This is a genomic window from Mammaliicoccus sp. D-M19, assembly GCF_022386695.1.
GTDB lineage: Bacteria > Bacillota > Bacilli > Staphylococcales > Staphylococcaceae > Mammaliicoccus > Mammaliicoccus sciuri.
Genome location: NZ_JAJNHW010000002.1, coordinates 288,358 through 346,028, shown reverse-complemented (window position 1 = coordinate 346,028; position 57,671 = coordinate 288,358). Strand labels below are relative to the sequence as shown.

Here is a 57,671-nt window from a genome sequence, read left to right as displayed (position 1 = left end):
CACCCATAGCTACTACTTCATCAGGGTTAACACCTTTGTTAGGTTCTTTACCGATTTCTTTTTTGATTGCTTCTTGAACAGCTGGGATACGAGTTGACCCACCAACTAAGATAACTTCATCGATATCAGAATTAGATAATCCTGCATCTTTCATAGCTTGGCGAGTTGGACCCATTGTTCTTTCTACTAAATCGCTTGTTAATGATTCAAATTTAGCTCTTGAAAGTGTTGTTTCTAAGTGTAATGGACCATTTGCGCCACCAGAGATGAATGGTAATGAAATTTGAGTTGAAGATACGCCTGATAAGTCTTTTTTAGCTTTTTCAGCAGCATCTTTAAGACGTTGTAATGCCATTTTATCTTGTGATAAATCTATGCCATTTTCTTTTTTGAATTCTTCAACTAAATATTTAATGATAACGTCATCGAAATCGTCACCACCAAGTTTATTGTCACCTGCAGTTGCTAATACTTCGAATACACCGTCACCTAATTCAAGGATAGATACGTCGAAAGTACCACCACCAAGGTCAAATACTAATACTTTTTGATCAGTTTCAGTTTTATCTAAACCGTAAGCTAATGCTGCTGCAGTTGGTTCGTTAATAATACGTTCTACTTCTAAACCAGCGATTCTACCAGCATCTTTAGTTGCTTGACGTTCTGAGTCATTGAAATAAGCTGGAACTGTAATAACAGCTTTTGTTACTTTTTCACCTAAATAACTTTCAGCAGTTGATTTTAAGTTTTGCAAAATCATAGCTGAGATTTCTTGTGGTGTATATTCTTTATCTTCAACTTTTTCTTTATAATCAGTACCCATATGACGTTTAACTGATTGAATTGTATTTGGGTTAGTTACTGCTTGACGTTTAGCAACTTCACCAACTTGTGTTTCTCCATCTTTAAATGCAACAACTGATGGTGTTGTTCTGTTACCTTCTGGATTTTGGATTACTTTAGGTTCTCCACCTTCTAATACTGAAACTACTGAATTTGTTGTACCTAAGTCTATACCTATTACTTTACTCATAAGAATTATTCCTCCAATTTATTATTAATTAATCATCGAGTTTATTATTCGTTTACTTTAACCATTGCTGGTCTTAAAACACGATCTTTCAATTTATATCCTCTTTGTAACTCTTCAGTTACAACACCTGATTCAAAGTCAGGATTATTATCTTGCATAACTGCTTGATGTACATTTGGATCGAATGGTTGATTGTATGATTCGATTTCTTCTAAACCATTATCTTTTAATGATTTAAGTAAATCGTTATAAACCATGTCTACACCTTTTTTGAAAGTTAAGAAGTCTTCAGACTCACCTTCTTGTTTAAGTGCACGATCCATATTATCTAACGCAGGTAATACATCTGTAAGTACACGTTGTGCTTGATAATCTTTAGTAATGCTTGCTTCTTGTTTCATTCTACGTTTATAGTTTTCAAACTCAGCATATAAACGTAAGTATTTTTCTTCTTCTTCATTTGCTTTTTGTTTAAGTTGTTCGAGTTCAGCTTCCGGAATTTCGACTACTTTATCTTGCTCAACCTCTTCAACATTCTCTTCAGTTTCATTTGCTTCTACTTCTTCAGTAGCGACAGATTGAGTTTGATCGTTTGTTTCATCGAATTGTTCATTTTGCTTTTCTTCCGTCATTTCATGCCCTCCATTTTCTTTCCTTATTTAAAAATGATTCAAAAGTTGAATCACTTTGTTATAATGCATTGCAGTTGGACCAATAACGGCTAAATGACCAGTTATATCACCAGAAATTTCATAATTGGTACTAATAATTGAAATACCATGTAAATCTTTATTAATTTCCTGTCCAATTTTGACACTTATCGAATCATTTGATGTTTCATTTAAAAATTGAGCGATACGTTCAGATTCAAGATACTTTAAAATCGATTGAATCATAGATACATTCGTTACATCTAACGCATCAATTAGGTGCATCTTACCACCTAGAAACATTTCTTCATTATGATCATTAATTTGCGTTAATAACGCTTGTTTAAAATTATTAATAAATTCATGATCAATGAATGACAACGATAATGATTCTAACGTTTTTATCATTGTAGTTAAAGTATTTTGCTTAAAATACTGGTTTAAGTAGTTCATAAATTTCTCAATCTGTAATTGATTTAAAGATTCATGAATTTGAATATGAACTTTCTCTACATAACCATCAGTAAATACAATGACGCCCATGAGATGAGTTGGGCTGACTCTCACAAAATGAATTTCAAATATAAATCTTGAAAATTTATTAGGTCCGAGTACTACAGTTGTATAATGTGATCGATTTGAAATTTCTAATGCTAACCATTTAAGCATTGCGTTTACATCATATTGATTTTTATCTTGAAAATGTTCAAACCAATTTAAGCTTTTCTTACTTTGAGATTTAGACTCAAGTAATTGATTAACATAATACTTAATTCCTTGTTCAGAAGGAATACGACCTGATGACGTATGCGTCTTCTCAAGAAGGTTCAAATCTTCTAATTGTTTCATTTCATTTCTAACTGTCGCTGGACTAATCGGCAATTGATGCCTTTCAATAATCGACTTAGAACCAATTGGTTGTCCTAACTCAACATAATCCTCAACAATTACATTCAAAATTTGTAATTGCCTCTCAGTAATCATGTCATCACCTCGATTAGCACTCTATCTTCCTAAGTGCTAATTATAATTTATCAAATTGGTCAAAGAAAGTCAACGTTAAAGCATTCAATTTTTATATCTTTTTTAAATACATATTTTTAGCTTAATAAAAACTTCTCAAACACTTCATTTCCGATTATTTGTCCGCGATTACTTAGGCGTAAATAGTCTTTCTCATCCAATAGTAACTCTTGTTCGATGAGTTCTTTCACATGTTGACCAAATACATCTTCTATTGATTGGTCAAATTTATTCTGGAATTTAGTTTTGGACACACCTTTTGTCATTCTTAATCCAAGAAACATTTCTTCTTCCATTTGTTCTTTCAATGAAACTTCTGTACTTTGTAATACTGGCATTTTACCATTCATTAACTTCTTAATATATTGATTAACCGGATTAATATTTCCATAGCGCACACCATTAATATAGCCATGTGCACCTGCACCGAAACCATAATATTCTTCATTTTTCCAATATACTTTATTATGAAGAGATTCATGTCCTTCTTTCGAGAAGTTAGAGATTTCATATTGATTAAGGGTAGAGCCTGCTAATTTCTTTTTCAAATGTTGATACATTTCTTCACCTAAATCTTCATTAGGTAATTTTAAACGCCCTTTTCTATATAAATTGTAGAATTGCGTCTTTGGTTCAAGTATAAGTGCATAACTTGAAATATGATCTACATCAAGTGATAGTGCTTTATTGAGTGAATCATCAAATTGTTCTATTGTTTGACCAGGTAAGTGAAACATAAGATCTAAACTTACAGAAGGGATTTTATGTTTTCTAGATAAAGTAACTGCTTTTTCAATATCGTCACTATGATGAGTTCTTCCTAATACTTTTAACAATTCATCATCAAATGTTTGAACACCTAATGATAATCTATTCACACCATATTGTTTGAGTAATTTTATTTTTGCTTCTGTTAATTCATCTGGATTAGCTTCAAAAGTATATTCTTTTGTAATCACAAATAAATTGTTAATAGCTTGAAGTAATCTTTCAAGTTGTGCTTCAGATAATGCTGTAGGTGTACCTCCACCTACAAATACTGTCTCAACTTCTTTATCTTTTCTCGTTGACATCTCTTTTATCAAACAATCTAAGTACTCATCTACCGGCTGATTAGCAATATAGAACTTATTAAAATCACAATAAGTACAAATTCTCACACAGAAAGGTATATGAATATATACACTTTTTGCCATATAAACGCTCCTTTAAAAATAGAAACAGCTACATATTATGCAGCTGTTTCAAAATTATTCTTCATCCATTTTAAGCACGGCTAAGAATGCATCTTGTGGAATTTCCACATTACCTACTGATTTCATCTTAGCTTTACCTGCTTTTTGTTTTTCAAGTAACTTACGTTTACGGCTAATATCCCCACCGTAACATTTTGCTAAAACATTTTTACCCATAGATTTAATGTTTGTTCGAGCTACTATTTTATTACCAATTGCTGCTTGAACTGGTACTTCAAATTGTTGTCTAGGGATTAATGTTTTTAATTTATCTACTATTGCTTTACCTCTATCGTATGCAAACTCTTTATGGACGATAAAGCTTAATGCATCCACTTTATCTCCATTTAATAAAATATCCATTTTTACAAGTTTACTTTCTTGATACCCGATTAATTCATAATCAAATGATGCATAACCTTTCGTATTCGATTTCAACTGATCAAAGAAATCAAATACGACTTCAGATAATGGAATTTCATAAATAATATTTACACGAATATCATCTAAATAATCCATCGTCTTAAAGTTACCACGTTTTTTCTGACAGAGTTCCATTACAGCACCAACATAATCATTCGGAACCATCATTGTTGCTTTAACATATGGTTCATAAATTCTGTTGATTTTTTGTGGGTCTGGAAATTGTGACGGGTTATCAATTTGTAATTTTTCGCCATCTGTTAATTCACATTCATAAATAACTGATGGTGCAGTCGCAATAAGTTCAATATTAAATTCTCTTTCAATTCTTTCTTGAATAATTTCCATGTGTAGTAAACCTAAGAAGCCTGTTCTGAAACCAAAGCCTAATGCTTGAGAAGTTTCAGCTTCAAATTCTAAAGATGCATCATTAAGTTGAAGCTTTTCAAGCGCTTCTCTCAAATCGTTATATTTACTATTATCAATTGGATATAATCCACAGAATACCATTGGATTCATCTTTTTATACCCTTTTAAAGGTTTCTCAGCAGGTCTGTCAGCTAAAGTGATTGTATCACCGACATTGGAATCTCCAACATTTTTAATTGAAGCTACAATGTATCCTACATCTCCGACAGATAACGTATCAACTGGAAGTTGTTTCGGTGTATTAATACCAACTTCAGTAACTTCAAATGTCTTACCTGTAGACATCATTTGAATTTTGTCTCCAGCTTTAACTGAACCTTCAACAACACGTATAGAAGAAATTACACCTCTATAAGCATCAAAAGAAGAATCAAAAATAAGCGCTTGTAGTGGGTTATCTGGATCACCTTCTGGAGGTGGTACCATTTCTACAACTTTCTCTAATATATCTTCTATTCCAATATTAGATTTAGCACTTGCGAGTACTGCATCACTTGCATCTAATCCAATAACGTCTTCAATTTCTTGTTTAACACGCTCAGGTTCAGCTGCAGGTAAATCAATTTTATTGACAACAGGTATTAATTCTAAGTCATTGTCTAATGCTAAATAAACATTCGCTAACGTTTGTGCTTCGATACCTTGTGCAGCATCTACAACTAAAATAGCACCTTCACATGCTGCTAGTGATCTTGAAACTTCATATGTAAAATCGACATGCCCCGGTGTATCAATTAAATGTAAGATATATGTTTCCCCATCTTTAGCAGTATAATTTAATCTAACAGCATTAAGTTTGATTGTTATACCACGTTCTCTTTCAAGATCCATAGAATCTAATAATTGTTCTTTCATATCACGTGATTCTACACTTTTAGTATTTTCCAAAATTCTATCAGCTAACGTAGATTTACCATGGTCAATATGAGCAATGATAGAAAAGTTTCTAATTTTATTTTGGCGCTCTAGGCGTTTAGTTCTGTCCATTTGAACTCCAACTTTCTCGTTAATTTTACATGTATTAAATGTAAGTCGCATCTTTGATATGATACCGTCTTTATGAAATAAATGCAAACGTATTATCAAACTATCAATAAAGTGTTATGCTTTATAAGGAATGTGTAAATAATCATTGCACTTATGCCCTACATTTGATAAAATATTTTTTGTTGCAATCAAAAATTCTTTGATCACGGACAACATATTTAGGAGGTGACTCTCATGCCAAACATTAAATCTGCTATTAAACGCGTTGCTGTTACAGAAAAGAAAGACGCTGCTAACATTTCACAAAAAAATGATATGCGTTCAGCTGTTAAAGCTGCTAAAACTGCAATCGAAAACAATGCTGAAAACAAAGCTGAATTAGTTTCATTAGCTGTTAAAAAAGTTGATAAAGCTTCTAAAAACAATCTAATTCATTCAAATAAAGCTGATAGAATTAAATCAAGCTTAATGTCAAAAGCTAACTAATTATGTGAGAGCGTGACACAGAACATTCTGTGTCACGCCCTTTTTTTATGGAGTGAAAGACTGGCCATTACATCTTATATTTTTAAAATGAAAAGTTCTAGTATGAGCACTTTATCCATATATGAAGATTTCAATTGGTAATCTGTATCAGCACAAATATCGATAGTTGCTAATAATCGATCAAGTGATAGCTTTCTCGTAATACGAAGTGCCAGTTTAACCCTATATGGGTGTACACCAATCGTTTTAGCAATTTGTTGTTCGCTATAATGTTTACCAGCAAGAATTTTACATTGATAATACAAGCGATAATTACTTGTGATTAACGCTAAAAGCTTAATCGGCTCTTCTTTCATATTGATTAAGTCTTTCAGTAAATTAATAGATTTTTCTTTTTGACCTTTTTGAATATATTCCGTTAACAAAAATACATTCTGTTCTAGAGAACGACTTACAATTTCTTTAACGTCTTGTTTATTAATAACCGCTTCATCGCCAATAAATAACACCAATTTATCTAATTCTGCTTTAATAATGTTAAATTGAATACCTGTTAGTTCTAAAAATGCTATTAAAGCATCCTCTTTAATATCTTTATATTGTTCATGCAAATAAGATTTAATCCACTGTTTAATTTCTTGTTCGGTCATTTGGTCAATTTTATTAAGTCTTGCATTCTTCTTAACTGTTTTAACGAGTTTCTTTCTTTCATCTAATTTCTCATTAAACACATCAAATACGACTAACGTTTCACCATCATACTGTTCAATAAATTGAATTAATTGATCGGTATTTTGATTGATTTGAGTACTAACTTTTTCTCCTGTAAAAAGGTAAGCATTCTTAATATGTACGACTTTTTTGTCTGAGAGGAATGGTAAAGTTAATGATTCTTCTATCGCACTTGAAATAGGTGTTTCATATAAATCAAATTTAACATAGTTAAAATCGTCTCTTTCTCCATCTAAATATTGATTTATAATTTCGTCAGATTTTTTCTCAATAAGTGCATTTACTGCACCATAATTCAATACAATATTGTCTTCCAAAATAAGTCTCCCTCTCTTATAAAGTTCTAATTAAGTATAGCATTTTTAAGTTTAATATCATATAATGAAAGTAAGTATAGGAGGGAGTCATATGAACAGATTTGAAGGTGAAAATACTCAAGGGCGTGACAATGATGTTAAAGACTCTGGATTTGGATTTATAATTGGTTTCGTATTCTTAGCAGCAATTTATATTATTGCACAAGTATTCAGTCTACTACCAAACTAATATATCAAATCCATTTATATAAAGCTTACAAACGACTACTGTCGATTGTAAGCTTTTTTATTATGTTCTTGTAGTCCATTTGTCATAATCATATTATCTTTATTGATTTCAAATTGTACCATTCCGTAATCTTGTGTATTGAACACTTTACAATCGCTTTGTTTAAGTTTATTTACAATGGCTTCTTTTGGTAGCCCGTGCCTATTATGTCGACCAGAACTTATGACACAAATATGAGGCTTTGCTTTTAATAAAAAGCTATCACTTGTACTTGTTAAACTACCATGGTGTGCTACTTTTAAAATATTATAATTCCCTTTAAGTTGACTCAAAATACTATGCTCTACTTTTTCTGTTGCATCACCTGTTGTTAATATTGTTCTGCCAAACGTTGTGATCTCAGTAACGATTGATGTATCATTCTTATCTTCATAATTCAGACTATTTTGGTTAAAAAACTTATATGTCGATTCTCCAATCTTTAATTCATTCAAATTTGAACTATCTATAATTTGTGTGTTCGTTTGTTTAAGCTCTTCTAGCAAATGTTTTAATTCACGGCTATCCCAAGTCTTCTTGTTGATAATTAAATATTTAATCGATACTTTTTTACTTAAAGTAGCTAATTCTCCCATATGATCTGCATGTGGATGCGTGATGATTAAATAATCAATTTTTTGATAACCATTTTCTTTAAGTTCCGGCTCGATAATTGAATCTGTATAATTCGATATTTTACTTCTAGTTTGCCACGGTTTCTTCTTCAATTTATCTTTACCACCAGTATCAATCATCACAATTTGATTTACATCATGATGATAAGCAATCATAGCATCTCCTTGACCAATATCAAGAAATTTTAAAACAACCTCGTTGTGGTTAAAATGATATGTGATTGCAATGACTAACATTGTGAAAAGTAGTAAAGATTTTATATATTTCCTTTTAATAAATAACATTAACACTAAGACTACAATAACGAGAATGATAAAATATATCCATTCCGATAAATTTCTTACGATTAACTCATTTATGGGAATACGACTCATAACATCTATTAATTTAAAAGTTTGATTCATACAAATTTCTATTAACATTGTAAATAAATTAGGAACATTAGCAAAAGTGGCAAACATCAACATGAATAACATCACAAGTGGAAAAATAATTAATTCAAAAAGTGGAATAAAAAGAAAGTTTGTGATAAAACCTAGCCATTGAAAAGCATTAAAGTGAATCAGTAATATGACAAAGGAAGATAATTGAGATACGACATTAATCGTAATGATTTTGTGGATTGTATTGAAAGACTTTATAAGTGGTACACATAAAATGATAAACGTAGAGACGATATAAGATAATTGGAAACCAATATCGAAAATAATGTGAGGATTATAAATTGTATAAACAATGAAAGTGATAGATAGTATTTGTAAAGCGTCTATTTTTATGACTTTATTCAAAATCATATAAACCATTACTACCCCTACTGCTCTAAGAACACTCGGACTTAAACCAGTTAAAACAGCATATATTGGTAACATTATAAATATCATATTCTCGGCATGATGATATTTGATGTTCATTCTAAGTAATAATTTAAATAAAAATATATTTAACAATGCGACATGTGATCCACTTACAGCATATAAATGATATATACCTAATTTTTTAAGTTGATCTATTCTTTCTTCACTTAAATAACTTGTATCACCTAACGTGAGCGCAATAATATCATCAACACCATCTATATCAAGTTGTTTCATCTCATGAATTAAATTCGTTCGATATAGTTGAATACGTTCAATCATATTTAATGGTCGATTCGAACAAGTATTTAAAAATAAGTTTTCTATCTTAATAACACCTTTAATATCATGATTTTGCAAAAACTCAAAGTATTGAAATTTTAATGCGTTAGTATTAGGCAAAGTTGAATTAACAGAGTAAGTAATACGGCAATTTTTCAAATAAGGCATTTCCTTCAAAAATTTAAGCTTTTCTTTTTCACTTTTAATCGTATAAAAAGCTTTATATGTATGATTATGGATTTGCCCTTCAGCTTGAAAGCTGTCTCCATCAAGCGTTAACTTATCTCCAAACTGAATCATTTCAGTATAATTTTTATGATTTTTTGAAACATTAAATGATTCGTAATATTGCAATGGATCATTCGGATAAATTAAGCAACCTATAATAAAAAATATAAAGCTCATCACCAAAATTTTTAATGATTGCCATTTAATATAGCAACTTATAACTAAGATAATGAGCATGAATATACTTACATAAGGATGTACAAAGAAAATTAAACCGGACAATAAATAAAGTGCAAAATAAAACCACATCTTAAATATTAGTCCTTACTTCAAATATTTAATAATGTCTTCTGGATGGAAATTAATTTTTTCGTAGTGTACACCAGACTGTTCTAACAGTTGTATTGCATATGTATGATTATGATAATCGTCTGCATAATAAATTTGTTTAATACCAGCTTGTATAATTGATTTCGTACAGTTTAGACAAGGGAAATGTGTAACATAAATAGTTGCACCTTCAGAAGAAACTCCTAACTTAGCACATTGTATGATCGCATTCATTTCAGCATGAATGGTTCTAATACAATGACCGTCCACTACAAGACATCCATTATCTATACAATGTTCTTCTCCTGAAACAGACCCATTATATCCACCAGCAATCACTCTATTATCTTTAACGATTGTTGCACCGACAGATAATCTTTCACATGTTGACCTTAATGATAATAGATGACTTTGAGCCATAAAGTATTCTTTCCATTCAATTCTATCCATTACACATCGACCTACCTTTCATATATTCTTATTGTAAAATTTAACAAGTATAAATGCAATTCAATTTAAAACGATAAAATCTTTTAAACTTTCAACTGTTTTATCTCCGAATCCTTTTACCTTTTTTAAATCATCCACAGTTTTAAATTCTCCATTGGTTTCTCTATATTGAAGAATGGCATCTGCTTTACTCGGACCGATACCGGGTAACTTTTCAATTTCCGATTTATCTCCTGTATTAATATTGACTTCTACTTTATCATTTGTAGATTGGTTTGTATTAACACTAGGCACATGTTCGCCGTTTATTGGAACATATATATACATTTGATCTTTAAGTCTTTCTGATAAATTGATTTTAGACAAATCTGCATTATGCTTTGTTTGAGCTTTCTTTAATACATCATGCACGCGTTCCTTTGAAGACATTGTATATGTATTTGGAAAATTAACAGCTCCTTTCACATCTACTACTACGTTTCTATTAACATCTTTAGTAGATTTAGATTCATCTATCTTATCAACATCCTTCTCTTCTGAAGACCTTAGTTTAACTTCATTTGATGTATCTTGTTGATGAATGATAGCTTCATGATCATCATTACCAGTGAAAAGGCTATTATAAATGAAAAATAATACAACAATCATGATGATAGCAAGTTGGTAATTTTCTATTAACCAATCCTTACTTTTATGAATATATTTCAAAAAAACACCTCCTACATAATTAAACGTAGGAAGTGTTCTAAATTACTTTCGTGCAACTATAAAATGTCTATCGCCATTTTCATTAAATTGATCAATATTGAAATCAGTAAATACACTTTCAACTTTAAATCCAGCAAAATCTAAAAGTTGTTTATAAAGGTCGATTTCATATGTGACTTGATAATGTTCTTCATCGAATCGTTCATAAAGTCCATCTTCTCTTTCGATGAAAAATGACATTTGATGATATACACTGTTAGGTTCTTCACCAGCAATTGCTTGCCACGCTAAAGTTAATTGTTCTGTTTCATCAATATAGTTACGGTTATTAAATTGGTGATTCATCTTATATAGTGAGTGCACATCAAATATAAGTAATCCACCATCATTTAAAAATTGATTAACATAGTTAAATACTTGAAGAACTTCTTCAGGGTCTGTTATATAGTTCAAGCTGTCACAAAAGATGGTAATTACATTGTAACTTTGAGGTAAGTCCAAATCTCTCATATCTTGGCAATACCAATTAATATTAGGATTACGACTTTCAGCTACTTCTAACATCTCTTCACTTAAATCAAGACCACTTACGCGACCATATTCTAGTAATTGCTCTGTTAAGCGTCCTGTACCACAACCAATATCCAAAATATCGTTATCATTACCTGTAACATAATGACCAACAATCTGTTTCCATTTATCATATGGTTGATCTTCAGTTAGAAGGTCATAATAATGACTCATACGATTGTATGCCATTATTGTGCTACCTCATTTAGTGTAATAATTGGTGCGTCTTTATATAATCTTTCTAAGTCGTAGTAATCACGTTCTTCTCTATGGAATACGTGTACAACAACGTCACCTAAATCAATTAATACCCATCTAGCTTCATTAAAGCCTTCTAGTCTTTTCACTAATACTTCATTTATTTCAGCTTCATCTTTAACATTTCTTGCTATAGCTTGAACTTGTTTGTCACTATTACCATGACATACAACAAAATAATCAGCTATATCGCTAATACCTTTCATATCAATTGCAATAATATCTTCAGCACGTTTATCATCACATGCTAGTAACGTTTGTTTCATTAAATCATTTGAATTCATTTAACCATTCCTTTATTGTTCTGAATGCATATTATAATAATTTAAGCATTCTATAGTTTTTAAATGTACTGTTTTATCCTTATTAATTAAGTGTAACACTGTACGTTTTGATATTTCGTAAACTGCTTTATCCAAGTTGCGTTCTTTAAAGACAATATCTCTAATTTCATCTACACCTGGAGTTGTTCTATTAGGTTCAATATAATCAGCTATAAAAATTATTTTTTCAGTCTTATTCATTTGTGCTCTACCAGTCGTATGACTATAAATAGCGTAATAAATTTCTTCATCATTTATATCATATTGATCTTTAAGTCTTGCAGCAGCAACTGGTCCGTGTAATATTTCTGAGCCATAACTTAATAAATCTTGCCCTAGTTCATATTGCGTTACACTTTGATATAACGCTGAAAGTTCTTCATATTTACATAAATCATGCAGGATTCCTGCTAATTCAACTTTTTTAATATCACCATCAAAGATTTCTGCCATTTTCTTACCAGTTTCGGCTACTCTCATAGAGTGATTATATCTTTTTGATGGTAACGTTTCTTCAACCAATTTGACTGCTTTTTTAATTTTCATACAATCGTCCCCTTTTGATATATCTTTCAATTCGTGGCGTAACGAGCATCTTTATAGATTGACGATTTTTACATCTATTGCGAATGTCTGTTGAGCTTACATCAATTCTTGGAATGTGCAATGCTAACATTCCTTCTTTTACATCTTGTTTATCAACTTCTCTATTAACAACGACAAATGTTAACAATTCTTTTAATTCTGCAATGTTTCTCCATTTATGCAAATTCTCGTATTGATCTGAACCGATTACAAAATATATTTGATAATCAGGAAATTCTTGTTTAAATTCTTTAATCGTATCAAATGTGTAGCTCGTACCTTTTCTATTAAGTTCTCTCTCATCAACTTCACCGAATTGCAAATCTTCAATAGCTAATTCTAACATTTTCACACGTTCTGATTCTATTAAATAAGATTCGTTATGTTCTTTAAGTGGTGATTGATAACTTGGTAAGAAAATAAATTTATCAGGTTGAACAAATTGATATGCTTCACTCGCAACTAACATATGTCCAATATGAATTGGGTTAAATTGACCTCCATAAATCATGAGCTTTTTCATAATATTATGGTAGTTCTAATCTTTTATTTTCTTTAGATTCTTTATATAAGACAATAATATTACCGATAAGTTGTACGAGTTCAGCACCTGCTTGTTCAGCTATTGATTCAGCTACTTCTTTATGATCGTCCATATTATTTTGTAAGATATGAATTTTGATCAATTCTCTTTTTTCAAGTACGTCTTGCACTTGGTCTATCATATTGTCATTTAATCCGCCTTTACCAATTTGGAAAATTGGATCTAAATGATGCGCTTCTTTTCTTAAATATCTCTTTTGTTTACCTGTTAACATAATGATCTCCTTTTAAGTTCCTCTTGTACTTTATTTCTCATTGATTCTATACGAGCTTCTTGCCCAGTCCATATTTTAAAACTTTCTGCGCCTTGATAAACGAACATATCCAATCCGTTATAAATTGCAATACCTGCTTGTTCACATGCTTGCAGTAGCGGTGTCTTTTCAGGAATATAGATGATATCACAAACTAAACTATTTTTACATATCTTCTCCACAGGAATAATGAATTCACTATGCTGTGTATTCATGCCTACCGGTGTCGTATTAATAATAATATCAAATGTGTGAAGAACAAATTGAACATCTGTTAGACTTATTGCATTTATATCAATTTGCCAATTATCAAATCTAGACATCGTTCTATTTGCCACTGTTATTTTATGATTCGTAAACTTCTGCATTTCCGAAACAATACCTTTACTCGCACCACCAGCACCTAAAACTAAAATTTTTCGATCTTGAATGCTACCGTAATGTTCAATTAAACCTTTAACAAAACCAATACCATCCGTATTATAACCAATCCATTTATTATCTTGTATTAGAACGGTGTTAACAGCACCAATATGCTTAGCATTTGAAGATACTTCATCTAAATAAGGCAAGATGGATTCTTTATGCGGTATTGTAATATTAAAGCCGTCTAATGCTTTTTCATTTATGATTTCTTTAATATGTTTAAATTGTTCTGGTGGAATATCTAAAGCACCATATTCATCTTCCCTGCCTAATGCTTCAAAATTTGCTGCGTGCATAATCGGTGAAAGTGAATGGCTAATAGGATGTCCGATAACTCCAAACTTCATTTAATTCACCTCTTATAAAATAGATGTTCTTAATGTAACTTCGACTTCTTTTGGTGCAGTAACATGTATTTCTGCCCCTGCATCTACAGTTACAAATCCTAATCCTGAAATCATAACATCTTTTCTTTCAGATTCAGTTGTAATCTCAGTTGTTTTTAAGTTATCGAAGTTAAAGTTCGTTGGATCATATGGTGGTTTAAGAAGTTCACCAATTTGACGTTTCCATAAATCTTCAGCGTTTGATAACTTTGTTCTATGAATGTTTAAGTCGTTTGATACAAAACATGTTAAAGAACGTCTACCGCCACTTACATAATCTACTCTAACTAAGCCACCTAAGAATAAGCTTTGTTCTTCGTTTAATTGATAAACTTTAGGCTTAATTTCTTTTTTAGGCATTACAACTTTCAATTCTTTATCTGTTACGTAGTGCGTCATTTGATGACTTTGAATAATACCAGGTGTATCAAACATATATGAATCATCATCTAATGGAATATCAATCATATCTAATGTTGTACCAGGGAAATGACTCGTTGTAATAACTTCTTTTTCACCGACACTCTTTTCAATCAATCTATTGATTAATGTAGATTTACCAACGTTTGTTGTACCTACTACATAAACATCTTTACCTTCTCTAACTTTCTCGATAGTTGATAGTAAATCATCAATTCCTTGATTTTTATATGCAGAAATCAGTACAACTTCGTCAGGATTAAGTCCAAAATCTTTCGCACGATTTCTTAACCAAATTTCGACTCTTCTTTTATTAATGGCTTTAGGTAAGATATCCATTTTATTCGCAACAAGTACGACTTTTTTCTTACCTACTATATCTTTTAAGCGATGTATCATTGATCCTTCTAGATCAAATACATCCACAACATTGACGATTAGACCATCTTCATTGTGAAGAGATTTCAACATATTTAGAAAATCTTCACTTGTTAAATCAACATCTTGAACTTCATTATAATTTTTAAGTCTAAAACATCTTTTACAAATGACATCTTCTTTATTCAAGCTTGATTGTGGAACGTATCCAGCTTCATTCGGATTTTCAGATTGAAGTGTTGCACCACAACCAATACATTTAGCAAACTCTGTCAAATTTATTCCTCCCAGTTTATTAAACCTTTTCTCTTAAAGTAATTTAAAAATCTTCTTTCTATTAATCGATTGAATTTCGTCACAAAACCATCTGTCTTTTTCACAGGAACGACCATAATCGTATATAATCCGTTTCTATTTCCACCAAACACATCTGTTAACATTTGATCACCAATAACAACTACTTCAGACTTATTGACGTTCATTAATTTGGCTGCTTGTCTAAAAGCTTTACCACGTGGTTTACGTGCTTTAAAAATATAATCAATATTTAATGTTGATGAAAATGACGCAACACGTTCTTGATTATTATTAGAAACAATCGTAACTGTTATACCATTATCTTTCATATTTTCAAACCAATTTCTCACTTCATCAGTTGGATCTTTAACATCCCAACCAACTAATGTATTATCTAAGTCCGTGATAATTGCTTTTATATTTTTAGATTTTAAATGTTCAGGTTCTATATTAAAAACTGATTGAACATATTCATTTGGTAAAAAATATTTTGTAAATAATCCCATTATTACACCTCAATATTATCTTTTATTTTAACATAAATTATATTTACATTCCTTTTAGTTGAATACAAAATAAAAGTGTTGCAAATCACTTACGATTCGCAACACTAAATATTATTCTGTAATTTCACGGTCAGAAGATTTTTCAACTTCTGTATTCGCATAAATCACATAACCAACAAGTGCTGTAGCAATGACAGCGATAGCCATTAATATTAACATGAAACTGCCTCCTTATGCCACTCTATTTAATAATAATTTTACAATTTTACTAGAATTGACGCAAGCTACTTTTAAAAATTCTTCAAAAGTAACATCAGATTCTTTATCTGCTAAATCTGAAACAGCTCTTGTAACAATAATAGGCACATTATATTGGTAACAAGTTTGAGCAATTGCACCAGCTTCCATCTCTACGACACTCGCAGTAGGAAAGTTAGATTTAATCACTTTGCGCTGATCAATTGAGCCAATGAAACTATCACCTGTAGCAACTTCACCAACAATACCATTTAAATCAAGCTGTTCTATTGATGATTTAGCTAAGTCAATTAATTCCTTATCAGTTTCATAAAATTCTGGCATACTTGGTACTTGTCCCAATTTATAGCCAAATGCCGTTGCATTAACATCATGATAATAAACTTTATTACTAATAATGATATCACCAATATTTAATTCGCTATCAACAGAACCTGCTGAACCTGTATTAATGATTAAATCTGGTTTAAATTCATTGATAAGTAATGTTGCTGTAATTGCAGCATTTACTTTACCAATACCACTTTGTGCTAATACAACTTGTTTATCTTCTATATTACCTTTATAAAAAATAACATGTGCAATTTGGATTGTTTCTCTATTTTCAATAGATGACTTTAATATTTCTACTTCTTCTTCCATTGCTCCAATAATACCAATCATGCTTTATCACTCCATCATATTCATTCAATATTTATATTAACATAATTAGTATACTTTGAAATAAGTTTTTAACTATTCCACAAACTTTGTAAGCCTTGTAATGATAATACCCCTGCTATTAATGTTGTAAGAACAGCAACTATACCGAGTACAATCATCCATGTTGGATGTTTATAGTCACCAACGATACTTTTCTTCTTAGAAGCAATTAAAATTGTTCCTAAAGTTACTGGTAAAATCAAACCGTTCAATGCACCAGCAATAATCAATAATTTAACTGGCTTACCAATTGTTAAGAATACAATAGATGAAACGACTATGAAAATAATAATGACTAAGTTTCTATGATTTTTAATAGATGGGTGTAATGATTGAATGAATGTTGTACTTGTGTATGCACAGCCAATTACTGATGATAATGCTGCTGCAAATAATACAACACCAAATACTTGTTTACCGATAGGTCCTAATACATGTTCAAATACAGAAGCTGGTGGATTGTCTGGGTTTAAAGTGAACCCTGTAACAACAACACCAAGTACTGCTAAGAATAAAAATGTTCTCATAATACCCGTTGTTAATATACCTGAAATAGCAGCTCTATTTACAAATGGTATATAGCCTTTTCCAGTTATACCTGCTTCTAACAATCTATGAGCACCTGCAAATGTAATATAACCACCAACAGTTCCACCTACTAATGTGATGATAGGAACAATGAGTTTACTAATATCATCAGGTACAATCATTTTTTGTGCCGCTTCGACAACTGGTGGTTTTGTTAATACCATTACATAAGCAACAATAGCAATCATAAGTACACCTAATATTTGTGTAATAATATCTACGACTTTTTGTGCGTTTTTAACAACAAATATTAAAATCGCTAATACGCCTGTAATACCTGCACCAATTCTTACATCCAAACCGAATATCGCATTAAGTCCTAGCCCAGCACCTGCAACGTTACCGATGTTAAATGCTAGTCCACCAATAGCGATTAATATTGCGATAAATGTACCTAACCCCTTAAACACATCATTCGCGATATCTTGTCCACCTTTACCTACAACTGTGATAACACGCCAAATATTAATTTGTGCACCAATATCAATCAGTATAGATGCAAGAATTGCAAATGCAAAGCTTGCAAGAAATTGCTCAGTAAAAACTGCCGTTTGAGTTAAGAATGCTGGTCCAATAGATGAAGTAGCCATTAAGAATACTGCACCCCATAGAATTCTTCTATGCTTATTTGTTATTTCAAACGGTTGATTTAACTCCTCATACCCTTTATTTTGCTTCATACGCTTTCCTCCTATTTCATTGCACTAATTTCTATGCCTTCAGCTTTAAACTGTCGAATAATTTCTTGAACAAAATCTAAAGCATGTTGTCCGTCTCCATGTACACAGATTGTATCTGCTTCAATCGGAATTTCATTTCCATTTATCGTGATGACTTTAGATTCTTTAACCATTTTAATCACTTGTGCGACAGCTTGGTTTGTATCTTTTATAAGCGCGCCTTCTTTTTTTCTAGAAACTAGTTGGCCATTATCTTCGTATGCACGATCAGCAAATACTTCACTCTTATATGTTAAATTATGACGTTTACATGATTCGATCAATTCACTATTAGATAAACCAACAAATAATAATTGATTATCAAAATCTTTCACTGCTTTAACAATTGCATCGGCAATTTCTGGATCTTTAGCACCCATTTGATACAATGCGCCGTGTGGTTTAACATGGTGAATTTTTGTTTGATGTATTTTACAAAATCCAGCTAATGCACCTAATTGATAAATGACTAGATCATAAACTTCCTCTGGTGTAACATCTATGTTTCTACGACCAAATCCAATTAAATCTTGAAATCCTGGATGAGCACCAATATGTACATCATGTTGAACAGCCAATTTAACTGTTTCATTCATAACGTGTTGATCTCCTGCATGAAAACCACATGCTACATTTGCAGAAGTGATTAAAGGTAATATACTTTCATCATTACCAAGTTTATAGTTACCAAAGCTTTCTCCTAAATCACAATTCAAATCAACTTGTACCATAATACCATCTCCTTAAACGATTTTATGTTCATGTAGAAACTTAATAGTTATATCATTTTTAATATATGGTTCATAGCTCAACACGCGATATAAAAAGTCTAACGTTGTCGGAAAACCATCAATGACCGTTTCTTCTAACGTAACTTTCATTTTTTCAATTGCTTCAAGTCTATCTTCACCTTTAACAAGTATTTTAGCGACTAATGAATCATAGTAAGGTGGAATTTGATAACCATCATATAACATACTGTCTACTCTCGTATTAAATCCATTAGGTAAATGTAATGCTTGAACAACACCTGCTGCTGGGCGGAATTGTTTTTCTGGATTTTCAGCATTAATACGACATTCAATCACATGCCCATCAAAATGGATATCCTCTTGTTTAATTGTTAACTTCTCACCATTAGCTACTAATATTTGTTGCTTTATTAAATCGACACCTGTTAATAATTCTGTAACTGTGTGTTCAACTTGAATACGTGTATTCATTTCTAAGAAATAATATCCGTCATCTGTTAATAAAAATTCAATCGTTCCAGCACTTTCATAATTACAAGCTTTAGCGGCTTTAACAGCATCAGCATGTAGTGAATTTCGCGTTTCTTGATCTAGTGCTGCACAAGGTGCTTCTTCAATTAACTTCTGGTTCTTTCTTTGAATTGAACAATCACGTTCACCTAAATGAATCGCTTCACCATGTTTGCTAGCGAGTATTTGAACTTCCACATGTCTAGCTTCATCAATAAATGTTTCAATATACACACGTTTATCTCCAAAGTATTTTTCACCTTCAGATTGAGCTTCTTTAAAGAATTGTTCAAGTTGGTCAGGTTCTTGTACGATTCGAATACCTTTACCACCACCACCACTAGCAGCTTTTAATACAAAAGGATACCCAACTTTTTGAGCAACTTCTTCTGCTTCTTTTACTGACTTTACTTCTCCAATAGAGCCAGGAATAATCGGTACGTTAGCGTTGTACATTGTTTCTCTTGCTTTTATTTTATCTCCCATTAAATCCATCGTGTTATAACTAGGTCCAATAAAGATAATATTTTCTTCATCTACTCTTTTTCTAAATGTCGTAGATTCTGATAAAAATCCATAACCAGGATGTATAGCATCTGCCTTACTCATCTTACAGGCTTCTAAAATGCGTTCAATATCTAAATAACTGTCACTTGATTGACTTGGCCCAATACAAATGGCTTCATCAGCTAATTGTACGTGTAAACTATCTTTATCTGCTTTGGAATAAATTGCGATTGTTGTAATATTCATCATTCTACATGTTCTAATAATTCTAACCGCAATTTCGCCTCTGTTTGCAATCAGTAAACGCTTAATCATAAAAATCCCCCTTATTTCAATGTGATAATCGTTTGTCCGTATTCAACAGGATCCCCATGATTAATTTGTATATCATTAACGATACCGTCATACTCACTTATAACTTCATTGAGCACTTTCATTGATTCAATATAACCGACAACTTGACCTTTTTTCACTTCATCTCCCACTTTAACAAGTGGATTTTGCAAAGTTTCTTCATCTTGTAAATAAAATGTTCCAAGAATTTCCGCTTCAATTGTATTGAGCTGTTCTTCTTGTTTTGAAGTTGGCGTGCTTGCTTCAACATTATTAACTGGCGTTGTAGTGACGATATTTGAAGTTGATTTTAAATCTAACTCAACTTCGACAGTTTCATCTTTATATTTCATATAATTTACTTGATTTTGTTTCATGAGTTTAATAAGTTCTTCTATCTTTTCAATATTCATGATTGATTCCCCTTTATAAGTTTTGCTATTTTTTTAGATTTAGTACGAATATTGCTTAAATCTTTATATTTTTTCAGTTTAATGTCATCTATATCTGCTTCTAATTGTTTAATATATGTTTGATATTCAAGTGTGGCATCTTTAAATGAAATCCATTTAAAAGTAATGCTATCATTTGCTTTTAATTGAGATAGCTTTTCTCTTCCTATAAAACTAACTGTAGCAATCTTTGTATAACCACCTATCGTCTGACGATCATTAAGCAATATAATAGGCTGTCCATTAATAGGAACTTGTACACTACCTGGTGCAATCGGTTCAGAAATAATATCTGCGTTATGCTTATGTACAAGTGGTTCATCCCCATTTAATCGATAACCCATACGATCTGACATTTCTGATATTGTATATGATTGATTAACAAGTTGAGAATGTGCTTCTGATGTAAATTCATCAAATTGTAGACCTTCCATAATTGGTATAATGTTTGCATCTTCTAATTGCTTGATATTAAACGTATTACCTATAATGTCATGGTTAATTGTTTTATCTTTGAATTTCAATACATCATTTCTGTTTAATGTTCTTCCATTCTTACCACCTATGCCACTTCTAGTATGTGTCGATACACTGTCTAATATCGGTTCAATATTTAAAGATTTATGAAAAGCTAAATAGCCTCTCGCCCCAGATGAAATAGTCTTTATATTGAGCACTTGCCCTTTTTCTACATAAATTGCTGTATTAACTGGTATTGTTTGATTATCAATCTGTATATCAGCATCATACGCAACAAATGCAACGATGTTCGGTTCTTCAAATTTCAATGTAGGTCCATTTAATGTCACTTCTAATACTGGTGCATTTTCATTATCCACTAAAGCATTCGCGATTCTGTATAAATATTGATTCATAACACCCGCTTCTGAAAATCCATCTTTTTCAAATTTTGATCGACCTATATCTTGAACAGTCGTAAACAAACCTGGTTTTATACATTTCATTTCAAATCACCTACTAACTGACGATAATCAAATGTGCCATTTGCAATTTCGTCTTCGATTCTTGTAAATTCTTCTTGATGAATAGCTTTAAAAGCAATATAGTCTCCAGCTTCATATAAAATCATAGGCTCTCGATTTAAGTTGAAAACATCTATTGGCGTGCGACCAATAATTTGCCATCCGCCTGGTGATGATTTCGGATAAAGTCCTGTTTGATTATTCGCAATTCCAACAGACCCTTGAACGATTTTGCTTCTCGGTGTTTCTTTTCTAGGTGTATGTATTTTCTTATTTAATCCTCCTAAAAATGGAAAGCCAGGTAAAAATCCAATTGCATAAATTAAATAATTTTCTTCCGTGTGTATTTGAATTACTTCTTCTTCAGTTAATTGTGCATGCTCAGCAACAATATTTAAGTCTGGTCCAAATTCACCACCATATAAAACTGGTAATGTTATCAATTTCTTTGAACGTGATGCATTTTCTTGATTAAGATTTAAATGATGTAAGTCTAATTCATGAAGGACTGTTTCGTATGTATAATATTTCGCATCAAATGCGACCATAATTGATTGATATGATGATGTCACACTTACAATAGCTGGATGCTGCAATGATTCGATATGTAATGCAATCGTCGAAATTTTACTCCTTATTTCTGGACTGATTTCATTTTGTTCATAAATCATAAAATGCGTCTCACTCACTTGCTTAATATCCAATTTTACCACCCCTTTGTTAACGCTTTTAATAATCAGATAATTAAATCAATTATACTTTATCATAATACCATGATTTATATATAAAAAAAAAGCTGTAAAAACGTTTGTTTCATACGTTTCTACAGCTTTTCTATTAAATTATTATACGATTAATCGATTTTTACGATTTTAACTTTCATTTCGTTACCATTTGGTAATGGAACATTCACTTCTTCGTTCAGTTTTTTACCAATTAAAGCTTTAGCAATTGGAGACTCATTAGAAATTTTACCTTCAAATGGATCTGCTTCTGCTGAACCTACAATTTTGTAGCTTTCTTCTTCGTTACCTGGAATTTCAGTAAATGTTACAGTTCTACCGATTTGAACGTCATTTTTTGAACCATTATCTTCAATAATTTGAGCATGACGAATCATGTTTTCAATTTTTTGAATTTCTTGTTCAATGAAACCTTGCTCATCTTTAGCTGCATCATATTCAGAGTTCTCAGATAAGTCACCGAAACTACGTGCTACTTTTATTTTTTCAACGACTTCTGGTCGCTTAACTGTTTTTAATTCTTCAAGTTCTTTTTCTAATTTGTTAAAACCTTCCTGTGTCATAGGAAATTCTTTTTGTGTTTCCATTCTTCCATCTTCCTTTACTTTATAATTATTTAAATATTTTTAACTAACGATTGAATTTTCGTAGTCATAATATCAATAGCTACCTTATTACTACCACCTTCAGGGATGATGATATCCGCATATTTCTTGGTTGGTTCAATAAACTGGATATGCATCGGTCTTACAACTGATAAGTATTGATCAATTACTGATTCCATCGTACGTCCTCTTTCTTTAATGTCTCTCGTTAAACGACGTAAAATTCTTAAATCAGCATCAGTATCAACATAAATCTTAACATCCATTAAATTACGTAAATCTTCATTTTCAAGCGCGAATATGCCTTCAAGTATAATAACATCTTTAGGTTCGAATCTAATCGTTTTATCGCTTCTCGTGTGATTTGAATAATCATACGTAGGAACTTCAATTGCATGTCCATCTTTAATTCTTGTTAAATCTTGTTTCAATCTTTCATTATCGAAAGCAAATGGATGATCATAGTTAGTCTTCAATCTATCTTCAAAAGACATATGTGATTGATCTTTATAATAGTAATCTTGTTCTATTAATGCAACACTATATCCATCTAAATTTTTCATAATTTCGGATGTTACAGAAGTCTTACCTGAACCAGAACCCCCTGCAATACCTATAATTGTAGTCTTTCCCATCAAACGATTCCCTTTCTCATCATGTTATTTGGATAAATCTGACGATCCACTTTTATTTGAATGACTTGAAGTGGATGTCTGGCTGCGTCAAGCTCTTCACCATTTTCATCATATATCTTATCAATTACTTGAGTGAAGTTTTCAATTTCAGGTCCAAAAAATTCAATTTCTTGCCCTGGTTTGAAATAATTTCTTTGTTGGATGGTAGCTATTTGTGATACTTCGTCATAGTCTAACACTAAACCACAAAAATCAAAAGGTGTTTTTTTATTTGATTCATGTCCAAACATTTGTTCTTCGTAATGTGGTACTCCTTCGAAGAACGCAGGCGCAGTATCTCTATTCGCACATTTATCTAATTCAATCAACCACCTAGGATCAATTTTAAAGTTTTCTGGATCCTCAGCATAGCGATCAATTACTTTACGATAAACAGATACAACGGTAGCAATATAATGAATAGATTTCATACGACCTTCAATTTTTAGAGAATCTATACCGATGTCCATCATTTTAGGTATAGATTCAATTAATTTCAAGTCTTTTGGACTCATTGCAAAAGGCGTGATCTCATTACCATCGAAATATGGCTCTAATTCTCCATCTTCTTCTACTGAAATTAAATCATAATCCCATCTACAACTTTGACAACAGCCACCTCTATTTGAGTCTCTTGCTGTCATATGATTACTTAATGTACATCTACCAGAATATGCAATACACATTGCACCGTGTATAAACGTTTCGATTTCAATATCAACTTTTTCTTTCATTTCGCGCATTTCTTCAGCACTCGTTTCACGAGCTAGAACGACTCTCTCAAGTCCCTCTTCTTTCCAATATTGAACTGCACGGTAATTTGATAAAGATTGCTGTGTACTTAAATGAATTTCTAAATTAGGTGCAACACGTTTACACGTTTCTATAATAAGTGGGTCGGCAACTATAATACCGTGCGCACCCGTTTCATTTAGATTTTTTAAATATGCTTCTAAACCAGGTATATTTTCATCATGTGCAAAAATATTTGTTGTGACATAAATTTTTGCGCCATATTTTGCTGCAAACTGGACGCCTTCTTTTATTTCTTCCATCGTAAAGTTATCAGCATTTGACCTTAAACCATATTCTTGTCCACCAAGGAACACTGCATCCGCACCATAATGAACAGCAATTTTGAGTTTTTCTAAATTTCCTGCAGGCGCTAGAAGTTCTGGTTTTTTTATCTTTGTTTGACGACTTGCGCCAATAGGTTCTAGAACTTTCATATATATCATTCCTTTAAAATAACTTAATAAACTGTTTGTTTGAACATAAATCCTTGATCCATTGGACGATGATCTTTTTGAACCTCTTCAATTGGTTCTACTAACATAAATTTTTCATCTTCATATAACTCTGGATCTTCGTTATATAAGTCAATCGCTTGTCTATATTGCTCAGTCGCGATATTAATATATTCTTCTGTTTGAAGGACGCCATCTATCTTAAACGCATCAATTTGTGCTTCTAGTAAGTCCTCTAAGTCTTCGATTAAGCAAATATCATTCGGACTCATAATGTGGGTACCATTATAATCTTCATAAATTGGATATTTATTACTTCTTTCTTCATCATATAAAAGCATGTCTTTATTTTCTTTACGGTTTTCAATTTTCATGACTTTATCTTGATACATAAAGTAATTACCAAGTAACTTTCTTTTAGACTGGAACATACAAGTCATGCCGTGTACTTGAACTTCTATTTCGACATTACTTTTTTCTTTAATTTCTAGTACTTCTTCAATACTTAACTCACGAGCCAACACCGCTCTAGCTGAACCTCTATCACCCCAATAATTACATTGAAAATGATTTGTCACGATTGTTTCAGCATTCCAATTTAAAGGTATAGGATTCTCACGATTTTTCATTGCCATAACGACTGCTGGATCGCCAAAAATGATTCTATCTGCTTTTAACTCATGTAACAGATCTATATAAGACTCCAAATCATCAATATGTTCATTATGGAAAATACCATTTACCGCTACGTATGCTTTTTTACCATGATCATGGATTAGCTTAATAGCTTCACGAAGTTCTGGCTCTTTAAATTCACCAGCAAGTCTTAATCCAAATTTTTCTTCACCAATGACAAATGCATCAGCACCTAATTTGATTAATTGTTCAATATGTTCAACGGACTTAGGTGTCACGAGTAATTCTGTCATTACAATTTCTCCTTTTTAGAAATGGCCATTCCATCACCAATATTTATCAATGTCGTTTTATATTTGTCATGATTCATTAACCAATCATTATATTTTTGAACTTTTTTAACCATTTGTTTGACGTTTCTGTTTCTGACAATTTCTATATCACTTACAAAACCATGGTATAAAATATTGTCTGTAATAATGATGCCGTCATCTTTAAGCAGTGGTTCATAAAGTTCAAAAAACTTTTGTGATTGTGCTTTAGCAGCATCAATAAAAATCATATCAAATGACTGGTCGGTTGGTAATAATTCAAAAGCTTCTAATGCATCGGAAAAGATAACATTTATTTGGCTTTCATAACCAAAGTCTTTAATATTTGAAATAGCTTGTTCATACATTTCTTCTTTTCTTTCAATCGTCCACACATTAATACTCGGATCACATGAAGCAAAATGCATCGCGCTATATCCAATTGCCGTTCCAATCTCTAGAATACTTTTCACATCTTTAATTCTAATTAATTGTTTAACAAACTCTGTGGAGATTTTGTCCATTATTGGAACATTATATTGTTCAGCATAATGCCTTAATTCATCTATATTTGATGAATTTTGAAACAACAATTGTTCGATATATTCTATATCTTTTTCCATGTCATTACTTCCTTACACTCGAATATAATAAAAAACCCAACTAGTCTCCTGACTAGTTAGTATGTATCAGTCATATCTACAATATGATTTCATAAACATTAGATATTTTACCATATTTTCGAATAAAAAGTAAGTATATATATAAACAAGGGAGCGGGACAGAAATCTAATTTGTATAAAAAGATTTCGTAGTCCCGCCCCGGCAAGGATGACTAGAGTTGAAAAAAGCTTGTTACAAGCGCATTTCGGGTTCAGTCAGCTACTGCCAAAATGCTAAAAGAGACTGAAACATTACATTATGTCCCAGACTCTTGTTATATTAACTATCTCTATTCTTTTCTTGTTCTTTTAAGTTCTCTGCAAATAATATTTTACCCTTTTTGGTTGTTGTATAGTAAAAATAATCTGTTTCTGGTGGGTTAACCGTTGTTCTAGCTGTTTCATCAGATATATTACATATTGGACCTATAGGTAATCCTTTATGTGCATATGTGTTATATTTTGAATCATTTTTATAATCTTTATCTGATAATGCTTCAGTTGTCTCTTTTTTATTCGCATATCTTACTGTCGCATCTGAATTCAAAGCAATTTGTGGATTGTTTTCAATTCTGTTTAAAAGTAATGAAATATATCTCGATTTATCTGTCACGTTTTTCATTTCTGATTCTACAATAGATGATAATGTTAAATACTCATGGAAAGTAATCTTTTTTTCTTCATAGTTAGTCGTATATTTAAAGCCACCGTTTTCTTTATATATTTTATAAGTTGTATGGTATGTTTCATTCAACATTTCATTTGTAACGTCATCAATCGTCACATCTTTTTTTGAAAACTGATACGTACTTGGTGCTAAATACCCTTCTAATGGGTATCTTAAGTTTTTATTTAATACTTCGTCCGTTAACATATCGGGATATTTTTTTTGATATTTTTTCACAAAATCTTGATCTCTCATTTTCTTCAAAAAGCTTTCGCGACTAATAGAAGTATTCTCTTCTAAAATACCTGCAATTAATTCTATATTCGAACCTTCTTTTATATCATATTGTACTGCTGTTTTTAAATACACTTTGCCAGTTTCTAAACTTTTCGCAATATCTCTAGGTGACATTGAAGGAGAAAACTTATATTCCCCAGCTTGAAAACTAGAAATATTATTGAGTTTTAAATAATATTTGAAAATAGTAGCATTTCTAATTATTTTTTTATCGGATAACTCTTGGCTTAACATTTCAGTATTTGTGTTTGGATTAACATTGACAATAACTTGCTCATTGCTATCGGCGTTAACAGGTTTCACATTAATACCTACTACAATTAAGCCTATTAAAGTAATTAATATAAGTAATAAAAAGAGGATGCTTATGATTGTTAAACTAATATACTTAGATAATAATCTCGCATCTTTATATATACTATTTTTTTCCATATGTAACTCCTTATGTAAAATAAATACCCCTAATGATTATATCACATTAGGGGTAAAGTGTACTATTACATATTAAATTTTAAACATCGTCCATTTCAGTATTAACGATTTCTTCAATCATATCCCACTCTTCGTCAGTTTCAACTGGTAATAATTTACCACCTTCACCGTCGTCATTAGCTTCATTGATCATTGGTATTAATTCGATTTCTTCATCATCTGCTGTACCTTCTTCAGCTAAGATGATGTATTCTTTTTTGAATTCTGGGTGATAGAATTCTAATACTTTACGGTATAAGACTTCATTATTATTTTCGTCTATTAATGTTAATAATTCTTCCTCATTGTTAATTTCTAAATGTCCTTCGTGATTATGTTCAGTCATTATTCATTCTCCTCATCAATTATTTAATAGAATCTAGGTAACCCTGTAATATAAATACAGCTGCCATTTTGTCTATTACTTTTTTTCTTTTCTTTCGAGAAACATCTGCTTCTAATAATGTGCGTTCAGCACCAACTGTACTTAGTCTTTCATCCCACATTACCATTTTTAATTCTGGTCTTTCTTGTTGAAGTAAATCTTTGAATTGAATGGATGCCTCTCCGCGAGGACCAATAGAATTGTTCATATTTTTTGGCAATCCTATAATGACAGTATCAACATCATATTCATCAATGATTTTTATAAGTTGGTCAATTCCAAAATCTTCGTTTTCTTCGTTAATGCGGAGTGTATCTATACCTTGAGCTGTCCAACCCATCGCATCACTTACAGCTACACCTATTGTTTTACTACCGACGTCTAAACCTATTATCCTGTTTTTAAGCATTGAATTCATTTTCTTGCTTTAAATAGTGTGATACAAGCTCTTCCATAATATCATCTCTATCTAAACGTCTTATTTGATTTCTTGCTTCGTTGTGTCTAGGTATATAAGCTGGATCGCCAGAAAGTAAATAACCGACTATTTGATTTACTGGATTATAGCCTCTTTCTTCTAAAGTTCGATAAACATTTTGTAGTACTGTTTTGACATTTTCTTTTGGAAAATCATCATAGTTAAATTTCATAGTTTTATCAAAATTATTCATCTTTATTTACACTCCCTAACTCCATTAACTTAATATTAATTATATCATATTCTAATTACACGTAAAATTATAGCGTTTTAATGTAGTCTTTAACAAACTGTAATGCTTCTGTTACTTTAGATGGATCTGTTCCGCCGCCTTGAGCCATATCAGGGCGACCGCCACCTTTACCGTTTGTAATTTGAGCAGCTTCTCTAATAATGTCTCCAGCTTTAACTTTATCCGTTAAATCTTTTGGTACTGAAGAAACTAGTGAAACTTTATCTCCATTGACACTAGCTAATAATAGAACTGTATCTTGCATTTTAGATTTATAATCATCCATGATGGATCTTAATACTTTTGGATTTTCGGCTTCAACTAATTGTGAAAGTACTTTAATGCCATTAATTTCTTCAACACTGTCTTCAATATTACCTGATTTTAATTCAGTAATTGTTTTGTTCTTTTGTTGAACTTCTTTTTCTAAGTCTTTATTATGTTGTTGAATTTGTTCGATTTTTTCAATTGTTCTTGCTTGGTCCTTAATTTTGACATGTTGCATAACATCTTTAAGGATTGTTTCAGTTTCTTTTAATGTTTCATATGCTTTTCTACCTGTTACAGCTTCGATTCTTCGAACACCTGCACCTGTACCTGATTCTGAAACAATTTTGAAGATACCAATTTCACTTGTGTTACGTACGTGTATACCACCACATAACTCAATTGAGTATGATGACATTTCAACAACTCTTACAACATCACCATATTTTTCTCCGAATAATGCCATAGCGCCTTTTTCTTTAGCTTGTTCTATTGGCATTTCTTCGATTACTACAGGAATGTTTTGCCAAATTTTTTCGTTAACAATTTTTTCGATTGTTTCTAATTCTTCTTGTGTAACTTGGCCAAAGTGTGAGAAGTCAAATCGTAATCTATCACTTTCAACTAATGAACCGGCTTGATTAACATGCGTACCTAAAACTTCTTTTAAAGCTGCATGTAATAAGTGAGTTGCTGAGTGGTTTTTGATAATTGATTTACGATCATCTTTATTAACAATAGCTTCTACAGTTTCACCAATATGAACTTGTCCAAATGTCACATGTCCAGCATGTAAATTTTGACCATTAGGTGCTTTTATAACTTCTGTCACTTCAATTTCAAATTGATCATGACGAATTATACCTTTATCCGCTACTTGACCACCTGATACTGCATAAAATGGTGTTTCTCTTAAAATAAATTGGATGTTTTCTCCACTTTCAACTTCATCAACTAATTCATCATTAAATATAATATCTGTAATTTCTGTTTGTGCTTCTGTTACGTCATATCCAACGAATTTACTTGGTGTATTGATGCTGCCAAGCACTTCATTTTGAACTTGCATTGATTGCGTCTTTTGACGTGCAGCTCTCGCTCTTTCACGTTGTTGATGCATTTCATGTTCAAAACCTTTATTGTCAATTGTAACGCCTTCTTGTGCAGTGATTTCTTCAGTTAGCTCGATTGGGAAACCATACGTATCATATAATTTAAATGCATCTGATCCAGATAATACATTACCTTGCTGCTTAGCTGATGCCATCATTGTGTTTAAAATTGCTAAACCTTCTTCAAGTGTTTCATGGAAACGTTCTTCTTCAGATTTTACAACTTTTTTAATGAAATCACTTTGTGCTTTTACATTTGGGTAATAAGGTTCCATAATATCTGCTACGATATCAACTAATTTATATAAGAATGGTTCGTTAATATTAAGTGTTTGGCTAAAACGAACAGCTCTTCTAAGTAACCTTCTTAATACGTATCCTCTACCTTCATTTGCAGGTAACGCACCGTCACCAATCGCAAAACTGATTGTTCTAATATGGTCTGAAATAACTTTAAATGCGATATCTTGTTCTTTATTCTCTAAGTATTTTAATCCACTAACCGCTTCGACTTGTTCGATAATTGGAATAAATAAGTCTGTATCATAGTTCGTTGGCACATCTTGAGAAATAGATGTCATACGCTCAAGACCCATGCCTGTATCAATATTTTGATTTGGAAGTGGTGTATAAGTATGGTCAGCGTTATGGTTATATTCACTAAATACTAAATTCCACACTTCTAAATAACGTTCATTTTCTCCACCTGGATACATTTCTTCAGCTGGATCTTCTTTCCCATATGTGTCGCCTCTGTCGTAGAATATTTCAGTGTTAGGTCCAGATGGTCCTTCACCGATATCCCAGAAGTTACCTTCGATTCTAATAATTCTACTTTCTTCAAGTCCAATCAAGTCATGCCATAAATCATATGCTTCCGTATCTTCAGGATGAATCGTTACATATAATTTTTCTGGATCCATTGCCATCCATTTATCACTCGTTAAAAATTCCCAAGCATATTCAATTGCTTCACGTTTAAAGTAATCACCAATTGAAAAGTTTCCTAACATTTCAAAGAATGTATGGTGTCTTGCAGTAAAACCAACATTTTCAATATCATTTGTTCTAATTGCTTTTTGAGCATTTACAATTTTAGGATTTTTAGGGATTTCTCGACCATCAAAATATTTTTTTAATGTCGCAACACCTGAGTTTATCCATAATAAAGTATCGTCATCAATCGGCACTAAAGGTGCAGATGGTTCAACCATATGTCCTTTTTCAACAAAAAAGTCAATATACATTTGTCTGATTTCACTAGCTTTTAATTTTTTCATTGTCTTCACTCCTCAATTAAAATAAAAAAACGCCCATCCCCTAAAAAAGGGACGAACGTATCGCGGTACCACCCTAGTTATGACTATAAGTCATCACTTTAAGTTTATTAAACTTTTATAAAAGAAGTAGCGTTCAATAATCATTGTCATGTTTCTCACCAACCAACATGTCTCTAAAACAATCAATTATTTACTCGGTTTCTTTTTTGTATTCTATTTGATTATAATCACTCGATTTTTAGATGTCAATTATTTCATAAAATCATATGGCGATTTATCATTCATATTAATCATCGGATCAATTTCAAACATATTATCTTCAGTTAAAATAATATGTTTCGTTTGTATAGTTTCTGTTTCAGACTCAGTATCCGTTTCAACATCAGTATCGAAATACATTTTTAATTTCGTATCAAACGATGTCATTCTCTCATGACCTAGTGTTTGGATACCTTGGTTAAAGGCTTGCTCTTCACCGCACACGACAAGTGACTTTTTCGCACGTGTTAGTCCAGTATATAGAATGTTTTTTTGTAACATTCTAAAGTATTGTCTGACGATAGGCATGATGACTATTGGGAATTCCGAGCCTTGTGATTTATGAATTGAACAGCAATAAGCATGTGTAATTTCTGATAAATCTTGTTTAGTGTATGTTATGTCATTCCCTTCATAATCCACAATGACAACATCTTTACCAAGTGCATTTTCTTCTGCTTTATAAACACCTGTTACTACACCAATATCACCATTAAATACATTATCATCTGGACGATTTATAAGTTGAAGTACTTTATCATTTTCACGATATTCAATATCTCCATATTGAAGAAATCTTGTATCTTTATCTTTCGGATTTAATATATCTTGCAATAATTCATTCAATTTATTAATACCAGCTGGTCCACGATATATTGGGGCTAGCACTTGAATATCTTGCATATTATACCCTTTATTAACCGCACCTTGTACAACCTTTTCTACGACTGTCGCAATTTGATTACTACTGCACGGAATAAATGAGCGGTCGTGATGTTTTTCATTGATAGAAACAGGCAATCCATTTTTTATTTTATGCGCTAAATCTATGATGGATGATCCTTCTTGTTGTCTATAAACTTCTGTTAAGTTCACTCTCGGTATCACTTTAGAATCAATTAAATCTTTAAAAATCTGACCTGGACCAACTGATGGTAATTGATCTTCGTCACCTACAAATATGATTTGGGCATAGTCAGGGACTGCTCTTAAAAATTGATACATTAACCATGTATCTACCATAGACATTTCATCTAGAATGATTAAATGGGCATGAATATCATTATCTAACACATCATCCGGTTGCGTATCTTTACTCCAACCAATTAATCTATGAATCGTCATCGCTTCTAGTCCTGTTGATTCACTTAAACGTTTTGCTGCTCGACCAGTCGGTGCTGCTAATACAATTGGAAAGTCTGTTCCTTCTTGATAATCATCATAATTTAAACTCACACCATGTATTTCAGAATACAACTCACAAATGCCTCGAATAACTGTTGTCTTACCTGTTCCAGGTCCACCTGTTAAAAGCATCATTTTATGATTAATGGCTGTTTCTAACGCTAATTTTTGTCCATCTGCATATGAAACATCATTCATATCTTCAATTTGACCAATGTGTAATTGAAGATCACTTTTCTCAATTTCTTTAAGTTCATCTTGATGTTGATAAAGTCTATGAATGATTTGCACACTTTTCGCTTCTGAATAATAAAGTGAAGGTAAAAAACAATTATCATTTTCGATAATAAGTTTATTTTCCTCACTCATTTCTATAATGACACCATTAATCTGATCTTTATTTACAACTTCAGGTTGATTATGATTTAACAATTCATATGCACCGTTAACCAATATATCAACAGGTAAAAATGTGTGGCCATTCTGTAATGATTGCTGGTCTAAAAAGTAACTGACACCCGCTACAAGTCGATCATGATGATCTTTTGAAATTCCAACTTGTTCGGCTATTTGGTCAGCTCTTTGAAACCCTATACCATTTATATCCATCACCAAACGATATGGAGATTGTTTAATAATATTAAGTGTTTCTTCTTTATAAAATTGATAAATAGCCATCGCGAGTTTCGGACCGAAACCAAGTTCATTAAGTTTAATCATAATACGTTCAATGGCTTGATTCTCACGTATTGATTCTGCAATCGTATCTCTTTTTTGCTTGTTGAGTTTAGGTATTTCTTTAAGGACATCTGGGTCATTTATAATTTTCTGAAGTGCATCTTCACCTAGTTTGTCCACGATTGTTTCTGCTGTTTTCTTACCAATACCTTTAAATAAATCACTCGATAAGTAATGGATAACACCTTGTTTTGTTTGTGGTAATTCTTTTTCAAATGTTTCGGCTTGTAGTTGTTTACCGTATTTCGGATGGTTTGTCACTTTACCTTTGAAAAGGTACGTTTCTCCTTCAACTATTTGAGGTAAGTAACCAACAATTGTGACTTCTTGATCAAAATCTTCATTTGAATCCATCACATCGACTTTAATAACGGTATAATAGTTATCACTGTTTTGAAAAAGAATTCTAATAACTTCACCTTTAACATGTGAAAGATCAAATAAAGATAAGTTTTCCAATGTTAGTCCTCCTCTTCTAATAATTGTTCAAACATGTTGATAGCATGACCACTTAATAAATGATCTGGTTGAATGTGGACCGCTTTTCTAAAATAAACAAGCGCTTCTTCAGCATTTTCATTTTTCATATATTTAGCCAAACCTAAATTGTATAATGCGTCTACATGTTTTGAATCTTTTTCTAATACTTTTTCAAGTTGCACAATGGCCTCATCAAACATTTCTAATTGGCATAATGTTAATCCGTATTGGAATCCAATTTCTACATCATCTTCATTTAGCTCATGAGCTCTCATTAAATACGGCAAAGCTTCAGTATGCGCACCTAATTCATTGAAACTCATTCCTAACATAAAATTAGTATCAGCATCATTAAGCCCTCTTTTTATCGCATGTTGATATAACTTAATTGCTTCTTCAAAACGCTGTTGGTTGTAGTATAAATTTGCAAGACTATAATAAGCACCACCATGACTTTCGTTTATAGTAATGGCCTTTTGAAAGAATTTCTCAGCTCTTTCAATATCATTTGCTTCTGCTAATATTGTCCCTGCATTGATATAATTGGTTACTTCTTTCGGATCTTCTTCTATATTTTCAAATAAATGGGACAATGCTTCGTCGAATTTTTTATTTTGAATTAATTTAACAATTTGTTCTTCACTATGCATGTTGTGACTCCTTTAAATATCATTACTTGCTATTATAACAAAGATAAAAATAGACTGAGACATAAATTTATCTCAGTCTATATATTTTATACCATATAATCTAATTGCTTTTCTGTTTTATAAACTTCATCGATTGTTGCGCCACCTAAACAAACTTCACCGTCATATAATACGACAGCTTGTCCTGGTGTAATTGCACGCACTGGTTCGTCAAATATCACTTTAATTTGATTGTCAGAAATTTTTTCTACAGTTACTTGTGTATCTTTTTGTCTATATCTAAATTTCGCTGAACATTTCACTGGTTGTGAAAAATCAAGATCATTTACAAATGAAATATCAGAAGCGATTAAATAGTCACTATATAATGCTTCGTGGTGGAAACCTTGTTCAACATATAGAATGTTTTCTTTTAAGTTTTTACCGACTACAAACCAAGGGTCTCCGTCTCCACCAATACCAAGACCATGTCTTTGGCCAATTGTATAATACATTAAGCCACTATGTTCACCCATGTCAACACCGTCTAATGTTTGCATTTTACCGTTTTGAGCAGGTAAGTATTGTGATAAGAATGTTTTAAAGTTTTTCTCACCAATAAAACAAATACCAGTAGAGTCTTTCTTTTTAGCAGTTGCTAAGTTTTGTTCTTCAGCAATTCTTCTTACTTCACTTTTTTCTAATTCACCAATTGGGAACATCACTTTAGACAATTGATCTTTTGTAAGTTGATTCAAGAAATAAGTTTGGTCTTTGTTGTTATCTACGCCACGTAGCATTTCTACTTTATCACCATCACGATTGACACGTGCATAATGACCTGTAGCAACATAGTCCGCACCAAGTTTAAGTGCATGATTTAAAAATGCTTTAAATTTAATTTCTTTATTACACATTACATCTGGGTTAGGTGTTCTACCTTTTTTATATTCGTCTAAGAAATACGTAAATACTTTATCCCAATATTCTTGTTCAAAGTTAACTGCATAATAAGGTATATCTAATTGGTTACATACTTCAATGACATCATTATAGTCTTCAGTAGCTGTACATACACCATTTTCATCTGTGTCATCCCAATTTTTCATAAAAATTCCAACTACATCATAACCTTGTTCTTTTAATATATGTGCAGTTACCGAGCTATCTACGCCCCCGCTCATCCCAACGACAACGCGGGTAGATTGATTATTCATTTTCTTCCTCCTTAAATTGTTGATATATTTTCATTATCGTACTTACGATATAATTAATTTCTTCTTCAGTCGTTAATGAGCTGAAACTAAATCTTACAGATTGCTTCACTCTATTATCTTCACCAAACATTGCCTCTAGTACGTGTGATGGTAATGTTGAACCGGCTGTACATGCTGATCCACTTGAAACATATATATTTGCCATATCAAGTAACGTTAACATCGTTTCAACTTCAATAAATGGGAAATATAAATTTGTGATATGACCAGTCGTATCTGTCATACTACCATTCAATTCAAACGGAATTGCACGTTGTTGCAAGCCTACTATGAGCTTTTCTTTCAAGTTCATTAAATGGATATTACTTTCATTCATGTGTTCATAAGCGTCTTTCAGTGCTGTTGCCATACCACATATATATGGAACATTCTCTGTACCTGCTCTTCGCTTTACTTCTTGTTCGCCACCTTGTATAAACGTTTCGAACTGAACACCTTGTTTAACCAACAATGCACCTATTCCTTTTGGTCCGCCAAATTTATGTGCAGTTATACTTAACATATCAATTGGCATTTCATCAAATTCAATTGGCATATGACCGATAGCTTGAACAGCATCAACATGAAATACGATATCGGTATTTTCTATGACTTCTGCAATATCATACATAGGTTGAACTGTGCCGACTTCATTATTCACTAACATAATTGACACTAATGTCGTATCAGGTCGGATTGCTTGTCTCAAAGCATCAATATCGACAATACCTTCTGAATTTACATCTATATACGAAACATCGAAACCTTCACGTTCAAGTTCTTCAAAGACATGCAATACAGAATGATGCTCTATTCTACTCGTTATAATATGTTGACCTATATGTTTTCGTTTTCGTGCTATACCTTTTATTGCTGTATTATTAGACTCTGTTGCCCCACTAGTAAAAATAACTTCTTGAGGACTCGCACCTAATAATGTAGCAATCTCTCGTCTTGATTGATCTAAATACTTTCTACCGTCTCTCCCTATTGAATGAATAGATGACGGATTACCAAAGTGTTCAGATAATATTTCTGTTATTTTTTCAGTTACAACGGGCTTAACTGGAGTAGTTGCTGCATAATCTGCATATACTTTCATGTTGAACGTCCTTTCTTAGTTTTCAATGTACCTATTCTAGCACCATTTTTATGAAAAGACTAGAACTCTGTTTCACGATTTCTTTCATCTGTATATTGTTCTAATTCTTTTAAATGATGTTTCATAGATTCTGTATTAATAGGATCTTTGACTTGAACATTTTCATGCGTCATTTGATGATTTTTTATAGTCCAAGTCTGATCTTTAATTTGTGATTTAAAATAATTATCATGAGATACAATAAGGACCGAACCTTGAAATGATTGTATTAATTGAATGATTTTTTCTTGCATGCCAATATCGAAATAGTTTGTTGGCTCATCTAATATCATAATATGAGGATTTGAAAAATATAATTTTACAAATTGTAACCTACATTTTTCACCCATCGATAGTGTTTCAACAACATCATTTATCCTATCTTTATCAAAATAAAAGCTTGCTAATATGGTTCTTGCATCTGCTTCTTTCATTTCAGGAATTTCTAATATTTCATCTAAGACAGTATGATGCATATTTAAATTCTCAAAATCTTGAGAGAAATATCCAATTTCTAATTCTGGATGAACAGTTATATCACCTTTAGTTGGCTCGAGTTCACCGAGTATCAATTTGATTAAAGTTGATTTACCTGTACCATTTCTGCCTTCAACAATAACATTTTGATTTCGCTTAATATAGAATGATACATCATCGAATATTTTCCGGTTATCATAAGCAAACGAAACATGATTAAATTGAACTAAATAATGTGATTTAAAATTATGATGTTGTATTGAGAAAGTTTTCTCTTTTTTATGTGGATTTGGGATATGCTCTTGATCAAGTTTACGATTTAATTGTTGTTCTTTTGATTTAAACCGTTTCGCTAACTTACTTAATTGTTTTTGTTGATATGGGCTTCTCACAGAAGCACTTTGTTCTGCTTTTTGATACCATGCTTTATATTTTTTAATCGTTTCTTCAATGGCCGCTTGTTCTTTTTGTTGTTTTTCATACTGTAGCTTTAATGTTTCATGCTCTATATCTTTTTGTTGTTTGTATTTATCGTATTTACCGATATACTTCTTAGCCCCATCAAGACTCAATTCTAATATAGCATCTGGCGTTTCATTTAAAAATGTTCGGTCATGAGATACAAATAATATAGCACGTTGTTCTTGTTTAAAAGCTTTCGTCAACCATTCCTTCATTTCTAAATCCATGTGGTTTGTTGGTTCATCGATTAATAGTAATGATGCTTTAGACATTTTCACTTTTAAAAATGATACTTTTGTTTGTTCTCCACCACTTAAAGTAGAAATTTTCTGTTCTAGTTGTTCCTCTTTTATTCCGAGCTTTTTTGCTTCTGTTACGATTTCACCTTCTATAATGTATCCATCTAATTCAATATATTTATTAATCATATCTGTATGATTAAGTTGCAATCTAATCTTTGCGATTTCAGGATATGATTCAATTATATAATCCAAAACAGTCCAATCATAATAAGGTGTTAAATCTTGTTCCATCATCGCTGAATCAACTGATTGATCTTGATGAATGACTTTTAATAATGTTGATTTTCCAACACCATTAACACCAACGATTGCTAAATGTTCATGGTCCTCTATTGAAAAAGTCAACTCGGGTATTAATACTTTATGTTCAACTTCTAATGCTTTTTCTTCAAATAAAAATAGCATAATGTAGCCTCCTCTACCCATGTATTACACATGAAGACGCACCATTACACTATTCTCGGTTTGTAACGGCAACATCATATTATAGACATACTTATCCAATCATCATTGTGCAACACAATGGTTTTTTTACGTTATTTTCTATTAGCGCAAAAAATTATTGGATATCCATGCCTATTATTGATGCCACCTCTCTGTAAATTTGCATTTATTATAACTTTTAGTAACACAATAGTCAAATGTTGTTGAGCAATTAAATAGTACAACATAAATACAGTTGATATACTTCCAATATATAATTATGTAAGGAGCGTCACAAAATGAAATCAAAATTCCCAGTTTCTGCATTAAATCTAGTTCCACTTAGAAAAGGTGAAACGGAGCAAGATGCCATTAAGAATATGGTATCACTCGCTCAAAATGTAGAAAAATTAGGCTATGAACGTTATTGGATTGCTGAACATCATAATGCACCAAATTTAGTGAGTTCTGCAACTGCTCTACTCATTCAACATACACTTGAACATACAGAGTCTATTCAAGTTGGTTCTGGCGGCATCATGTTACCTAACCATGCACCTCTTATTGTTGCTGAGCAATTTGGAACAATGGCTACAATGTTTCCAAATAGATTAAATCTTGGCTTAGGGCGAGCACCAGGTACGGATATGATGACCGCTTCTGCACTAAGAAGAGATTCACATAAAGGTGTATATACATTTGGTGATGATATTAAACAATTACTACAATATTTCGGTCCTGAAGAACAACAATCATATGTAAGACCATATCCAGGCGTAGATACAAACATTCCGATTTATGTGTTAGGTTCTTCAACGGACTCTGCACATTTAGCTGCTCGATTAGGTTTACCATACGTCTTTGCAGCACACTTTGCACCAGATCAAATGTCTCAAGCAATCGAAATATATAGAGACTTATTTGAGCCATCAGAATATTTAAATGAACCTTATATGGCCGTTTGTTTAAATGTTATTGTCGGTGAAACTGACGAAGAAGCGACATATTTATCTTCAACAATGCACTTAATGTTTTTAAGCATTGTAAGAAATGCGCGCATGCCATTACAACCACCTACTGATCAACTTGAAAACATTTGGTCTCCACAGGAAAAATATATGGCACAATCTAAAACAAACACTTCTTTCATAGGTAGTGAAGAAACTGTAAAACAACAATTGATAGATTTCCAAAAGAAATACAATGTCGATGAAATTATGGCGGTAAGCTATATTTATGATTTAGATAAACAATATCAATCATATGAATCATTCAAGAAAATTGTAGATGATGTATACGGGGAAGCATAAAAAAACGATCATAAAGTGATAAGTTATCACTTTATGATCGTTTTTTTATTTTAAATTACTTTGTATAAATTGTTGAACGTTGCTGTTAAAAAGCACGCCACTGTTATGGCTATCTGGTACGCCACCATAATGTAAACCAATAACTTGGCTATTTGAATTAAAGATTGGTGAACCTGAATTACCACCATAAGTACTTAAGTCGTAAGATACGTCACTACCTGAAGCAGATAATACATTACCTTTACTTTCCCATAATGTCGCGATAGGTTTATCTCCTGGATAACCTGTTACCGTAATGTCATCTCCTTTTTTAACTGAAGATGTATCAGCGATTGTTGCTGCTTGAACAGCGTCACCAATAGATTGACCATTACTATTTTTACCCACTGTAACAACTGCTAAATCTTCACCGCCTGGCGCTACTTTATAATCAGTTGCTGTAAATGTACCAGCTGGGAAATTCCCATCGCCATTTGCTGCTGGTGAGAATTTTAATACAGAAGCATCACCATTAGTAGCATCTACAACGTGTTTATTTGTAAGAACGGTATTTTTACCGACAACAACACCTGATGCAATTGATGTACCTCCGATATCAGCGAATGCAATAGATTGATAATGTGCAGACGTTGTATTCGTAATTTGTGTACGATCATTTTTAGGTAATATAACTCTAGATGACGGACCATCTGTCTTTGCGTTAACTTCAAACGGTAATGCTATGAAACTTAATAATAAAACTGCTACTACACTTAATATGTATCGTTTTAAATTTTTCATATACTCTCCCCTTTGTTGTAGTGTACAACTATCTTAATATGAAAGTTATATCGAAGGGGGAATATTACACTACTTAGCACATATTCATGCTTAACTGTTAAAATAACGGAATATTTTGTGCAGTTAGGCATGAATTCAATACAGTTAAGCAATAAAAAATAAGATAGCAATCTCCAATATTCGTCTTGAAGATTGCTATCCAATTTAATTTGTGAACTAGATATAGAACATATATCCTTCTAGTTCATCTTCATTTGTATAATTTGCTAAGTATTCTAGTGTTGTATTATCTAGAACTTCTTTTACAGCATCTCTAATACGAATCCACAATTGTTGTTGTGCAGGTGGCTCGTCTTCTATACCTTCAACAGGTGTAATTGGCCCTTCTAACAATCTAATCACATCACCAGCTGTAATTTCTGATGGTGCTTTTTGTAATTGATAGCCCCCTTTGGCACCTCTTACACTTTTAATAAGACCAGCATTACGTAGTGGTCCTACTAATTGTTCTAAATATAAATCACTTAAATTGTTTTCTTCAGCGATTGACTTTAAAGATGTACATCCTTGACCATAACGCTTAGTCAACGATATCATAAGTGTTAAGCCATATCGTCCTTTAGTAGAAATTTTCATGTACTACACCTCTTATTTTCTAAAAAAATATTACTAATTCATTTTATCATTTTTTGTACACTTTGAGTAATTAGAAAGGTTGATTCCAAATGAAAAACGAACCATTAGCTTATAGAATGCGTCCTCAAACGATAGATGATGTTATAAGCCAAGAACATTTAGTCGGTCCAAAAGCCATTATTAGAAGAATGGTTAACACTAAAAAGTTAACTTCTATGATTTTTTATGGACCTCCGGGAATTGGAAAAACGAGTATCGCCCAAGCTATCGCCGGGAGTACTCAATATAAATTTAGACAACTTAATGCTGTCACTAACACTAAAAAGGATATGCAACTTGTTGTTGAAGAAGCCAAAATGTCTGGACAAGTTATACTTTTACTAGACGAAATTCATCGATTAGATAAGGCAAAACAAGATTCCTTATTACCTCATTTAGAATCAGGCAAAATTGTACTTATTGGTGCAACGACGTCAAACCCATACCATGCTATCAATCCAGCTATACGAAGCAGAACGCAAATTTTTGAACTATATCCTCTAAACGAAGAAGATATTTTAATTGCTTTAAACAGAGCGATTGAAGATAAAGAATATGGATTAGCCTCATATGCCCCTATTGTGGACAAAGACGCGTTAGAATATTTTGCAAAAGCAAGTTACGGTGATGTGAGAAGTGCATTAAATGCGCTAGAACTTGCTGTACTCAGTGCTGATATTCAAGATGATAAACGTCACGTCACAATTGAAGATGCGCAAGTTTGTATTCAAAAGAACGCTTTCCAACACGATAAAGATGGTGATCAACATTATGATGTTATGAGTGCATTCCAAAAATCTATTAGAGGTAGTGATGTCGACGCAGCGCTACATTATTTAGCTAGATTAATTGAAGCGGGAGATTTGCCAACTATTGCAAGACGCCTTCTTGTGATTAGCTATGAAGATATCGGTTTAGCTTCTCCGGGTGCTGCAGCTAGAACATTATCTGCTATTGAAGCGAGTGAACGACTTGGCTTTCCAGAAGCCCGTATACCTTTAAGCCAAGCAGTCATCGAACTTTGCTTATCACCTAAATCTAATTCAGCAATTGTATCTATTGATGAAGCTCTTTCAGACATTAGAAAAGGTAAAGCTGGTTTAGTTCCGAAACATTTGAAAGATGGACACTATCAAGGTGCAAAAGAATTAGGAAATGCAATTGGTTATAAATACCCACATAATTATGAAAATGGATATGTAGAACAACAATATTTACCTGATACTTTAAAAGGCAAACAATATTATCAACCTAAGCTTACATCTAAATCTGAACAAAAATTAGCAGAAATATATCGCAACTTAAAAAAATGAGGCTGGACGTATCCAGTCTCATTTTTTATTATCAAAGCTGCTAGCTATTTATCTTTGATTCTTTTTACTGGGATATCTTTCAAAATATCATTCACAACATAGCTTGCACAAATTAACCCAACAACGCTTGGTACAAAAGCATTAGATGATGGTGGCATTTGCGCCTTTCTAACTTTTGCGTTTTTATCGCCTACAACTTCTTTTACATCTTCTCTTATCATAATAGGACTTTCATCACTAAATACAACATTAATACCTTTATGAATGCCCATTTTTCTTAATTTTAGACGTATAATTTTTGCCATAGGATCTGTATGTGTTTTAGAAATATCAGCTATTTCAAATTTAGTAGGGTCTGTTTTGTTTGCAGCACCCATACTTGAGATAACATCGATACCTCTTTCTAAACACTCTTTCATAAGATGAACTTTATACATGATTGTATCACTAGCATCTACAAAATAATCAATGTCGTATTCATTAAATAAAGCTTCGTAAGTTTCTTCAGTATAGAACATATGCAATGAAGTGACTTTACAATCAGGATTAATTAATTTAATACGCTCTTCCATTAAATCTACTTTTGATTGACCAATTGTTGTTGTTAAAGCATGTAATTGTCTATTTACATTTGTGATATCTACATCATCTTTATCTATTAATATGATATGACCAATATTAGTTCTCGCTAATGCTTCAGCAGCAAATGAACCTACACCGCCTACACCAAGGACAACTACTGTTTTACTTTTTAATAAATCTAAGCCTTCTTTACCAATCGCTAATTCATTTCTTGAAAATTGATGCTTCATCATTATTTACTCCTTTACACAAAAATACGCAAGACATAAAGTCTTGCGTACCGATAGAATCCAATTGTGCCGTAATATTAAGTGCTAGATCATTTTGGCCTGCTATATACAGGTGGGTGCCCTGTTTCTTATTTTGCATGTCCTCCTTACGAGGCGTATGCGCTATTAAGAAAACCAATTAGGCTCCCTTGATCAAAAGTGTTAGGTCAAAATATAAAAAGCTTATTACGAACACTTCAGATGACTACCTTATAAATTTATTCTATCATACTTCTTCTAAATAACAAGTATTTATACTTTTAATTATTTTTCATCTAAATCAAGTTGCAAATGTAATTCATGTAACTGGCTCGTAGATACTTCACTTGGTGCATCCGTTAATAGACAAGAAGCACTTGCTGTTTTAGGGAATGCAATTGTATCTCTTAAGTTTGTTCTACCTGACAATAACATAACTAATCTATCTAGACCTAATGCAATTCCGCCATGTGGTGGTGCACCATATTTGAACGCTTCAATTAAGAATCCAAATTGTTCTTGTGCTTGTTCTTCTGTAAATCCAAGCGCTTTAAACATTTTTTCTTGAAGTTCTGATTTATGAATTCTAATAGATCCTCCACCTAATTCAAAACCATTTAAAACAATATCATACGCATTGGCTTCAACATTTGTTGGATCATTTTCAAGCATTTCTTCATGTTCTTTTTTAGGAGCAGTAAATGGATGATGCGCTGCAACATAACGTTCTGATTCTTCATCGTATTCAAATAATGGCCAATCTGTTACCCATAAGAAATTATATTTATTTGGATCAATTAAACCACGATCTTTACCAAGTTTATTTCTTAACTGCGCTAAACTTGCTGCTACGACATCTTTTTTATCTGCTATAAATAATACTAAGTCTCCAGCTTTAGCTTCAGTTTGGTTTAATAATTCATCTGTAATGTCTTCATCAAAGAATTTACTAATCGGACCATTTAAGCCTTCTTCTGTTACTTTAACCCACGCTAAACCTTTAGCACCATAAATACTTGCAAATGATTGTAATTGGTCGATATCTTTTCTAGAGTAGTCAGACGCACCATCTTCAACAACGATTGCTTTAACTTCTCCACCATTTTCAACTGCAGATTTAAATACTTTAAAGTCCATTTTTGAAGCAAGTTCTGATAAGTTAATCAGTTCCATACCAAATCTTGTATCTGGTTTATCAATTCCGTATCTTTCCATTGCTTCAGCGTATGTCATACGTGGAAATGGTGTTGTAATATCAATACCTTTTACATCTTTCATGATGCGTTTCATAAGACCTTCATTCATTTTGATAACGTCTTCTTGATCAACAAAGCTCATCTCGATATCGATTTGCGTAAATTCAGGTTGTCTATCCGCTCTTAAATCTTCGTCTCTAAAACATTTAACGATTTGATAGTATTTATCAAATCCACCAATCATTAATAATTGTTTAAATATTTGTGGTGATTGAGGTAAAGCATAGAACTCTCCATCATGTACACGAGATGGTACTAAATAGTCTCTTGCACCTTCTGGTGTAGATTTAGTTAATACAGGTGTTTCTACTTCGTAAAACTCACCTTCATCTAAGTAATTTCTTACTGCACGTGTAATTTGATGTCTCATTTTAAATGTTTGAGCTAAACTTTCTCTTCTTAAGTCGATATAACGATATTTTAATCGTACATTTTCGTCAATATCATTCATATCTGTTATTGAAAATGGCGGTGTTTCAGATTCATTTAAAATTGTAATTTCAGAAACTTGTACTTCGACTTCACCAGTCTTGATTTTGTCATTAATTGATTTTTCATCTCTTTTAGTTACTAAACCTTTAACTTGAATGACATATTCAGAACGGATTTTCTCAGCAACACTTAAAGCTTCTTGAGAGAAATCTGGGTTAAAAACGATTTGTACAACGCCTTCGCGGTCACGTAAATCAACAAATATTAAACCACCTAAGTCACGTCTTTTTTGTACCCAACCATTTAAAGTAACCGTTTGACCAATATATTCTTCAGTTATTTTACCAGCATATGTTGTTCTTTTTTCCATTATGATTCCACCTTTAAATAATTCTCTAATTCTGATAGTGAAACAAGTGTCTTTTCACCAGTTTCCATATTCTTAACTTCTACTTCTTGTTTTTCTAATTCATTTTCACCTAATACAATCGTGTATCTCGCATTTAATCTATCCGCTTGTTTCATTTGACCTTTTAATTTACGTTGTAAATAGTCTTTATCACAACTAATACCAGCCATTCTTAATTGATTGATTAATTGAACTGAAAGTCTATCCGCTTCTTCACCCATTGTCGCGATAAATAAGTCGATTGAATCTTCTTCTTCGATTTCAATACCTTCAGCTTCAAGTGCTAGTAGCAAACGTTCAATACTTAATGCAAAACCTATACCTGTTTCTTTTGGACCATCAAGTAATTCTAGTAAGCCGTTATATCTACCGCCACCACATAAAGTAGTAATAGCACCAAATCCTTCAGCATTACTCATCACTTCGAATGCTGTGTGAGTGTAATAATCTAAACCACGCACTAAATTCGTATCTATTTCATACTCGATACCAAGTTCGTCTAATAAACTTTTAACCTCTTCGAAATATTGTTTAGAATAGTCATTTAAGTATTCCGTAATTTTAGGTGCATTTTTAACAGCTTCTTTATCACGGTCTACTTTACAATCCAATATACGCATTGGATTTGTGTGTAATCTACTTTGACAATCGCTACAGAAAGTATCAATTACTGGTTCAAAATGCGCTTGTAATGCTTTCGTGTAATCAGCTCTTGATTCTGCATCACCAATACTATTGATGACTAATTTTAAGTCTTTCAATCCGAAAGATTTGTAAATGTGTACGAGCATTGAAATAATTTCAACATCAATAGAAGGATTTTCTGATCCAATCGCTTCTACACCAAATTGAACAAATTGACGATAACGCCCTTTTTGTTTTCTTTCATATCGGAACATTGGACCATTGTAATAAAGCTTTACAGGTTGATTTGGTTCACCTTGCATTTTGTTTTCGATGTAACTTCTAACAACACCTGCAGTACCTTCAGGTCGTAATGTAATGCTTCTATCACCTTTATCTTTAAAAGTATACATTTCTTTTTGTACAACATCTGTTGAATCACCAACACCTCTACTAAAAAGTTCAGTACTTTCAAATATTGGTGTTCTAATTTCTTTATAATTATATATTCTCATTAACTCATGTAATTTGTTCTCAATGTATTGCCATTTATAAGTATCTTTTGGTAATAAATCTTGTGTACCACGTGGTATATTAATCATAATATTTCCTCCTTTAAAATATAAAAAGTCCCTTGTATGCATATACATACAAGGGACGAATTATCCGTGTTGCCACCCTAATTAGTATTTAATGATTCATTAAATACTCACTTAACAACATTGTAACGGATGTTAACCGATCTTATTTTCGTAAGATTCCCTCTTCTTGTGTTCAAAAATATACGCAGTATTCATATAACTTTCAGCAAATGTTATACTCTCTGTTTCCTACTATAACGGTATACTATTCAAGAATAAACGGTATATAATCTATTTCATAATTTATATTAATATTAAACCCATAATCTGTAGTAGTCAATATCTAATTTGAAAAGTAAACTTTCAAACCGTCAACAATCCCTGTTTCTACAATGTGTCTATATTTTCTATCAACAATTAAATCTTCATCTGTAGGGTTACTAATATAACCTAACTCTAACAATACTGCAGGCATTTTAGTTTGACGAATCACTTGGAAGTTTTCGTTTCTTACGCCTCTATCAGATAGTATGGATTTTTGATTAATTGAAGTTTGTAACGTATCTGCAAATTCTTTTTGAGAATCATGATGGTAATAAACTGTTAAACCATGTGGTGCTGATGAATCTAACGCATCATTATGGATACTTATAAAGACATCTCCATCACCTTGTCTATCTTTTAATTTAACATATTCATCTTTTGTTCTCGTCATTTTCACTTTAGCGCCTTCAGTTTCAAGCATTTCTTTAAGCTCTTTTGCAGTTTTTAATGTAATGACTTTTTCGGTTACATCTTTATGTTTTGAACTCGATGCGCCTTGGTCACTTCCACCATGACCAGGATCTAATATAATCACTTTTCCTTTTAATGGTTTTAATACTGGATTAACATCTTCTTTAATATCAAGATTTGTATGCCAACCAGCAATCCAGCCTTTTTCATTTTGATCATTTTTGACTTCAAACCATTTTCCTTCTCTGTCTGTTATATCAAAACTATCTCCTTTTTTTACATCAAAGATAATTGGATAATAAGCGGCAGGTCCAGTTCTTAACTCACCATCTTCTTTCATAGATAGTGTTTTAGGTTCGTCCTCTTTAGGAATCAATAAATAAATAATAATGATTAACAAAACAATCAGTAAAATGGCAACACTGATGACAGGAACAGGCTTTATTCTCCTCTTTTTAAACCATAAATTAATTCGGTTCATTGAATGTTACCATCCTTACTTTCGAATATAATCGTAATTGGTCCATCATTGATTAATGACACATCCATATGTGCGCCAAACTCTCCTGTTTTCACGTTAATGTTATAAGATGCTAACTGTTCATTAAAATATTCATATATCTTTAATGCTTCATCTGGGCTTTTAGCATTCGTAAACCCAGGTCTATTCCCTTTTTTTACTGAAGCATATATTGTAAATTGTGATATCGACAAGATTTCACCACCGACTTGGTGTATATCTAAATTCATTTTACCTTCTTGATCTTCAAAAATTCTTGTCTTTGCTATTTTCTTAGCGATAACATCTGCATCTGCATAAGTTGATTCTTGTCCAACACCTACTAATAATAAGAATCCTTGTTGAATTTCATTTTGAGTATTTTCAGACGTTACTTTAGCTTGGCTTACTTTTTGTAGAACAACTTTCAAAAAAATTCACCTCTTAATTCCATACACGACTTACTGTATAAATATCGCCTAATTGTTTAATTCGATCAACAATTCTATATACGTCATTCACATTTTTAACCATTACGCTAATGTTAATAACTGCATTTTTATCTATATCAGCTTTACCTGAAACTTTTACTAATTGTACTTTAATTGCATTCACAACTTGAAGTACTTCGTTTAATAATCCATTTCTGTCGTAACCTGTAATTTCTAAATCTACTTGATAATTTTTTTGTTCATTTGTATTTTTAACCCATTCAACATCGATTAATCGTTCATTTTCATTAACGATGTTCGGGCAATCTTTACGATGAACTTTAACGCCATGACCTTTTGTAATATAGCCAATGATTTCATCACCAGGTATTGGATTACAACATTTTGAAAGTTTAATAAGCATGTTATCTAAACCTTCGACATAGACACCAGTATCTGTTCTAATATCTTGTTTAATTGGAATGGATTTATTGACTTCTTGCACTTGATTAAGCGATTGTTTCTTACGTTCAAGTCTTAGCTTTTCAGTAAGTCTGTTAACAGCTTGTAAGGCAGTTATGCCACCAAAACCAACTGCAGCATATAAGTCATCTTCATTTGAAAAATTATATTTTTCGTTAACAAGTTTAATGTTTTCAGCATTTAATACTTCATCTACATTGTATCCATGCTCTTTAATTTCCGCTTCAATCATAAATTTACCTTTTTCAATATTGGCAGAGCGGTCTTGTTTCTTAAAGAAACTGCGGATTTTACTTTTCGCACTTGAAGATCGGACGATTTTTAACCAATCTCGACTTGGCCCATATGAATGTTTACTCGTTCTAATCTCGACAATATCACCAGTAGATAACTTATAATCGATAGGAACGATTTTGCCGTTAACTTTCGCACCAATCATTTTATTACCTACTTCACTGTGAACAGCGTATGCAAAATCAATTGGAACTGCTCCATATGGTAATTCAACAACATCACTTTCAGGTGTAAAGACATACACTTTATCACTTTGAAGGTCATATTTTAATGATTCCATAAATTCTTCTGCATCAGGTGAAGTATTGTCAGTTTCAGCTATTTCCTGTAGCCAACTCATTTTTTGTAAATATTCTTCTGATTTATTGCTTAAATTTTTACCTTCTTTATATGCCCAGTGAGCTGCAACCCCATGTTCTGCAATTTCATGCATTTCAAATGTTCTGATTTGAATCTCTAAAGGATCTCCATTTGGACCAACGACTGTAGTATGCAGCGATTGATACATATTCTGTTTAGGCATCGCTATGTAATCTTTAAATCGACCAGGCATTGGTTTCCATAATGTATGGACAAGACCTAGCACAGCATAACAATCTTTGATTGAAGGGACAATCACTCTTATTGCAAGTAAGTCAAAAATTTGTTCGAATTGTTTTTTCTGTTTGACCATTTTTCTATAAATACTATAGATATGTTTAGGTCTACCACTTATGTCGCCAGAAATATTCATAACTTCCATTTCAGACTCTATATCTTTAATCGCATTCGCAATATATGTTTCTCGTTCGCTTCTTTTCTTTTTCATCAGATTAACAATTCTAAAATATTGAACACTATCAATATATCTTAATGAAATGTCTTCAAGTTCCCACTTAATTGTATTAATACCTAATCTATGCGCAAGTGGTGCATAGATTTCTAACGTTTCTTTAGCAATACGTTTTTGCTTTTCTTTAGGCATCGCTTTTAAAGTACGAACATTATGTAATCTATCTGCTAATTTAACTAATATAACTCGGACATCTTTAGCAATCGCTATAAATAATTTTCTATGATTTTCAGCTTGTTGCGTTTCTTTAGATTTATATTTAACTTTTTTTAATTTTGTAACACCATCTACAATTATGGCTACTTCTTCATTAAACATTTCTACCAAATCATCATACGTATAAGGTGTATCCTCAATTACATCATGAAGGAATCCAGCAACTATAGTTGGACCATCCAATTTCATTTCGGTTAAAATACCCGCTACCTGAATAGGATGCATGATATATGGCAAATTATTTTTTCTAATTTGTCCTTGATGTGCTTTAAAAGCCAAATCATAACTCTTTTCTACTAAACGATATGCATCTTCAGATAAGTAACTTTTAGCTTTATATAAAACATCATCAGCACTGTATGGATATTCTTTATTCATAGGGACACCACCTCTTCAAATAAAATTCTCTTGAATATTACTATTATAGCAATTTTCAATAGTAATATGCCACCGTTAATTATAATTATTAAAAATAAAATAGCCACAATGTGACTATTTTATTCATCGTATGAAATTAACGAAACAACATCGTAACCTTTTAATTTTTCAATGCCGTTTAAATATTTAAGTTCAATTAAAAATGCAATACCCACTACAATTCCACCTAATGATTCTACTAAGTGAATTGCCGCTTCAATTGTACCACCTGTTGCTAATAAATCATCAGTAATCAATACACGTTGACCAGGTTTGATTGCATCTTTGTGCATTGTTAACACATTTGACCCATACTCAAGATCATATTCATAACGAATCACTTCACGAGGTAATTTTCCTTCTTTACGTACTGGTGCAAAGCCAATACCCATTGCATATGACACAGGACAACCAATAATAAATCCTCTTGCTTCTGGTCCTACTACGACATCAACTTGTTTGTCTTGAGCATATTGTACGATTTGGTCAGTGGCATATTTGTATGCTTCACCATTATCCATAATTGTCGTGATATCTTTAAAGTTAACACCTTGTTTTGGCCAATCTTGTACTTCTGAAACGTATTGTTTTAAATCCATTATACTTCCTCCTCAACATCACTTAACAATGAATGTATCCAATTGATTAATGATTGGCTATCATTGTACAACAATGTCTTTTCTATTTCTATTTGTTGTTTTCTTGCTTGATATAACGGTGCGTTTTGTATGTCATTTTTTCCCGCATCTTGATTTATTTCAATTATACCACGATTCATTGTAATAAAGTTTAACTCATAAAAGCAATTCAAAATGAATTTCAATTGATCAGGTTTAATTTTTAAAGCTTCACATAATTTCATACCATCATTTTGAATATTGGTTGATTGATTCATATATAAAGCTTTATAAGCTTGCTTGAACTTTTCATCACTTGGAATACCTTCAAAGTATGAATTGGTTTGCCCTTTAAATACTAAATAATATTTTTCGGCTTTAATATTAGATAAAGTTTGTTTGAATGTTTCTAAATCTTGTGGTAAATCTCTCAGCACACACGTTTCGACTTCATTTGGATACGTATCACCATAATGTATATATTGCTCATTTATTTTCTCGGATGAAGGGTTAATCACAAACAGTGCATTGTCTTGATTAATTTTTAACAAGTCCTGTTTATTTTTACTTCTATAATCAAAAATAGCATGATCATTACTCAACGCTAAATCTTTAAGAATAATTTGTGGAGATTGATGTCCATTCCATTCATTAACATTTAAACTACCTGCAACATTAATTGTCGTATCATTTGAAATATCATGAATGAGATGTCCAGCATTCCAATGTAAAGCTACAATATTTTTGTCTGTTAATGTTAATTTAAGATGTTTATTTCCTTGACCAATACCTTTAACAGATTTGACCGGAACATTACTAATTGAAAATAGTGGCGCTAATAAATCTGTACCAAAAGGTCTTAATCTTTCTAAATCAAATATGTTCTCAACCGTAATATCTGAAGTTTCTATTTCTGCATCAACGATTAACTGCGGTAATAATTTTTTACCTTCTGTTATTTTGTGCATATCTTGATTCAAAGCTTTCTTCAATGGTTCAATCGCGTCAATATCTAATGTCATACCAGCCGCCATATGATGGCCACCAAATTTACGAATCAAATCGCTATGGTTTGTTAGAAATTCAAACATTGAAACTTGTTCAATACTTCTAGCAGAACCTTTCGCGTGATTTTGCTCTATATCCACATTTAATACAATTGTTGGTAAATGATACTTCTCAACTATTCTTGAAGCCACAATACCTAATACACCTTCATTCCAATCTTCTTTTGCAAGTATTAGAAATTGGGCATTTTGTTGCATTTCAATTTCAGCTAGCTCCATTGCTTCATTCGTAATATTTTCAACAATTGCTTTACGTTCTGTATTAAATTGGTCCACTTCTTCAGCTAAGAACATCGCTTCATCGTCATCATCGCTCATAAGCAATTCTCCAGCTAATCGAGCATCATCTAATCTACCAACTGCGTTCAGACGAGGTCCGATAATAAAGCCGACTGTTTGTTCACTTACTTCATCCGTAAAATCAGCTACGGACAATAAACTTTTTATCCCTGGTAAAGGTTGTTCATTCAAAATGCGCAACCCTTGTTTAACCATATATCTATTTTCATCCGTTAAACTCACTAAGTCGGCAATCGTACCGATAGCAACTAAACCTAAGAACGCATCTGGTATATCTGTTTTAAGTGCTTTAGAAAGTTTATATGAAACACCCACTCCAGCTAAATATTTAAATGGATAATTAAAATCAGGGTGCATAGGGTGAACAATCGCATATGCATTCGGCTTTGTTTCGCCAAATTCATGATGGTCTGTCACAATCACATCAATACCAAGTTCATTGGCAATATCAATTTCATGATGACCTTGAATACCATTATCCACTGTAATGATAAGAGACACACCTTCATCATGTGCATTTCTAAATGCCGCTTCACTCGGTCCATATCCTTCAGTAAATCTATTAGGAATATACCAACCTACAGTAGCTCCCATTGACTCTAAAGTCTTGACGAGAATCGTTGTAGATGTAACTCCATCTGCATCATAATCACCATATACTAATATTCTTTCATCATTTTCAATAGCTTTATGTATTCTCGAAGTTGCCTTTTCCATATCACTTAGTAACATCGGATCGTGGAATAACACTTCATTAGATAATAAACTTTCAATTTGCTCTTCAGACGTATAGCCTTTTGAAATTAAAGTTTTTTCTAAAAGTGGTGAAATTTTATATTTTTTTATGATTTGTGGATCAATATTTTGATTGAGCTCTGATTTTTTCCATTGATAACAAGCTTTAGTCATATCAAATCTCCTCATTTCTACTCAAAACATTATACATGAAATATCGTACTTTCTCTACTAAACAAATAAAACATAAGCAAAGAGTCAGGTTGTAAAAAGATTCAGCGGTTAGTTACACTTCGACCTACTTTTGTTACTAACTGCCTCCTTAGTTACAATTCCACAGACTTTTGTTACTATGGGCACCCTTAGTTACATTTCCCCGTACTTTTGTAATCATGACCCCTAAGTTAAACCTTTACCATTTACTCTAAACAAAAAAGCACCTGCCCTTTTACTAAGGACAGGTACACGATTTATTAAACTAATATTTTTTCATCGTTTGATTTTTTCTCAGTATATACAACTAATTTACCATTTTCTGATTTTTTAAGTTGTCGTTTTTTCAAGATACCCCATAAAGGTACTGCGACGAATACTGATGAGAACACACCGGATACTAAACCGATTAATAGTGCTAATGAGAAGTTGAAAATACTTGATGAACCAAGTATTAATAATGCGACAACTACTATAACAACTGTTAATACGGTATTGATTGATCTTGTCATCGTTTGTCTAATAGATGAGTTAACAATCATATCAATAGTTTCTGGTTTCGTTATCACTTTCACTTTACGTAAATTTTCCCTTACGCGGTCAAATGTAACGATCGTGTCATTAATTGAATAACCAATTATTGTTAGAACTGCTGCAATGAATGTAATATCCACTTCGAGTCTGAATAAACTGAATACAGCTACAATCATAAACACGTCATGTAATAATGCAAGCACTGCAGTTGTACCCATTCTCCATTCAAATCTAAAGGATACGTATAAAACAATTCCTAGTGCTGCATAAAGCATTGCTTTTAATGCGTTTCCAGCTAACTCTTGACCAACAACTGGTGAAACCGTACTTACGTTTGGATCATGACCCAATGATTTACCAAAGTCAGATTTAACTTTTTGTATTTCAGATTTGTTTAATGCATCTTTAAATTGTACAGTTGCCATTTTGTTTCCAGTTCCACTTGTTGTAACTTGTGATGGTTCTAATCCCATATCTTTAAACTGTTTTGAAACTTGTTCAGTCTTGATAGTTTGATCAGATTGTAAGTCAACACGTGTACCACTAGTGAAATCAATACCTAAATTTAATCTAAATATTGATACGATGATGGCACCAACAATTATCGTAATAATACTAAATGTTAATAATGGTTTAGCAAGTTTTACGAAATTAATTTTGTCATAGACTGTTCTTAAATCATGAACATCTAATCTTTCACTAATATCATGTCTATCTTTCTTAGAAACACCAAACCAATTATATTTTTTCTTGAAGTAGTTTGAGTTTACTAATAATGCTAATAATATTCTTGTGAAGAATACTGAAGTTACGAAACTCATAAGAATCGCAAGTAATAACATTGTTGCGAAACCTTTTACTGAACTTTCACCAAATACGAATAATACGAGCGCTGCTAAAATTGTTGTTAAGTTAGCATCTAATATTGTAATAAATGAAGAACCAGAACCTTTTTTAAAGGCTTGTTGTAGTGTCCTTCCTATCCGCAATTCATCTTTTATCCGTTCGTACATGATGATGTTAGCATCAACGGCCATACCTACACCTAACACTAAGGCAGCAAGTCCGGGCAATGTTAATACCCCTGAAATAAAGTTAAATGCTACTAATGTTAAGTAAACATAAGCACTTAATGTAATGACAGCTACAACACCAGGTAATCGGTAGTAAATGAGCATGAATAAGAATATAATACCTACACCTATTGAAGAAGCAAGTACTGTTTCATCTAATGCATCTTTACCGAATTGTGCACCTACTGATGTAGAATAAACTTCATCTAATTTAACAGGTAGTGAACCTGAGTTTAATAAATCTGCAATTTGTTTTGCTTCTTTAACACCTTTTTCACCATTGAATCCACCAGAAATTTCAACATTTTCTGAATTGATTGGTTGGCTTACAGTTGCTGCAGAAATATATTTCGGTTCTTTACCTTCTTGTTCTTTCTTAGCTTCTTTAGCGTAACTGTCTCCTTTTTCATAGTCCATCCAAATGACCATTAAATTAGGATTCATTTTAGAAACTTTTTCAGTTACTTCTTTGAACTTTTTAGCATCTTTTAGTTTAAGAGTAACGGCTACTTCGTTTGTATTGTCTTTAAAGCCTTGCTTAGCGCCACCTTGAACTAAATCTTTACCAGATAGTAAAACTCTATCCTTTGCATCTCTGATCGTTAAATTCGCTTGTGTAGAAAGTACTTCACGAGCTTCATTCTGGTCTTTAATACCAGCTAATTGAACTCGAATTCGATTACCTTCTTCAACTTGAATTTTCGGCTCAGAAACACCTAATACGTTTACACGTGACTCTAAAGTCTTTGCAGTTGATTTAACCGCATCATTATCAATCTTATCACCTTTGTCTAAAGGATTAACTTGATATAAAACTTCAAAACCACCTTGTAAGTCTAGACCTAAATTTACATTCTTTGTTATATCTTTTGTTGTTGATCCTATTAAGCTAAAAACCAACACTGCAAGAAGTAAAAAGGCTATAATTCTACTCCGCTTTTTCACGATAACACCTCTTACATATTTTTAATTCACTATATATGTTATAGCATACATCAACTATAGTTGAATAGCCATAACATTCATGTATGAAAAAAAGACATGGATAACCATGTCTTTTAACATTAAATATGATACATAATATTAAACCAATTTCCTTAAAAAGTAAACTGTTTTATGAAGGGTCTACTTGTTTAATAGCTGGTTTTTCAAATGTAATTTCGTGTCCTTTATCGTTAACAGAAACAACAACGATAGACTCATCTACTGCTCTAACAGTACCTTTGATACCGCCGATTGAAGTTACTTTTTGACCAACTTCTAAACGATTTAATAATTCACGATGTTCTTTTGCACGCTTTTGTTGTGGTCTAATCATTAAGAACCAAACAAGCGCAAAAATTAAGATAATAGGTAATAATTGTACTAATACTTCCATATTCAATCTCCTTTAAAAGTTTTTGGGGTTATCTACATTTAGTCCATACTGCTCGAAAAATTCATCTTTGAAATCAAGTAATCGATCTTCTCTTATTGCTTGGCGAATGTTCTCCATAAGTTTTAATAAGAAATACAAATTATGATATGTAGTAAGACGAATTCCAAATGTTTCATCTGCTTTAATCAGATGACGCAAATATGCTTTAGTATAGTTTCTACATGTATAACAATCACACTCTGGATCAAGCGGAGATAAATCTTGCTGATATTTAGCATTTTTTATAACGACTCTACCTTGAGATGTCATACAAGTACCGTTTCTAGCTATACGTGTAG

General features: G+C 32.1%; 56 protein-coding genes, 1 other RNA gene and 1 other annotated feature (2 of these 58 only partly in view). Of the genes, 4 read left to right on the top strand and 53 right to left on the bottom strand.

Annotation, left to right across the window (positions count from 1 at the left end; genetic code table 11):
• The 5 genes from dnaK to lepA all read right to left on the bottom strand — a co-directional run.
• Positions 1-1,033, bottom strand: partial view of a molecular chaperone DnaK gene (gene dnaK / locus LQ675_RS07235; protein WP_048539686.1) — the 5' portion only. It extends 803 nt beyond the left edge of the window; the window shows 1,033 of its 1,836 coding nt (coding positions 1-1,033); it begins with the start codon at positions 1,031-1,033; the stop codon falls past the left edge of the window.
• Positions 1,034-1,077: 44 nt separating this feature from the next.
• Positions 1,078-1,665, bottom strand: coding sequence for a nucleotide exchange factor GrpE (grpE, locus tag LQ675_RS07230; RefSeq protein ID WP_049318751.1), 588 nt, complete (start codon positions 1,663-1,665; stop codon positions 1,078-1,080).
• A gap of 27 nt (positions 1,666-1,692) precedes the next feature.
• Positions 1,693-2,667 (bottom strand): heat-inducible transcriptional repressor HrcA, encoded by a 975-nt coding sequence (hrcA, locus tag LQ675_RS07225; protein ID WP_048539684.1) that lies wholly within the window; start codon positions 2,665-2,667, stop codon positions 1,693-1,695.
• A 116-nt stretch (positions 2,668-2,783) separates the two neighbouring features.
• The gene (gene hemW, locus LQ675_RS07220; protein ID WP_048539683.1) at positions 2,784-3,902 is read right to left on the bottom strand and encodes a radical SAM family heme chaperone HemW; all 1,119 of its coding nucleotides are present in this window, start codon (positions 3,900-3,902) and stop codon (positions 2,784-2,786) included.
• 54 nt (positions 3,903-3,956) lie between these two features.
• On the bottom strand, positions 3,957-5,780 hold the full coding sequence (gene lepA / locus LQ675_RS07215) for a translation elongation factor 4 (protein WP_048539682.1): 1,824 nt from the start codon (positions 5,778-5,780) through the stop codon (positions 3,957-3,959).
• Between the two features lie 234 nt (positions 5,781-6,014).
• Here lepA and rpsT point away from each other — a divergent pair, with 234 nt between their 5' ends.
• Positions 6,015-6,266, top strand: coding sequence for a 30S ribosomal protein S20 (gene rpsT / locus LQ675_RS07210; RefSeq protein WP_025904213.1), 252 nt, complete (start codon positions 6,015-6,017; stop codon positions 6,264-6,266).
• 74 nt (positions 6,267-6,340) lie between these two features.
• On the opposite strand, the gene holA is transcribed toward rpsT, so the two are convergent.
• Entirely contained in the window at positions 6,341-7,315 is a 975-nt protein-coding gene (gene holA / locus LQ675_RS07205; RefSeq protein ID WP_048539681.1) for a DNA polymerase III subunit delta, read from the bottom strand.
• A 91-nt stretch (positions 7,316-7,406) separates the two neighbouring features.
• Between holA and LQ675_RS07200 the strand changes: the two genes are divergently transcribed.
• A complete protein-coding gene (locus LQ675_RS07200; RefSeq protein WP_239727317.1) occupies positions 7,407-7,544 on the top strand; it encodes a YqzM family protein in 138 nt (45 codons plus the stop codon).
• A gap of 35 nt (positions 7,545-7,579) precedes the next feature.
• Here the strand turns inward: LQ675_RS07200 and LQ675_RS07195 are convergent, their stop codons facing one another.
• The 33 genes from LQ675_RS07195 to sal(A) all read right to left on the bottom strand — a co-directional run bounded on the left by LQ675_RS07195 (position 7,580) and on the right by sal(A) (position 39,281).
• Complete coding sequence (locus tag LQ675_RS07195) at positions 7,580-9,760, bottom strand: DNA internalization-related competence protein ComEC/Rec2 (protein WP_239727313.1); 2,181 nt, start codon at positions 9,758-9,760, stop codon at positions 7,580-7,582.
• A 147-nt stretch (positions 9,761-9,907) separates the two neighbouring features.
• Positions 9,908-10,363 carry a ComE operon protein 2 gene (locus LQ675_RS07190; RefSeq protein ID WP_037588364.1) on the bottom strand — a complete coding sequence of 152 codons (456 nt, stop codon included), beginning with the start codon at positions 10,361-10,363 and terminating at the stop codon, positions 9,908-9,910.
• Between the two features lie 60 nt (positions 10,364-10,423).
• Positions 10,424-11,071, bottom strand: coding sequence for a helix-hairpin-helix domain-containing protein (locus LQ675_RS07185; RefSeq protein WP_107602073.1), 648 nt, complete (start codon positions 11,069-11,071; stop codon positions 10,424-10,426).
• A 42-nt stretch (positions 11,072-11,113) separates the two neighbouring features.
• Positions 11,114-11,830 carry a class I SAM-dependent DNA methyltransferase gene (locus LQ675_RS07180; RefSeq protein ID WP_048539679.1) on the bottom strand — a complete coding sequence of 239 codons (717 nt, stop codon included), beginning with the start codon at positions 11,828-11,830 and terminating at the stop codon, positions 11,114-11,116.
• A complete protein-coding gene (rsfS, locus tag LQ675_RS07175; protein ID WP_048539678.1) occupies positions 11,830-12,183 on the bottom strand; it encodes a ribosome silencing factor in 354 nt (117 codons plus the stop codon). The genes LQ675_RS07180 and rsfS overlap by 1 nt, the downstream gene beginning before the upstream one ends.
• Positions 12,184-12,195: 12 nt before the next feature.
• Positions 12,196-12,768 (bottom strand): bis(5'-nucleosyl)-tetraphosphatase (symmetrical) YqeK, encoded by a 573-nt coding sequence (yqeK, locus tag LQ675_RS07170; RefSeq protein ID WP_107602074.1) that lies wholly within the window; start codon positions 12,766-12,768, stop codon positions 12,196-12,198.
• A complete protein-coding gene (gene nadD / locus LQ675_RS07165; protein ID WP_173400392.1) occupies positions 12,758-13,318 on the bottom strand; it encodes a nicotinate (nicotinamide) nucleotide adenylyltransferase in 561 nt (186 codons plus the stop codon). Before nadD ends, yqeK begins: the two co-directional genes overlap by 11 nt.
• 16 nt (positions 13,319-13,334) lie before the next feature.
• Complete coding sequence (gene yhbY / locus LQ675_RS07160) at positions 13,335-13,625, bottom strand: ribosome assembly RNA-binding protein YhbY (RefSeq protein WP_048539676.1); 291 nt, start codon at positions 13,623-13,625, stop codon at positions 13,335-13,337.
• On the bottom strand, positions 13,619-14,437 hold the full coding sequence (gene aroE, locus LQ675_RS07155; protein WP_239727311.1) for a shikimate dehydrogenase: 819 nt from the start codon (positions 14,435-14,437) through the stop codon (positions 13,619-13,621). Before aroE ends, yhbY begins: the two co-directional genes overlap by 7 nt.
• 12 nt (positions 14,438-14,449) lie before the next feature.
• Positions 14,450-15,550, bottom strand: coding sequence for a ribosome biogenesis GTPase YqeH (gene yqeH, locus LQ675_RS07150; protein WP_058592273.1), 1,101 nt, complete (start codon positions 15,548-15,550; stop codon positions 14,450-14,452).
• Positions 15,551-15,552: 2 nt separating this feature from the next.
• Positions 15,553-16,077 carry a YqeG family HAD IIIA-type phosphatase gene (locus tag LQ675_RS07145; RefSeq protein WP_025904225.1) on the bottom strand — a complete coding sequence of 175 codons (525 nt, stop codon included), beginning with the start codon at positions 16,075-16,077 and terminating at the stop codon, positions 15,553-15,555.
• A 231-nt stretch (positions 16,078-16,308) separates the two neighbouring features.
• Positions 16,309-16,998, bottom strand: a complete 690-nt coding sequence (locus LQ675_RS07140) for a 5'-methylthioadenosine/adenosylhomocysteine nucleosidase (RefSeq protein WP_037588376.1) — start codon at positions 16,996-16,998, stop codon at positions 16,309-16,311.
• Between the two features lie 68 nt (positions 16,999-17,066).
• Positions 17,067-18,305, bottom strand: coding sequence for an NRAMP family divalent metal transporter (locus LQ675_RS07135; RefSeq protein ID WP_048539672.1), 1,239 nt, complete (start codon positions 18,303-18,305; stop codon positions 17,067-17,069).
• A gap of 11 nt (positions 18,306-18,316) precedes the next feature.
• Complete coding sequence (gene pxpA / locus LQ675_RS07130; protein WP_075578000.1) at positions 18,317-19,075, bottom strand: 5-oxoprolinase subunit PxpA; 759 nt, start codon at positions 19,073-19,075, stop codon at positions 18,317-18,319.
• A 12-nt stretch (positions 19,076-19,087) separates the two neighbouring features.
• A complete protein-coding gene (gene accC, locus LQ675_RS07125) occupies positions 19,088-20,425 on the bottom strand; it encodes an acetyl-CoA carboxylase biotin carboxylase subunit (RefSeq protein ID WP_239727466.1) in 1,338 nt (445 codons plus the stop codon).
• Positions 20,426-20,439: 14 nt separating this feature from the next.
• Positions 20,440-20,859 (bottom strand): acetyl-CoA carboxylase biotin carboxyl carrier protein, encoded by a 420-nt coding sequence (locus LQ675_RS07120; RefSeq protein ID WP_075578001.1) that lies wholly within the window; start codon positions 20,857-20,859, stop codon positions 20,440-20,442.
• Positions 20,856-21,863, bottom strand: coding sequence for a 5-oxoprolinase subunit C family protein (locus LQ675_RS07115; protein WP_048539668.1), 1,008 nt, complete (start codon positions 21,861-21,863; stop codon positions 20,856-20,858). Before LQ675_RS07115 ends, LQ675_RS07120 begins: the two co-directional genes overlap by 4 nt.
• The gene (pxpB, locus tag LQ675_RS07110; RefSeq protein WP_048539667.1) at positions 21,860-22,585 is read right to left on the bottom strand and encodes a 5-oxoprolinase subunit PxpB; all 726 of its coding nucleotides are present in this window, start codon (positions 22,583-22,585) and stop codon (positions 21,860-21,862) included. Before pxpB ends, LQ675_RS07115 begins: the two co-directional genes overlap by 4 nt.
• Positions 22,586-22,734: 149 nt before the next feature.
• A complete protein-coding gene (gene greA, locus LQ675_RS07105; RefSeq protein WP_025904231.1) occupies positions 22,735-23,211 on the bottom strand; it encodes a transcription elongation factor GreA in 477 nt (158 codons plus the stop codon).
• A gap of 29 nt (positions 23,212-23,240) precedes the next feature.
• Positions 23,241-23,864 (bottom strand): uridine kinase, encoded by a 624-nt coding sequence (udk, locus tag LQ675_RS07100; RefSeq protein ID WP_025904232.1) that lies wholly within the window; start codon positions 23,862-23,864, stop codon positions 23,241-23,243.
• A complete protein-coding gene (locus LQ675_RS07095) occupies positions 23,864-25,132 on the bottom strand; it encodes a peptidase U32 family protein (protein ID WP_058592263.1) in 1,269 nt (422 codons plus the stop codon). Before LQ675_RS07095 ends, udk begins: the two co-directional genes overlap by 1 nt.
• A 23-nt stretch (positions 25,133-25,155) precedes the next feature.
• The gene (locus tag LQ675_RS07090) at positions 25,156-26,079 is read right to left on the bottom strand and encodes a peptidase U32 family protein (protein ID WP_048539665.1); all 924 of its coding nucleotides are present in this window, start codon (positions 26,077-26,079) and stop codon (positions 25,156-25,158) included.
• A complete protein-coding gene (locus tag LQ675_RS07085) occupies positions 26,079-26,720 on the bottom strand; it encodes an O-methyltransferase (RefSeq protein ID WP_048539664.1) in 642 nt (213 codons plus the stop codon). Before LQ675_RS07085 ends, LQ675_RS07090 begins: the two co-directional genes overlap by 1 nt.
• 319 nt (positions 26,721-27,039) lie before the next feature.
• Positions 27,040-28,155, bottom strand: a complete 1,116-nt coding sequence (mltG, locus tag LQ675_RS07080) for an endolytic transglycosylase MltG (RefSeq protein WP_048539663.1) — start codon at positions 28,153-28,155, stop codon at positions 27,040-27,042.
• 79 nt (positions 28,156-28,234) lie between these two features.
• Entirely contained in the window at positions 28,235-28,540 is a 306-nt protein-coding gene (locus LQ675_RS07075; protein WP_025904237.1) for a DUF1292 domain-containing protein, read from the bottom strand.
• 19 nt (positions 28,541-28,559) lie between these two features.
• Positions 28,560-28,988: a Holliday junction resolvase RuvX gene (gene ruvX, locus LQ675_RS07070; RefSeq protein ID WP_025904238.1), complete on the bottom strand. Its 429-nt coding sequence runs from the start codon at positions 28,986-28,988 to the stop codon at positions 28,560-28,562.
• A complete protein-coding gene (locus LQ675_RS07065; RefSeq protein WP_037588397.1) occupies positions 28,981-29,250 on the bottom strand; it encodes an IreB family regulatory phosphoprotein in 270 nt (89 codons plus the stop codon). The genes ruvX and LQ675_RS07065 overlap by 8 nt, the downstream gene beginning before the upstream one ends.
• 67 nt (positions 29,251-29,317) lie before the next feature.
• Positions 29,318-31,948, bottom strand: coding sequence for an alanine--tRNA ligase (gene alaS / locus LQ675_RS07060; protein ID WP_048539662.1), 2,631 nt, complete (start codon positions 31,946-31,948; stop codon positions 29,318-29,320).
• A 44-nt stretch (positions 31,949-31,992) separates the two neighbouring features.
• Positions 31,993-32,158: a binding site (T-box leader), on the bottom strand.
• Between the two features lie 39 nt (positions 32,159-32,197).
• Positions 32,198-34,588: an SF1B family DNA helicase RecD2 gene (gene recD2 / locus LQ675_RS07055; protein ID WP_107602339.1), complete on the bottom strand. Its 2,391-nt coding sequence runs from the start codon at positions 34,586-34,588 to the stop codon at positions 32,198-32,200.
• A 2-nt stretch (positions 34,589-34,590) separates the two neighbouring features.
• Positions 34,591-35,259: a tetratricopeptide repeat protein gene (locus tag LQ675_RS07050; protein ID WP_107602338.1), complete on the bottom strand. Its 669-nt coding sequence runs from the start codon at positions 35,257-35,259 to the stop codon at positions 34,591-34,593.
• A gap of 86 nt (positions 35,260-35,345) precedes the next feature.
• A complete protein-coding gene (gene mnmA / locus LQ675_RS07045) occupies positions 35,346-36,455 on the bottom strand; it encodes a tRNA 2-thiouridine(34) synthase MnmA (protein ID WP_048539659.1) in 1,110 nt (369 codons plus the stop codon).
• Positions 36,448-37,596, bottom strand: coding sequence for a cysteine desulfurase family protein (locus LQ675_RS07040; protein ID WP_048539658.1), 1,149 nt, complete (start codon positions 37,594-37,596; stop codon positions 36,448-36,450). Before LQ675_RS07040 ends, mnmA begins: the two co-directional genes overlap by 8 nt.
• A 59-nt stretch (positions 37,597-37,655) precedes the next feature.
• Entirely contained in the window at positions 37,656-39,281 is a 1,626-nt protein-coding gene (gene sal(A), locus LQ675_RS07035; RefSeq protein WP_239727308.1) for an ABC-F type ribosomal protection protein Sal(A), read from the bottom strand.
• A gap of 317 nt (positions 39,282-39,598) precedes the next feature.
• Here sal(A) and LQ675_RS07030 point away from each other — a divergent pair, with 317 nt between their 5' ends.
• Positions 39,599-40,609 (top strand): LLM class flavin-dependent oxidoreductase, encoded by a 1,011-nt coding sequence (locus LQ675_RS07030; protein WP_048539656.1) that lies wholly within the window; start codon positions 39,599-39,601, stop codon positions 40,607-40,609.
• A 45-nt stretch (positions 40,610-40,654) separates the two neighbouring features.
• Here the strand turns inward: LQ675_RS07030 and LQ675_RS07025 are convergent, their stop codons facing one another.
• Both LQ675_RS07025 and cymR read right to left on the bottom strand, forming a co-directional pair.
• Positions 40,655-41,389, bottom strand: coding sequence for a trypsin-like serine peptidase (locus LQ675_RS07025; RefSeq protein WP_048539655.1), 735 nt, complete (start codon positions 41,387-41,389; stop codon positions 40,655-40,657).
• 216 nt (positions 41,390-41,605) lie between these two features.
• Positions 41,606-42,025, bottom strand: a complete 420-nt coding sequence (gene cymR, locus LQ675_RS07020; protein WP_025904248.1) for a cysteine metabolism transcriptional regulator CymR — start codon at positions 42,023-42,025, stop codon at positions 41,606-41,608.
• An 89-nt stretch (positions 42,026-42,114) separates the two neighbouring features.
• Here cymR and LQ675_RS07015 point away from each other — a divergent pair, with 89 nt between their 5' ends.
• Positions 42,115-43,377: a replication-associated recombination protein A gene (locus tag LQ675_RS07015; protein ID WP_239727305.1), complete on the top strand. Its 1,263-nt coding sequence runs from the start codon at positions 42,115-42,117 to the stop codon at positions 43,375-43,377.
• 44 nt (positions 43,378-43,421) lie between these two features.
• On the opposite strand, the gene LQ675_RS07010 is transcribed toward LQ675_RS07015, so the two are convergent.
• The 12 genes from LQ675_RS07010 to tgt all read right to left on the bottom strand — a co-directional run.
• A complete protein-coding gene (locus tag LQ675_RS07010; protein ID WP_048539653.1) occupies positions 43,422-44,189 on the bottom strand; it encodes a tRNA threonylcarbamoyladenosine dehydratase in 768 nt (255 codons plus the stop codon).
• Between the two features lie 53 nt (positions 44,190-44,242).
• Positions 44,243-44,435, bottom strand: a non-coding RNA gene (gene ssrS / locus LQ675_RS07005) — 6S RNA.
• Between the two features lie 57 nt (positions 44,436-44,492).
• The gene (gene aspS / locus LQ675_RS07000) at positions 44,493-46,265 is read right to left on the bottom strand and encodes an aspartate--tRNA ligase (RefSeq protein ID WP_239727303.1); all 1,773 of its coding nucleotides are present in this window, start codon (positions 46,263-46,265) and stop codon (positions 44,493-44,495) included.
• Positions 46,265-47,530, bottom strand: a complete 1,266-nt coding sequence (gene hisS / locus LQ675_RS06995) for a histidine--tRNA ligase (RefSeq protein ID WP_058592086.1) — start codon at positions 47,528-47,530, stop codon at positions 46,265-46,267. Before hisS ends, aspS begins: the two co-directional genes overlap by 1 nt.
• Positions 47,531-47,852: 322 nt before the next feature.
• The gene (locus tag LQ675_RS06990) at positions 47,853-48,725 is read right to left on the bottom strand and encodes an N-acetylmuramoyl-L-alanine amidase family protein (protein ID WP_048539650.1); all 873 of its coding nucleotides are present in this window, start codon (positions 48,723-48,725) and stop codon (positions 47,853-47,855) included.
• Complete coding sequence (gene dtd / locus LQ675_RS06985) at positions 48,722-49,174, bottom strand: D-aminoacyl-tRNA deacylase (RefSeq protein ID WP_048539649.1); 453 nt, start codon at positions 49,172-49,174, stop codon at positions 48,722-48,724. Before dtd ends, LQ675_RS06990 begins: the two co-directional genes overlap by 4 nt.
• 13 nt (positions 49,175-49,187) lie before the next feature.
• Positions 49,188-51,377, bottom strand: a complete 2,190-nt coding sequence (locus LQ675_RS06980) for a RelA/SpoT family protein (RefSeq protein WP_025904255.1) — start codon at positions 51,375-51,377, stop codon at positions 49,188-49,190.
• 119 nt (positions 51,378-51,496) lie between these two features.
• Positions 51,497-52,015, bottom strand: a complete 519-nt coding sequence (locus LQ675_RS06975) for an adenine phosphoribosyltransferase (protein ID WP_025904256.1) — start codon at positions 52,013-52,015, stop codon at positions 51,497-51,499.
• Entirely contained in the window at positions 52,015-54,309 is a 2,295-nt protein-coding gene (gene recJ, locus LQ675_RS06970) for a single-stranded-DNA-specific exonuclease RecJ (RefSeq protein WP_239727290.1), read from the bottom strand. The genes LQ675_RS06975 and recJ overlap by 1 nt, the downstream gene beginning before the upstream one ends.
• Before the next feature lie 299 nt (positions 54,310-54,608).
• Positions 54,609-56,900 (bottom strand): protein translocase subunit SecDF, encoded by a 2,292-nt coding sequence (gene secDF, locus LQ675_RS06965; protein ID WP_119649144.1) that lies wholly within the window; start codon positions 56,898-56,900, stop codon positions 54,609-54,611.
• Positions 56,901-57,069: 169 nt separating this feature from the next.
• Positions 57,070-57,333, bottom strand: coding sequence for a preprotein translocase subunit YajC (yajC, locus tag LQ675_RS06960; RefSeq protein ID WP_025904259.1), 264 nt, complete (start codon positions 57,331-57,333; stop codon positions 57,070-57,072).
• Between the two features lie 12 nt (positions 57,334-57,345).
• Positions 57,346-57,671, bottom strand: the 3' portion of a protein-coding gene (tgt, locus tag LQ675_RS06955) for a tRNA guanosine(34) transglycosylase Tgt (RefSeq protein WP_048539646.1). 814 nt of this gene lie beyond the right edge of the window; only the last 326 of its 1,140 coding nucleotides appear in the window; its start codon lies beyond the right edge, outside the window; its stop codon occupies positions 57,346-57,348.

What these genes read in the sequence shown, in the direction of transcription:
- LQ675_RS06975 (WP_025904256.1), bottom strand. Translation starts at nt 52,015, where the DNA reads ATGGATTTAAAACAATACGTTTCAGAAGTACAAGATTGGCCAAAACAA.
- LQ675_RS07050 (WP_107602338.1), bottom strand. Translation starts at nt 35,259, where the DNA reads ATGCATAGTGAAGAACAAATTGTTAAATTAATTCAAAATAAAAAATTC.
- grpE (WP_049318751.1), bottom strand. Translation starts at nt 1,665, where the DNA reads ATGACGGAAGAAAAGCAAAATGAACAATTCGATGAAACAAACGATCAA.
- nadD (WP_173400392.1), bottom strand. Translation starts at nt 13,318, where the DNA reads ATGATTTATGGAGGTCAATTTAACCCAATTCATATTGGACATATGTTA.
- LQ675_RS07015 (WP_239727305.1), top strand. Translation starts at nt 42,115, where the DNA reads ATGAAAAACGAACCATTAGCTTATAGAATGCGTCCTCAAACGATAGAT.
- lepA (WP_048539682.1), bottom strand. Translation starts at nt 5,780, where the DNA reads ATGGACAGAACTAAACGCCTAGAGCGCCAAAATAAAATTAGAAACTTT.
- LQ675_RS07200 (WP_239727317.1), top strand. Translation starts at nt 7,407, where the DNA reads ATGAACAGATTTGAAGGTGAAAATACTCAAGGGCGTGACAATGATGTT.
- LQ675_RS06990 (WP_048539650.1), bottom strand. Translation starts at nt 48,725, where the DNA reads ATGAACCGAATTAATTTATGGTTTAAAAAGAGGAGAATAAAGCCTGTT.
- greA (WP_025904231.1), bottom strand. Translation starts at nt 23,211, where the DNA reads ATGGAAACACAAAAAGAATTTCCTATGACACAGGAAGGTTTTAACAAA.
- cymR (WP_025904248.1), bottom strand. Translation starts at nt 42,025, where the DNA reads ATGAAAATTTCTACTAAAGGACGATATGGCTTAACACTTATGATATCG.
- yhbY (WP_048539676.1), bottom strand. Translation starts at nt 13,625, where the DNA reads ATGTTAACAGGTAAACAAAAGAGATATTTAAGAAAAGAAGCGCATCAT.
- rpsT (WP_025904213.1), top strand. Translation starts at nt 6,015, where the DNA reads ATGCCAAACATTAAATCTGCTATTAAACGCGTTGCTGTTACAGAAAAG.
- alaS (WP_048539662.1), bottom strand. Translation starts at nt 31,948, where the DNA reads ATGAAAAAATTAAAAGCTAGTGAAATCAGACAAATGTATATTGACTTT.
- ruvX (WP_025904238.1), bottom strand. Translation starts at nt 28,988, where the DNA reads ATGCTTAAAAACAGGATAATAGGTTTAGACGTCGGTAGTAAAACAATA.
- LQ675_RS07135 (WP_048539672.1), bottom strand. Translation starts at nt 18,305, where the DNA reads ATGAAGCAAAATAAAGGGTATGAGGAGTTAAATCAACCGTTTGAAATA.
- rsfS (WP_048539678.1), bottom strand. Translation starts at nt 12,183, where the DNA reads ATGAATTCAAATGATTTAATGAAACAAACGTTACTAGCATGTGATGAT.
- LQ675_RS07010 (WP_048539653.1), bottom strand. Translation starts at nt 44,189, where the DNA reads ATGAAGCATCAATTTTCAAGAAATGAATTAGCGATTGGTAAAGAAGGC.
- LQ675_RS07085 (WP_048539664.1), bottom strand. Translation starts at nt 26,720, where the DNA reads ATGGAAAAAGATATAGAATATATCGAACAATTGTTGTTTCAAAATTCA.
- aspS (WP_239727303.1), bottom strand. Translation starts at nt 46,265, where the DNA reads ATGGAAAAAAGAACAACATATGCTGGTAAAATAACTGAAGAATATATT.
- LQ675_RS07145 (WP_025904225.1), bottom strand. Translation starts at nt 16,077, where the DNA reads ATGGGATTATTTACAAAATATTTTTTACCAAATGAATATGTTCAATCA.
- yajC (WP_025904259.1), bottom strand. Translation starts at nt 57,333, where the DNA reads ATGGAAGTATTAGTACAATTATTACCTATTATCTTAATTTTTGCGCTT.
- LQ675_RS07115 (WP_048539668.1), bottom strand. Translation starts at nt 21,863, where the DNA reads ATGAAATGTATAAAACCAGGTTTGTTTACGACTGTTCAAGATATAGGT.
- LQ675_RS07025 (WP_048539655.1), bottom strand. Translation starts at nt 41,389, where the DNA reads ATGAAAAATTTAAAACGATACATATTAAGTGTAGTAGCAGTTTTATTA.
- hisS (WP_058592086.1), bottom strand. Translation starts at nt 47,530, where the DNA reads ATGATTAATATACCACGTGGTACACAAGATTTATTACCAAAAGATACT.
- yqeK (WP_107602074.1), bottom strand. Translation starts at nt 12,768, where the DNA reads ATGAAAATTAAAAAAGCAGTCAAATTGGTTGAAGAAACGTTACCATCA.
- pxpA (WP_075578000.1), bottom strand. Translation starts at nt 19,075, where the DNA reads ATGGTACAAGTTGATTTGAATTGTGATTTAGGAGAAAGCTTTGGTAAC.
- LQ675_RS07095 (WP_058592263.1), bottom strand. Translation starts at nt 25,132, where the DNA reads ATGAAAGTTCTAGAACCTATTGGCGCAAGTCGTCAAACAAAGATAAAA.
- LQ675_RS07180 (WP_048539679.1), bottom strand. Translation starts at nt 11,830, where the DNA reads ATGGCATACAATCGTATGAGTCATTATTATGACCTTCTAACTGAAGAT.
- LQ675_RS07030 (WP_048539656.1), top strand. Translation starts at nt 39,599, where the DNA reads ATGAAATCAAAATTCCCAGTTTCTGCATTAAATCTAGTTCCACTTAGA.
- LQ675_RS07140 (WP_037588376.1), bottom strand. Translation starts at nt 16,998, where the DNA reads ATGATTGGTATTATTGGAGCAATGGAAGAAGAAGTAGAAATATTAAAG.
- LQ675_RS06980 (WP_025904255.1), bottom strand. Translation starts at nt 51,377, where the DNA reads ATGAATAAAGAATATCCATACAGTGCTGATGATGTTTTATATAAAGCT.
- LQ675_RS07090 (WP_048539665.1), bottom strand. Translation starts at nt 26,079, where the DNA reads ATGACAGAATTACTCGTGACACCTAAGTCCGTTGAACATATTGAACAA.
- aroE (WP_239727311.1), bottom strand. Translation starts at nt 14,437, where the DNA reads ATGAAGTTTGGAGTTATCGGACATCCTATTAGCCATTCACTTTCACCG.
- LQ675_RS07190 (WP_037588364.1), bottom strand. Translation starts at nt 10,363, where the DNA reads ATGGATAGAATTGAATGGAAAGAATACTTTATGGCTCAAAGTCATCTA.
- mnmA (WP_048539659.1), bottom strand. Translation starts at nt 36,455, where the DNA reads ATGAATAATCAATCTACCCGCGTTGTCGTTGGGATGAGCGGGGGCGTA.
- hemW (WP_048539683.1), bottom strand. Translation starts at nt 3,902, where the DNA reads ATGGCAAAAAGTGTATATATTCATATACCTTTCTGTGTGAGAATTTGT.
- LQ675_RS07120 (WP_075578001.1), bottom strand. Translation starts at nt 20,859, where the DNA reads ATGAATATTGAAAAGATAGAAGAACTTATTAAACTCATGAAACAAAAT.
- LQ675_RS07075 (WP_025904237.1), bottom strand. Translation starts at nt 28,540, where the DNA reads ATGACTGAACATAATCACGAAGGACATTTAGAAATTAACAATGAGGAA.
- LQ675_RS07195 (WP_239727313.1), bottom strand. Translation starts at nt 9,760, where the DNA reads ATGAGCTTTATATTTTTTATTATAGGTTGCTTAATTTATCCGAATGAT.
- hrcA (WP_048539684.1), bottom strand. Translation starts at nt 2,667, where the DNA reads ATGATTACTGAGAGGCAATTACAAATTTTGAATGTAATTGTTGAGGAT.
- udk (WP_025904232.1), bottom strand. Translation starts at nt 23,864, where the DNA reads ATGGGAAAGACTACAATTATAGGTATTGCAGGGGGTTCTGGTTCAGGT.
- LQ675_RS07065 (WP_037588397.1), bottom strand. Translation starts at nt 29,250, where the DNA reads ATGAATAATTTTGATAAAACTATGAAATTTAACTATGATGATTTTCCA.
- LQ675_RS07040 (WP_048539658.1), bottom strand. Translation starts at nt 37,596, where the DNA reads ATGAAAGTATATGCAGATTATGCAGCAACTACTCCAGTTAAGCCCGTT.
- recJ (WP_239727290.1), bottom strand. Translation starts at nt 54,309, where the DNA reads ATGACTAAAGCTTGTTATCAATGGAAAAAATCAGAGCTCAATCAAAAT.
- mltG (WP_048539663.1), bottom strand. Translation starts at nt 28,155, where the DNA reads ATGGAAAAAAATAGTATATATAAAGATGCGAGATTATTATCTAAGTAT.